Below are 54,070 nucleotides of genomic sequence, written 5' to 3' on the forward strand. Positions count from 1 at the left end.
CCGGTTACATTCCGAACCCGGAAGCTAAGCCCTCCAGCGCCGATGGTACTGCACTCGTGAGGGTGTGGGAGAGTAGGACGCCGCCGGACAATCTTTCAAATAGGGCCACCCCGATACGGGGTGGCCCTATTTGCATATCCGCATCCTGACGCGCCCCGGCCGGAGCCCTCCCGGGATCCCGAGCCGCTCTACCCCGGGTGCGCCCCCTGACCTCGCAAGGGGTCCCTGACCACGGCGCCACCCCCGATTACGGCGGGTTTCCCGTTTACGGCACCACCCCGACCGCGCACGGGTTGATCGACTCGACTTTCTTGAAATCGTGGTATCCACGAGCGCGAGACACCCCGATTTCAGCAAACCCGAGTCGATCGCAGGTGGGCGGGGCATCCGCGAGCGCGGAAAGGTTCGGTGTCGGCGGACCCGAGGCGATGGGCCGAGGGCTGGACCGGGTTCGACCTTGGAATGGGCTCGACCTGGGGGCGGGCGAGACGTGTGGGGTCAGTTACGGGTCTGCATGTCCTTGCGGAGGTCGCGGAGCAGGCTGCCGGCGTCGGTGACCGACCGTCCGGGGAACATCGCCATCACCACGCTGCCGTGGTCGGCCCACCCGCACACCGCGAAGTCGCCGCCCTCGCCGCTGGTGCTGCCGCACCTCATCACGCCGCCCAGGTCGCCCGCGGGCACCTCGCGTAGCCCGTTCACCGAACCGGTCTCGTCGGACATGAGGCGGAACAGGCTCTCCAGATCGCGTTCCGGCTGCCAGAGCAGCGTGGTGCCACCGAAGATGAGCACCGAGCGCTTGTCGTCGGCCGGGTCGCGGTAGACGGTGCCGAAGCTGCGGTCCAGCTCGATGTCGGCCGCCAGGCCGCTGCGCAGGTAGTCAGCAGTGCTCTTCGCCCGTTCGCTGTCGTCCCGGGTCAGACCGGCCACCTGCGGGGGTGAGGTCAGCTCGGTGTCCTTCTGCTGCGCCACCCGCCAGCCGGCGGCGCCCAGCACACCGGCACCCGCGAGGCCGACCACCAGCGCGACCGTCCAACCGATCTTGCGCCGTCGCGACCAGCCGCCGGCGCGCTCGTCGGGGTCGCCCCCGGAGTCCCGGGTGCTGAGTTGGATCGGCTCTTCGGTCAGCTCGACCGGCTCGCGACCGCCGTCGAGCGACCGCTCGGTGAGATGTGCGTCGGACATAGCCGACACCGTACGCGAACCACAGGTGGCGCACGTCAGGTCCGCGGAAGCCCTCCGTAGACTTGTCAGGTGACCGAGAGACTGGATGCCCGACGCCCCGACGCCCCGACCCTTGCCGGCCAGTACCAGCCCGGCGAGGTAGAGCAGCGACGGTACGAGCAGTGGGTAGCCGCCGGCCACTTCCGGGCCTCGGCCGACAGCGACAAGCCCCCCTTCACCATCGTCATCCCGCCGCCGAACGTGACCGGCTCGCTGCACATGGGCCACGCGTTCGAGCACACCCTGATGGACGCGTTGACCCGGCGTAAGCGGATGCAGGGGTTCGAGGCGCTGTGGCTGCCCGGCATGGACCACGCCGGCATCGCCACCCAGAACCTGGTGGAGCGTCAGCTCGCCGCCGAGGGCCTGTCCCGCCACGACCTGGGCCGGGAGAAGTTCGTCGAGCGGGTCTGGCAGTGGAAGGCCGAGTCCGGTGGGGCGATCCTGGGGCAGATGCGGCGCCTCGGCGACTCCGTCGACTGGGACCGTGAGCGCTTCACCATGGACGAGGGGCTGACCCGTGCCGTCCAGACGATCTTCAAGAAGCTCTTCGACGAGGGCCTCATCTACCGGGCCAACCGGATCATCAACTGGTGCCCCCGCTGTCTGACCGCGCTCTCCGACATCGAGGTCGAGCACACCGACGACGACGGTGAGCTGATCTCGATCCGCTACAGCGACGAGGTCGTGGTGGCCACCACCCGGGCCGAGACGATGCTGGGCGACACCGCCGTGGCGGTGCACCCGGACGACGAGCGGTACCAGCACCTGATCGGCACCGAGGTCGAGCTGCCGCTGACCGGCCGCCGCATCCCGATCGTCGCCGACGCGCACGTCGACCCGTCGTTCGGCACCGGCATGGTCAAGGTGACCCCGGCGCACGACCCCAACGACTTCGAGATCGGCCAGCGGCACGACCTCCCCGCGCTCACCGTGATGGACGAGCGCGGGGTGATCACCGTGCCCGGCCCGTTCGAGGGGCTGGACCGGTTCGAGGCGCGGCCCGCGATCGTGGCGGCGCTGCGCGAGCAGGGCCGGATCGTCGCGGAGAAGCGGCCGTACGTGCACGCCGTCGGGCACTGCTCGCGGTGCAAGACGACAGTCGAACCGCGGCTGTCGTTGCAGTGGTTCGTCAACACCGCCCCGCTGGCCCAGGCCGCCGGCGACGCGGTGCGCGACGGCCGGGTCCGCATCGAGCCGGCCGAGCTGGCCAAGCGCTACTTCGCCTGGGTCGACAACATGCACGACTGGTGCATCTCCCGCCAACTGTGGTGGGGGCACCGGATCCCGGTCTGGTACGGCCCGCAGGGCGAGATCGTCTGCGTCGGCCCGGACGAGCAGCCGCCGACCGGCGACGGCTGGCGGCAGGACGAGGATGTGTTGGACACCTGGTTCTCCAGCGCTCTGTGGCCGTTCTCCACGCTCGGCTGGCCGGAGCAGACCCTGGATCTGGCCAAGTTCTACCCGACGAGTGTCCTGGTCACCGGCTACGACATCCTGTTCTTCTGGGTCGCCCGGATGATGATGTTCGGCCTGTACGCGATGGACGGCAAGCAGCCGTTCGACGTGGTGGCCCTGCACGGCATGGTCCGGGACGAGCACGGCAAGAAGATGTCCAAGTCGTTCGGCAACGTGGTCGACCCGCTGGACTGGATCGACAGGTTCGGTGCCGACGCCACCCGGTTCACCCTGGCTCGCGGCGCCAACCCCGGGCAGGACGTGCCGGTCAGCGAGGAGTGGTGCCAGGGCTCGCGCAACTTCTGCAACAAGCTCTGGAACGCCACCCGCTTCGCCCTGATGAACGGTGCGCACACCACGGGTGACCTGCCGCCCGCCGAGCAGCTCTCCACAGTCGACAGGTGGATCCTGTCCCGGCTGGCGCACGTCACCGCCGAGGTCGACGAGCAGTTCGAGGCGTACGAGTTCGCCAAGGTGTGTGACCTGCTCTACCACTTCGCCTGGGACGACGTCTGCGACTGGTACGTGGAGCTGAGCAAGCCGGTGCTCGCCGAGGGCGGCGCACGGGCCGAGGCCAGCCGTCGGGTGCTCGGGCACGTGCTGGACCAGCTGCTGCGGCTGCTGCACCCGGTCATCCCGTTCGTCACCGAGGAGCTGTGGCTCGCGCTGACCGGCGGCGAGACGGTGCAGACCGCCGCCTGGCCGGTGGCCGACCGGTCGCGTGTCGACGACGCCGCCGAGGCCGAGTTGGCAGGTGTGCAGCGCGTGGTCACCGAGATCCGGCGGTTCCGCTCCGATCAGGGGCTGCGACCCACCCAGCGGGTGGCCGCCCGGTTGGACGGGCTCGCCGGGGCGGGCATCGACGCCCACGAGCCGCTGATCCGCTCCCTGGTCCGGCTCGATCCGGCCGGCGACGACTTCCAGGCCAGCGCCACGCTGGCCATGCCCGGCGCGGTAGGTGTCGCGTTGGACACCCGGGGGTCGATCGACGTGGCCGCCGAGCGGGCCCGGCTGACGAAGGACCGCGCCGCCGCCGAGAAGGAGGTCGCGCAGGCCCGCGCGAAGCTCGACAACCCTGCCTTCATCGGCAAGGCCCCCGAGCCGGTGGTCGCGAAGATCCGCGACCGGCTCGCCACCGCCGAGGCCGACCTGGTCCGGATCGACGCTGCTCTGGAGACACTGTCCTCGTGACCGACCGTACCGAATTCGCCGCCGTCGAGGCCGAGCTGAACGCCCGTGGCTTCACCCGCATGGTCTTCGAGCTGGACCGGATCGAGTCGCTACTCGATCTGCTCGGCAGCCCACAGCGGGCGTATCCCGCGATCCACCTGACCGGCACCAACGGCAAGACCTCCACCGCGCGGATGATCGACTCGCTGCTGCGGGCGTTCGGGCTGCACACCGGCCGCTACACCAGCCCGCACCTGGAGACCGTCCGGGAGCGGATCAGCCTGGACGGGGAGCCGGTCAGCGAGGAGCGGTTCGCGGCGGTCTACCGGGAGATCAAACCGCTGGCCGAGCTTGTCGACGCGCGGTCGGACGAGCCGCTGACGTACTTCGACATGACGACGGCGTTGGCGTTCGCCACGTTCGCCGACGCGCCTGTCGACATCGCGGTGGTCGAGGTGGGCCTCGGCGGTGCCGAGGACGCCACGAACGTCATCCAGGCCGGAGTCTGTGTGATCACCCCGATCGGGCTGGACCACACCGAGTGGCTGGGTGACACGCTTCAGGACATCGCGCTGGCCAAGGCCGGCATCATCCATCCGGGCGCCACGGTGATCGCCGCCGCCCAGGAGGAGGAGGCGGCCGGTCCGCTCCTCGACCGCTGTGCCGAAGTGGGGGCCACCATCGCCCGGGAGGGCGCCGAGTTCGGCGTACTCGGTCGGGCGGTCGCGGTCGGCGGCCAGGTGCTGCGCCTCCAAGGTCTGGGTGGCGTCTACGACGACGTGTTCATTCCGCTGCACGGTGCCCACCAGGCGCAGAACGCGGCGGTGGCGCTCGCCGCCGTGGAGGCGTTCCTGGGTGCCGGGGCGCGACGTCAACTGGACATCGAGGCGGTCCGGGAGGGCTTCGCCTCGACCAGCTCCCCGGGTCGGCTGGAGCGGGTCCGGAACGCCCCGACCATCCTGCTGGACGGGGCGCACAACCCGCACGGCATGAAGGCCACAGTCACCGCGCTCCAGGAGGAGTTCGCGTTCAGCAAGCTGGTGGCCGTGATCGGCGTCCTCGCCGACAAGGACGCCGAAGGTCTGCTGGAGCTGCTGGAGCCGGTGGTCGACCAGGTGGTGGTCACCCGGAACAGCTCGCCACGGGCGATGCCGACGGAGGAGCTTGCCGCGCTGGCCGCCGAGATCTTCGGCGAGGAGCGGGTGGAGTCGGCCGAGGAGATGCCGGACGCGATCGAGCTGGCGGTCGCGTTGGCCGAGGAGGACGTTCCCGGCGAGCTGAGTGGGGTTGGGGTGCTGGTCACGGGGTCGGTGGTGACGGTCGCCGACGCGCGTCGGCTGCTGAAGCGATGACCGACCCAGAGCGGGAGCCGCACACCCCGACCGGCCCGCCGGTCGAGCAGCCTGCGGGGGAGGAGCCCACGGCCGGGCAGCCGCGACGCTCCGGGTTGCGCAACCCGGAGCGGGCGGTCCGCGGCCTGGGCGCGGGCACGCTCAGCCTGGAGGCGCTGGTGCTGCTGCTGGCGATCCAGCCGATCCGGGTGGTCGGCGGTGACCTGAGTGGTGCCGCCATCGGTGCCGTGGTGGCGCTGGCGGTGGCCGCTGTCGTGGTCGCCGGCATGATGCGCCGCCCCTGGGCGTGGCACGCCGGCACGGTGCTCCAGGGTCTGCTGATGCTGGGCGGCCTGCTGCACTGGTCACTGCTCGCCCTGGGCATCATCTTCGCCCTGGTGTGGGCGTACGCGATGCACGTCCGTCGGGTCATCCTCGGCTGACGCCGGACCGGGCCCCGGGCCGGGTCAGGCCTCGGCGCGTTCGCGCCACTGGGTGAGCGCGATGCCGTGGCCGTCCGGGTCGCGGAAGGCCGCCGCCCACACCTCCAGCTTCGAGCCCCGGTTGACCACCCGGGGCGCGTACGTGAATCGGACGCCCGACCCGCGGAGCCGTTCGTACGCCGCTTCGATGTCGTTGACCTCGAGGTTGACGTGCACCAGCCGGCGGCTGATGGGTGCCGCCCCGGTCACCTCGCGCAGCACCAGCCGGGTCGTGCCGGAGGCGAGCACGGCGTTGCCGGCGCCCTGGTCGACCTCGCTGAAGCCGAGCACGTCACGGTAGAAGTCGAGCGACCGGGACAGGTCGGTCACCAACAGGGTGAGACCCACACCGCTGATCGGCGCGGCGGGATCGGCGGCCGCGTCCCCGGCGAACCCGAAGATCGCCTCGTCCAGTTCCGCGTCGGTGACTGTCGCGCGCGCCGCCCCGCCCGGGGAGGGATCGTCCAGCGGAAGATCGAGCGGGTCCAGCGGGTCGGTAGCGCCCGGACCGGACCGCTGCGCGGGCGGCGGGTCGGCGATCCGGTCGGCGGTCGGCAGGTCGCTCCGGTCGGCGGCCGGCTCGTCGCTCCCGTCGGTCCGCGGCGGGTCGCTCCGGTCAGCGGCCGGCGGGTCGAACCGGTCGGCGGTCGGCACGTTGCTCCGGTCGGCCTCCGGTGGGTCGAACCGGTCGGCGGCGGGCTCGTCGAAGTGCTCCTCGGCGGGCGGGCGCGGCGCCGGGGTGGCCCGCCGGGGCAGCCCGCCACCGGCCTGCTGGTCGACGAGGACGCCCTCCAACACCACGGGACCGCCCGGGCTCTGGTGCATCACCACGTGCTCGCGGTCCTCGCGACGGTCGCCCGAGTCGTCGCGCAGCGGGTCGGGGCGCAGGGGATCGGGACGTGCGGAGTCGGGGCCGAGTGGGTCGTGGAACCGGTCACCGAGCGGATCGCCGAAGTCGTCCCGGAAGTCGTCGTCCGGCCCACGGTCGGCCCACGGCGGGGCATCCTGCTGGATCAGCACCTCGTCCACGGCGTCGACGTCGGCGAACTCCGGCGGAAGGTCGGCGACGGCGGCGGCGGTCTCGGCGTGGGTCGGCACCTCGTCCCAGAGGACCTTGACGTGCCGCTGGTCGTCCAACGCGACACGGATCGGCAGGGCCTGGCCCAGCGACGGCCACTTGGAGACCGGCACCCTTGGCTCGATGATCTTCTTGGACCGGGGTGGCAGACCAGGCGCGTCGAGCACCAGTTGCAGTTCGCAGCGGCCGAACGCGTACTGGGTGGGAGGTTCGGAGGCGCTGTGCACGTGCCCGACGCCGACCACCCAGGTGCGTCCGCCACCGCGTACGGTCGCCAGCGCGATCGCCAGCACCAGCAGGGCGACCCCGAGAGCCACGATGGCCCAACTGGTCATGCCCAGCCCGAAGAGGACGACGAAGGTGGCAACGGTGCCCAGCACCGTGCCGATCAGCTTGCGTACCGGCGCGATGGGCCGGTTCCCGCCATTCGCCACAGTGGACCTCCCGGGGTCAGGGTCAGGCTAGGCCGGATCGGCCACCGGGGGAAAGACCGGCCGCCGCGCCGGCGCCGGGACCGGGTCGCTACGCTGACCGTACCGATCCCCAGCGTTCAGCGTGCACAGGAGGAACCCAGCGTGTCCAGCAACAGCCCGGATGAGCGCAGCCTCGTTCTGATCAAGCCCGACGCGGTCCGCCGTGGCCTGGTCGGCGAGGTTCTCTCCCGCTTCGAGCGCAAGGGGCTGCGGATCGACGCGATGGTGCACCGGACGATGGACGCCGCGCTCGCCGACCAGCACTACGCCGAGCACGTCGACAAGGCGTTCTACCCGCCGCTGAAGGACTTCATGACAAGCGGTCCGCTGGTCGCGCTTGTGCTCTCCGGAGACCAGGTCATCGACGTGGTGCGAGGGCTGGTCGGCGCCACCGACGGGCGAAAGGCCGCCGCCGGCACCATCCGGGGCGATCTGTCGCTGTCCAACCGGGAAAACCTGGTGCACGCCTCCGACTCGACAGACAGCGCCAAGCGCGAGATCGCGCTCTGGTTCCCCGAACTCGGCTGACCCGACCCGGCCGCGGCCGGCCCACGGCGCGCTCCGCGACCCGTCCGGGGCCGGCCGGCGGCGTCGGGGCTCAGTCGACCGGCGGCAGTTTCGTCGGGTTTCCGACCACGTAGATTCCGGTGATCCGGCCGTCGGCCGCGGCGATGGTCAACGTGTACCGACTGCCGTCCGCGCGGGTGACAAACACGGCGGGTTCCCCGTTCAGTTCGACCGGACGCACAGTCATCGGGCGGCGGCGGGGGCCGTAGATCCCGGCGAAGAACCGGGCGATCCGGTCCGCGCCACTGACCGGGTTGCGGGCGGCCCGGACCCGGCCACCGCCGTCGTTCCAGGCCGTGGCGTCCGCCGCGACCAGGCCGGTGAGCGTCGCCAGGTCACCGTCACGGGCGGCGGCGAGGAACGCGTCAAGCAACCGTTCCCGTTCGGCCCGGCTGGCGGTGAAGCGACGCTGCTCCTGATGGACCCGGGTGCTCGCCCGGTGGTGCAGTTGTCGACAGTCGTCGACGGACCGGTCCAGGATCTCGGCGATCTCGGCGTACGGCAGGTCGAAGGCGGTGTGCAGGACGTACACCGCCCGCTCCGGCGGGGTGAGCCGCTCCAGGACGTGCAACAACGCGGTGGAGAGCGAGTCGCGCAGCTCCGCGCGGTCCAACGGTCCGAACGGCGAGGGCGCGGTCGGCACCGGCTCGGGCAGCCAGGTGCCGACGTACGTCTCGCGGGCCGACTGCCGGGTCCGCAACCGGTCCAGGGCCAGGCGGGTGACCACCCGGGACAGGTAGCGGCGCGGTTCCTCCACCGCCGACCGGTCCACGCGCAGCCAGCGCAGGTACGCCTCCTGGAGCACGTCCTCCGCGTCGTGCCGGCTGCCGAGCAGGCGGTACGCGAGCCCGAGCAGCATCGGCCGGTGCGCCTGAAGCGCACCGGCCGCCTCTGCCGCCTCGGTCGTCACACCTGTGCCGGGGGCTCCGTGTGCGTCGTCACGGCGATCCGATTCCACACGTTGATTGTGGCAATCGCGAGGACCAGATCGGCCAGCTCCTTCTCCGACCAGACCTTCGCGGCGGCGTCCCACACCTCGTCCGAGACTCCGTGCTCGCCGAGCCGGGTCACCGCGTCGGTGAGCGCCAGCGCGGCCTGCTCCCGCTCGTCGAAGAACGACAGCGCCTCCCGCCAGGCGGACACCGCGAACAGCCGCCGGCTCGACTCGCCGGCGGCGAGGGCGTCGCGGCTGTGCATGTCCACGCAGAACGCGCAGCCGTTCAGGATCGACGCCCGCAGCTTGACCAGTTCCAGCACTGTGTGGTCGACGTTCGCCTGGACGTACTTCTCCAGGCCCGACACGGCCTGGTATCCCTGCGGCGCGACCTCGAAGAGCTTCATTCGTTGCATGACCAACTCCCTGTTCGATCCGACACCGTCACGACGGTGGGGCCGAGGCGTGTCGTGACAACCGCAGCGGTGACTCCGGTCACGCCCTCCGGACAACAGGCGTTCCGACCCCGGCCATCCGGGCCGCCGATCGCGGTCATCTCCGCCCGGTAGACCGACTGGGTCAACCCATGACCGGGAGGAAGCATGACCGAGCTTGATCGACGTACCCTGCTGCGGGCCGGCCTGGTGGCCGGGGCCGGAGTCGCCGGCGGCGCGTTGCTGGGCGGCGCCGGCGCGAACGCCGCCCCGGCGTGGCGGCCGGCGGGACGTCCGGTGCTCACCCACGGTGTGCAGAGCGGTGACGTGAGCGCGGACTCGGCGCTGGTCTGGACGCGGGCCGACCGGCCGGGCCGGATGCTTGTCGAGGTGAGCCGGCGGCCCGACTTCCGCGGTGCGCGGCAACTGCGCGGCCCCGCGCTCGGGCCGAACTCGGACTACACCGGCAAGGTCCGGCTGCGGGGCCTGCCGGACGCCGAGCGGCTGCACTACCGGGTCCGGGTGGAGAGCCTGGAGCGGCACGGGCTGGTCAGTGAGCCGCTGACCGGGACGCTGACCACCGCGCCCGGCCGGCACCGGCGGCGTGACGTGAGCTTCGTCTGGACCGGGGACATCGTCGGGCAGGGCTGGGGGATCGACCCCACCTTCGGCGGCATGTCGATCTTCCGGGCGATGCGGGAGACCCGGCCGGACTTCTTCCTGTGCAGCGGCGACACCGTGTACGCCGACGGTCCGCTTGTCGAGTCGGTGCCGCTGCCCGACGGGCGGCTCTGGCGCAACCTGGTCACGCCCGAAAAGAGCAAGGTCGCCGAGACGCTGACCGAGTACCGGGGACAGTTCGCGTACAACCTGCTCGACAGGCACCTGCGGGAGTTCGCCGCGGCGGTGCCGCAGATCAACCAGTGGGACGACCACGAGGTGCTCAACAACTGGTACCCGGGGGAGATCCTGGACGACCCGCGCTACACCGAGCGACGGGTGGACGTGCTCGCCGTCCGGGCCCGGCAGGCGTTCCACGAGTGGCTGCCCGTGCCGGACAACGGGACGCTGTACCGACGGCTGTCGTACGGGCCGCTGCTGGACGTGTTCGTGCTGGACATGCGGACCCACAAGGACCCGAACGACGGCAACACGTACGCCGACCCGAAGCGCGGTCTACTCGGCCGCGAGCAGCGGGAGTGGCTGATCCGCGAGCTGAAGCGGTCCACGGCGACCTGGAAGGTGATCGCCAACGACCTGCCGATCGGGGTGGTGGTGCCGGACGGTCCCACGGCGCAGGAGGGTGTCGCGCAGGGCGACCCGGGCGCGCCGGCCGGGCGTGAGCTGGAGTTCGCCGAGGTGCTGCGGGCCACCCATCGGGCCGGGGTGACCGGCATGGTCTTCCTCACCGCCGACGTGCACTACTCCGCCGCGCACCACTACGACCCGTCCCGGGCGGCGGTCGGCGACTTCACCCCGTTCTGGGAGTTCGTCTCCGGCCCCGCGCACGCCGGGGCATTCGGCCCGAACGCGCTGGACGGCACCTTCGGCCCGCAGGCCGCCTTCGTGCACGCCCCGCCGCGGGCGAACACCTCACCGGCGGAGGGCTTCCAGCACTTCGGCGAGGTCCAGATCGACGGTGCGTCCGGTGCCCTCACGGTCCACCTCCGCGACCGAGACGGCGCCTCCCTCTGGACCACCACCCTCCCCGCCCCCTGACCCGCCCGCGCTGATCATGAGGTTGACGGGCGGAGCGGTGATCCACCCGCCCGTCAACCTCATGATCGACGGGGCGGTGTCGGGGGTTCGAGCAGGCCGAACGGCTCCCCGTTGTCAACCGTCAGGTTGACGCCGCGGACTGCCCGAACCTTCCGACGCCGGGGTCGCCCGCGATGCGGCACGTGCGGGCTGTTCGGCCAGGATGGGCGCGGCCGACGTCGGGATCGGGCTGAGGAAGTCCGGTGCGGGCAGGCCGACGGTCAGCAGCTTGGCCGGCGCGGTCGCCGGCACCTCGGCGAGCACCCGCCGTGCGTGCCACGCCCAGGCGGTGTCCGGCCAGGGTGCCTCTTCGGGATGGCGCTGCACCACGAACAGGCTGGTCAGCACCTCCCAGAGTGGGCTGATGGCGATCCGGGTGCGGGCCAGTGTGGGCTCGTCCAACTCGATCCGGATCACCCGGTCAGCCCGGGGTGCCGGCGTAGGCGTTCACTCGGCGGCGGCGCGGTGGGCGGGTCGAGTATCGTTGGGCACCGTAAGGCGATGACCCGGCCATCACCGGTGAGCCTCCGGAAGAACGGCCGGGTGACCGGCCCAGTAGAACCGGACGGGTGCGGCCCGTCACAGCCGACAATGAGCGGGCGGTCGATCCTGACCGCCAAGCGGGGTGGTACCGCGGGCCACCCGGGGGCGTCGTCGAGGCGTACCCCGGAGGTTTCGTCCTCGCAGACCCACGTTGCGTGAGCTGCATGAGGAGAGCGACCCCCGATGGCCTATCCGTTGCACGACCCGACAGCCGCCGGTGTCCCGGCGAGCCCGGACCTGCCCGCGGTCGAGCGCCGGGTGCTGGAGCACTGGACGGCCGACAAGACCTTCGAGGCCAGCGTCGAGGCCCGTCCCGCCGGCACGGACGGTAAGAACGAGTACGTCTTCTACGACGGGCCGCCGTTCGCCAACGGTCTGCCGCACTACGGTCACCTGTTCACCGGGTACGTCAAGGACGTGGTGCCGCGCTACCAGACCATGCGCGGGCGGCACGTCGAGCGGCGCTTCGGCTGGGACTGCCACGGCCTGCCCGCCGAGGTGGTGGCCGAGAAGCAGCTCGGCATCACCAGCAAGGCGGAGATCATCGACCTGGGCGTGGCCCGGTTCAACGAGGCCTGCCGCACCTCGGTGCTGGAGTTCACCCAGGACTGGGAGCGCTACATCAACCGGCAGGCCCGCTGGGTCGACTTCACCAACGACTACAAGACCCTCGACCTGGACTACATGGAAAGCGTCATGTGGGCCTTCAAGACCCTGCACGACAAGGGTCTGATCTACGAGGGCTTCCGGGTGCTGGCGTACTGCTGGCGCTGCGAGACGCCGCTGTCGAACACCGAGACCCGGATGGACGACGTCTACCGGGACCGGCACGACCCGACCCTGTCTGTGTGGTTCGGGCTGACCGCCGACGAGTCCGCACCCGAGCTGGTGCGCGGGCCGGTCAGGCTGGGCGTCTGGACGACCACGCCGTGGACCCTGCCGTCGAACCTGGCGCTCGCCGTCGGCCCCGACATCGAGTACGCGGTGCTGGAACGCGACGGCGAGCGGTTCGTGGTCGGCGCGGCGCGGCTGGCCGCGTACGCCAAGGAACTGGACGGCTTCGCGCAGGTCGGCACGGTGTACGGCCGGGACCTGGTCGGACGCCGCTACACGCCGCTGTTCGACTTCCTCGTCGAGCAGGCCGGGGACAACGCCTACCAGGTGCTCGGCGCGGAGTTCGTCACCACCGAGGACGGCACCGGGATCGTGCACCTGGCCCCGGCCTTCGGCGAGGACGACCAGAACGTCTGCAACGCCGCCGGCATCCCGACCATCGTCACCGTCGACGACCACACCCGGTTCACCGCGCTGGTCCCGCCGTACCAGGGTGAGCAGGTCTTCGACGTCAACAAGCCGGTGATCCGGGAGTTGAAGGACCGGGGGGTGGTGCTCCGGCAGGACACCTACACCCACTCGTACCCGCACTGCTGGCGCTGTGACACCCCGCTCGTCTACAAGGCGGTGTCGTCGTGGTTCGTCGCGGTGACGCAGTTCCGGGACCGGATGGTCGAGCTGAACCAGGAGATCAACTGGACGCCCGGCCACATCAAGGACGGCTCGTTCGGCAAGTGGCTGGCCAACGCCCGGGACTGGTCGATCAGCCGGAACCGGTTCTGGGGTTCGCCGATCCCGGCGTGGAAGTCCGACGACCCGAACTACCCACGCCTGGACGTGTACGGCTCGCTCGCCGACATCGAGCGCGACTTCGGCGTACGCCTGACCGACCTGCACCGGCCGGCGGTGGACGACCTGGTCCGCCCCAACCCGGACGACCCGACCGGGCGGTCGATGATGCGCCGGGTGCCGGAGGTGCTGGACTGCTGGTTCGAGTCCGGGTCGATGCCGTTCGCCCAGGTGCACTACCCGTTCGAGAACGCGGACTGGTTCGAGCACCACTACCCGGGTGACTTCATCGTCGAGTACATCGGGCAGACCCGCGGCTGGTTCTACACGATGCACGTGCTGGCCACCGCGCTGTTCGACAGGCCGGCGTTCCGCAACTGCCTGAGCCACGGCATCCTGCTCGGCTCGGACGGGCGCAAGATGTCCAAGAGCCTGCGCAACTACCCGGACGTCTACCACGTCTTCGACGCGTACGGCTCGGACGCGATGCGGTGGATGTTGATGTCCTCGCCGGTGTTGCGCGGCGGCGACATGGCGGTCACCGAGGCGGGCATCCGCGACGCCGTGCGGCAGGTGCTGCTGCCGCTGTGGAACGTGTGGTATTTCTTCACCCTCTACGCCAACGCCGACGGGCACTCCGCGCGGCGGCGCACCGACTCGACGCACCTGCTCGACAGGTACATCCTGGCGAAGACCAACGAGCTGGTGTCGACTGTCGGCGCGCAGATGGACGCGTACGACATCTCCGGCGCCTGCGCCACAGTCCGGTCCTACCTGGACGCGCTGACCAACTGGTACGTGCGTCGCTCCCGGGACCGGTTCTGGTCCGGCGACGTCAACGCCTTCGACACCCTCTGGACGGTGCTGGAGACGCTCTGCCGGGTGGTGGCGCCGCTCGCGCCGCTGACCGCCGAGGAGATCTGGCGTGGGCTGACCGGGGAGCGGTCGGTGCACCTGACCGACTGGCCCTCGGCGGAGGACTTCCCGGCCGACCACGAGCTGGTCGCCGCGATGGACAACGTGCGGGCGGTCGCCTCGGCGGCGCTGTCGCTGCGCAAGGCCAAGGGTCTGCGGGTGCGACTGCCGCTGTCCACGCTGACCGTGGCCTCGCCGGCCGCGGAGCAGTTGCGTCCGTTCGCCGACCTGGTCACCGACGAGGTCAACGTGAAGGCCGTGGAGTTCAGCGCGGAGCTGTCCGCGTACTGCGAGCAGGTGTTGACGGTGGTGCCCCGGGCGCTCGGCCCGCGGGTCGGCAAGCAGGTGCAGCAGGTGATCAAGGCGGTCAAGGCGGGCGAGTGGGAGCTGGTCGACGGCGCCCCGGTGGCCGCCGGCGTCACCCTCGCCGAGGGCGAGTACGAGTTGCGCCTGGTCGCCGCCGACGCGGAGAACTCCGCGCCACTGCCCGGCGGTGAGGGCGTGGTGGTGCTGGACACCGAGGTCACCCCCGAACTGGCCGCCGAGGGGCTGGCCCGGGACGTGGTGCGGGTCGTGCAGCAGGCCCGCCGGGACGCCGACCTGGACGTCTCGGACCGGATCGTGGTGTCGGTGTCGGCGTCCGAGGAGGTGCGCGCGGCGGTGGCCGGATACCTCGACTTCGTGTCCCGGGAGGTGCTTGCCGACTCTGTTGACTTCGCCGAGGGCGTCGACGGTTTCGCCGGCGAGGTCGGCGAGGGCGAGCGGGTGACGGTCTCCGTCCGCCGGGTGTAGCTGCGGCTACGGACGCCCGTACACCTCCGTCCGGGAGGTGTGCGGGCGTCCGCTACCGTGACACCGCCTGTTCGCACCTGACCTGCCGGAGGACCAGTGCCCCTGCTCTACACCATCGGCAAGCTCGCCGTGGGGCCCACGCTGCGGTTGGCGTTCCGCCCGACCGTGGAGGGGCTGGAAAACGTGCCGGCCACCGGCGGCGCGATCTTCGCCGGCAACCACCTGTCGGTGGCCGACGAGCTGTTCCTCGGCACTGTCGTGCCCCGGCACCTGGCGTTCTGGGCGAAGTCGGAGTATTTCAAGGGCACCGGTGTGAAGGGCGCGATCTCCAAGTTCGTGCTCACCGGTCTGGGCGCCATCCCGGTGGAGCGGGGCGGCGGTCGGGCCGCGCTGTCCGCGTTCGACGCGGCGATCCCGGTGCTCAAGAACGGTGACCTGGTGGTGGTCTACCCGGAGGGCACCCGCTCGCCGGACGGCAGGCTCTACCGGGGACGGACCGGCACGGTTCGACTGGCGACCACGACCGGTGTGCCGATCATCCCGGTCGGCATGATCGGCACGGACAAGGCGCAGCCGATCGGCGCGCGGGTGCCCCGGCCCGGCGCTGCCGAGATCATCATCCGGTTCGGCAAGCCGATCCACCTGGCCGGACGGCCGACCGACCGCACCTCTTTGCGGCAGATGACCGACGAGATGATGAGCGAGATCCAGAAGCTCACCGGCCAGGAGTACGTCCCCCGCTACGCCCCGCCGCGCGCCCAACCGGACCCGACCCAGGCCTGACCCTCCTGATCAACAGTGGGTGGGTCGGGGTCAGCCCTTGGGCTGGATGATCTGTGCGCGCAGGGTGGCCAGCAGTGCGGCGCTGTCGGCGACGGAGAGCCGGGTGAACACTCCGGTGGCGATGCTGCCGTGGTCGACCGAGGTGCAGACCACCACCTCACCGCCATCGGACTGGCCGACCGCACAGCGCTCGTGCCGGCCCCGCACACCGGTGTCCACGCTCTCCGGGGCCTCCAGTGTGTAACGGTCGGTGAGCCGGCTGATCTCGGCCTCCGCGTCCGACTCCGGGCTGAGCCGAAAGCCGGTGCCGCCGAAGACCGTCACCTGCTTGCCCCCCGAGGTGGAGTAGACGCCGGCGAAGGTGTCCTCGGCCAGCAGGTGCTCCTTGCGTACCTCGTTCTCCAACTGCCGGGCGGCCTCCGCGCTGCGGTTGTCCTGGCGCAGACTCAGATCGTCCACCTGGGCGGGCAGGGCTGCCCGCACCGGGTACTGGGCTGAGATCGGGAACCCGTAGTAGGCGGGGCAGCCGCAGCAGCAGGCCAGGGTGAGCAGCAGAAACCAGGGCCAGCGGCGACGTCGGCGGACCGGCACCGGCACGTACCCCTTGGGGGCCTGCCAGCCCGGCGGAGGCCCCGCCGGTGGCGCCACGGGCGGTGTGGCGGACCGCTTGCCCCGGCGTTGCTTCGGCACCGTGGGCGGCGCGGGCGGTGGCGGTGCGGGCAGCGGCGACATGGGCCGGGTCGGCATCCTCGGCTCGGTGGCCCGTGGTGGCCTCGGGGCGGCCGCCGGAGACACCGGGTGCGACCCGACCGAGCGAGTGGGTTGGCTGGGCCACTGCCGGGTCGCCGGTGGCGTCGGATGCGGCATCGTCGGGGGTAGCTGGGGAAACGGCGGCAGCTCGGCGGAGGGCAGGTCCCAGCCGCCGGTGTCCACGCCGGCCCACGGGTCGACAGGCGTCTGGTGCTCCGGCGGCCCCACCGGCGTAGGTGGCGGTGGGGTCGGCTCGGCCGACTCACCCCACACCCGTCGGCGCGGCAGCGGGGGCGGCACCGGCGCCGAGCCGCTCCACCTGGGCGCGGGGGTTTCCGCGGCGGTGGCCGGCTCCGGTCGGCCCGAGGCTGCCGGCTGATCCGGAGTCTGGGGGCGCGTCGGAGGCTCCGGCTGGTCCGGCGGTGCCGGCTGGTCCGGCGGTGCCGGCTGGTCGGGCGGTGCCGGCTGGTCGGGCGGTGCCGGCTGGTCGGGCGGTGCGGGCTGGTCCGGCGGTACGGGTGGGGAGGCCGGCTCGTCGGCGGACGCCGGATCCCGGTCCGGCGCCGAGCCGGGGGTGTTCCCGTCGGCCGGCCGTGCTCCCGGCTGGGGCTCGGGCATCGCGGCAATCTCCTCTCACGCCGGTCCGAGGTTAGTACCGCGTCGCCACCGCCAGGCGGGCGCGTACCCTTGGGCATCATGAGTGCCCCGTCCACGACGCCGCGTGCGGCCGCGACCAACTCTCGCGACGACTCCAGCTCGGCGCCTCCGACGCCGAGCCGTGACCTGGAGCCGTCCGTCTGGTCCCAGCTCGAGCCGCTGCTGCCCCAGGTTTCCAAGCCCATCCAGTACGTCGGGGGCGAGCTGGGTGCGGTGACCAAGGACTGGGCCGCGGCGACGGTGCGCTGGGCGCTGATGTATCCCGACGCGTACGAGGTGGGCCTGCCCAACCAGGGCGTGCAGATCCTCTACGAGGTGCTCAACGAGCTGCCCGACACCCTCGCCGAGCGGACGTACGCGGTCTGGCCGGACCTGGAGACGCTGATGCGCACGCACGGCGTGCCGCAGTTCACCGTCGACGCGCACCGCGCGGTCCGCGACTTCGACGTGTTCGGCATCTCCTTCTCCACCGAGCTGGGTTACACCAACATGCTCACCGCGATCGACCTGGCCGGCATCCCGATGCTGGCCGCCGACCGCTCCGACGCCGACCCGGTGATCGTGGCCGGCGGACACGCCGCGTTCAACCCGGAGCCGATCGCCGACTTCATCGACGCCGCGGTGCTCGGTGACGGCGAGGAAGCGGTCCTGGAGATCACCGCGATTGTCCGGGAGTGGAAGGCCGAGGGCTCCCCGGGGGGCCGCGACGAGCTGCTGCTGCGGCTGGCGCGCACCGAGAGCGTCTACGTGCCGCGCTTCTACGACGTCGACTACCTTCCGGACGGGCGGATCCAGCGGGTCGTGCCGAACCGGGCGGACGTGCCGTTCCGGGTGCACAAGCGCACGACGATGGACCTGGACGCCTGGCCGTACCCGAAGAAGCCCCTCGTGCCGCTGGCCGAGACGGTGCACGAGCGGTACGCGGTGGAGATCTTCCGGGGCTGCACCCGGGGTTGCCGGTTCTGCCAGGCCGGCATGATCACCCGTCCGGTGCGGGAACGGTCGATCACCACTGTCGGGCAGATGGTCCGCGACGGCCTGGAGTTCTCCGGCTTCAACGAGGTGGGCCTGCTGTCGCTCTCCTCGGCCGACCACTCCGAGATCGGCGACATGTGCTCGGGCCTCGCCCAGCAGTACGAGGGCACGAACGTCTCGCTGTCGCTGCCGTCGACCCGGGTCGACGCGTTCAACATCGACCTCGCGCAGGAGCTGTCCCGCAACGGTCGGCGTACCGGCCTGACCTTCGCCCCGGAGGGCGGGTCGGAGCGCATCCGCAAGGTCATCAACAAGATGGTGTCGAAGGAAGACCTGATTCGCACTGTCGTCACCGCGTACACCAACGGATGGCGGCAGGTGAAGCTCTACTTCATGTGCGGCCTGCCCACCGAGACCGACGAGGATGTCCTCGAGATCGCGGAGATGGCGCACGAGGTGATCAGGGCCGGCCGGGCCGCCACCGGTTCCAAGGACATCCGCTGCACCGTCTCCATCGGCGGGTTCGTGCCGAAGCCGCACACCCCGTTCCAGTGGGCCTCGATGGACCGTCCGGAGGTCATCGACCACCGGCTCAAGATCCTCAAGCAGGCCATCAACGCGGACCGCTCGCTGGGCCGGGCCATCGGCTACCGCTACCACGACGGCGAGCCGTCGCTGATCGAAGGGCTGCTCTCCCGGGGCGACCGCCGGGTCGGGTCGGTGATCCGCAAGGTCTGGGAGAACGGCGGCCGGTTCGACGGGTGGAGCGAGCACTTCTCCTACCAGCGCTGGGTGGACGCGGCGGCCGAGACGCTGCCCGCGTTCGGGGTCGACCTCGACTGGTACACGACCCGGCAGCGCGAGGAGCTGGAGGTCCTGCCCTGGGACCACCTCGACTCCGGCCTGGACAAGGACTGGCTCTGGCAGGACTGGCAGGACTCGGTAAGCGAGTTCGAGCAGGACGACTGCCGGTGGACGCCCTGCTTCGACTGCGGCGTCTGCCCATCGATGGACACCGAGATCCAGATCGGCCCCACCGGCAAGAAGCTGCTGCCGCTCACCCCGCTGGGCGGTAACGGTATGCGGGTCCCGGCCGGCGACGGTGTGCAGGTCTCGGCCGGCGACCACCCGGCCTGACCGCTCGCCGCGGTGACCCACCACCGTCCACACTCCACCCGACGGGCCCGCGTTCTCGCGGGCCCGTCGGCGCCTGTCGGGCTGCGCAGCGCGCCACCGGTCCGTCCCGCCCCGCCATCGACGAAAGCCGTGGCGACCGGGGCTGCCCCGACCGGGCCACTGTCGATACGCTGCGTCTGACATGGACCGACCCGGCGGGTCGGTAACGGGGGAGGAAGCTCATGGGGACCATCCCGCCGCCGAACACCGGCGATCTACACGTCAGCGTCGAGGACCTGAACGCCGCGGCGGCGTACGTCGAGCGGCTGAAGCAGTACGTCGACGACACCATCATCTACGAGATGGAACGCGTCAAGGAGCGGATGAAGGGCGACAGCAACAACGCCCAGGCCGTCCCGAACGGCACCCCCTTCGGCGCCTACGAGGACGCCCGCATGCAGTGGCAGGCGCTGACCAAGTCCACTGCCAACATGGAGCTGCACCTCAAGACGCTGTCCCAGCGGCTTGCCTCGCTGAAGCAGGGCACCGAGGACATCGCCAAGGCATTCGGTGACACCGAGGCGCGCAACGGCGCCAACGGCAAGGAGATCGAGCGGTTGCTCGAGTCGGCGGCTCCGCCGCCCGCTGCCGGCGGCGTGCCCACCTACCCGTACACGGCCTGAGGGGGACGTCATGGCTGGAGGAACCTGGGAGCGGTGCGTCCGCGAGGTGACGCTCTCCGCGGACCCGGAGACTGTCGGATCGGTCGGGCAGGGGTGGGGAAACCTCTCCTCCGGCCTGACGCAGCTACGGGACGCGCTCGTCGGCCGATCGTTCGTCGGCCCGATCGCCACGGGTCAGGAGCGCCCGCACGTCGGTGGTCTGCCCGGGATGCTCGCCGGGTGGAAGGGCAGCGGTGGTGACGCCTACCGCGAGCATCTGGGTGAGATCGGCAAGCAGATCGAGGATCTGATCACCGATGCGACGAACGTCAGTGGCGCGTTGGCGCGGATCGAGACGGACATCCGCAGGGCGGTCGCCTCGATCCCGGTCCCACTGGGGGACGACTTCGGCATCAACGAGTGGAGCCTGCCCAACGGCACCGAGCTCGACGACGCCCGCGACGGCGAGAGCGCGTCGGGTTTCCTCGCCGCGCTGCGCAAGGACTACCAGAGCAACCCCGGTTCGTACGCCGATGGCGCGTTCCGCGACAAGGCCGACGACCTGGAGGCGACAATGAAGGTCGACGGCCAGGCGGGTGACCAGAAGCGGGGCGGTTGGTGGGACACCAAGGACCACCTGGACAACTGGTACCGGGACAACCAGCAGGCGGCCAACACCGCGATGTCCCCGCTGCCCCGGGCCGTCTACACCGAGCGTCCCAAGCTTGTGGTCAACGAGCCCTCGCCGGTCTCGGACGACTACCGACCCGACGATCGCGTACCGCCGAAGGGTCGACCTGACATCGGCGGCGGTGGTGGTGGCGGTGGTGGTGGCGGCGGTATCGGCGGCGTCCCGGACATCGGCAGCCGGCCGCCGGGCGGCGGCGCCGACTTCAGCGGTGGGCCGACGTCGGTCGGCGGCCCGTTCTCGCCGTCCGGTGCCGGATCCACCGGCGGTGACACCGGCTCGTTCACCCCGGGGTCCACCGGATCGGGTTATCCGGGTGTCGACGACGGCTACCGCACCGGCCTGGCCGGTGCCGCGCCCAGCAGCATCGGCGGCGTGGGTGGTGGCCTCGGCGGCACCGGCCTCGGCAGCGCCGGTCTCGGTGGGGCCGGCGGTGGTTTCGGCGGTGGCGTGGGCGCCGGCGGGATCGGGGCCGGTGGTGGTGGCCTGGGCGCGGCCGGCGGGATCGGCGTGGGCAGCATCCCCGGCATGGTGGGTGGCGGCAACGGCAAGGTGCCGCCGATGACGAGCGCGGCGAACGCGCTGCGCGCCGCCACCGGTGCGGGCGGCCCCGGCCTGGCGGGCGGCGCGCGTGGCGGCGCCGGGATCGGCGGTGCCGGCATGATGGGCGGCGGCATGATGGGCGGCGCGGGCGGCGCCGGGCATGGCGGTGGTACGGGCTCCGAGCACTCGTCGTGGTTGACTGAGGACGACGATCCGTGGGGCCCCGGTGACGGGTCGTCCCCGGGCATCCTGCGATGAGGACGGACGGATGAGGGTGAACGTCGCAGCGCTCCGGCCGGCCGCGGCCTGCCTGCTGGCGGGGCTCCTGGTGGTGGGGGCCGCCCAACCGGCGGTCGCCGCGCCCCGGCGGGCCGAGCAGTGGTACGTGGACGAGCTGCGGATCGAGCAGGCGCACGAGCTGTCCACCGGGCGGGGCGTGGTCGTGGCCGTGATCGACAGCGGCGTGGACGCCAACCATCCGGAGCTGAAGGGCCAGGTGCTTCCCGGTGGCCGCAGCGACGGCGGCAGCGGGGACGGACGCACCGACGCGCAGGGGCACGGCACCCACATGGCCGGCATCATCGCGTCGGCGAACGCCACCTCCGACGGCGTGGAGGGCGTCGCCCCCGGTGCCAAGATCATGCCCATCAAGCTGGACGTGTCCGGCGATGTGGGTTACGACGAGGCGGCGGTGAGCCTCGGCATCCGGATGGCCGTCGACGGTGGCGCCAAGGTGATCAACATATCGCTGGGCAAGCCGTCGGCAGTCACCCCCGAGGAGGAGAGCGCCCTCAGGTACGCCCTGGAGCGCGACGTCGTCGTGGTGGTGGCCGCCGGCAACACCGCCAAGGGCAGCGTCAAGGTCGATACTCCCGCCAACGTCCCCGGCGTGATCGCCGTGACCGGGACGACCCGGGGCGGCAGGTTCTGGTCCGGCTCGGTCCAGGGTCCGGAGGCGGTGGTCGCCGCACCCGGCGATGACATCTACAACGCCGGCCGGGACAAGGGCTACGGCTGGGGTGACGGCACCTCCGACTCGACGGCGATCGTCTCCGGTCTGGCCGCGTTGGTCCGATCGAAGTACCCGAACCTCGACGCCGCCAACGTGATCAACCGGATCATCCGCACCGCCCGGGACTCCGGCCCCGCCGGCCGCGACCCGCAGTACGGCTTCGGCCTGATCGACCCGGTGGCCGCACTGAGCGCGAACGTGCCGCAGGTCACCGCGAACCCGCTGCTCGGCCCGGCCGCCGCGACGGCCGCCCCCGCGCCGAGCCGGACCGCCGACGCGGCCGAGGAGTTTGACGTCACCGAGCACGGCGACCGCGGTGGCCCCACGGACCAGCAGGTCATGGTGGTCGTCATCGGTGTCGCGGTGGTGGTGGTGCTGCTGTTGGGGCTGACGGTGTTCCTGATCTGGAACCGACGTCGGTACCGTCGTGAGGCGGCCCTGGCGGCCAACGTCCCGGATCACCTGCTCGACCAGGAGCCTCCCGGCGGATACGGGCCGCCGGGCGCCGGCTACCCCCCACCCGGCGCCGGTTACGCGCCGCCGTCCGGTTATCCCCCACCTGCGGGGTACGCCCCGCCCAGCGGTGGCTACCCGCCACCGTCCGGCCACGCGCCGCCGGGTTACGGCCCGCCGGTGGGGGCGCCACCGCCGCCCCCACCGGGGAGCGGCAACCGGTCCTGATCGTGGTGGCTGGCCGGATGACCTTCGGGTCGCCCGGCCGGCCATCGGCGTTCCGGCAGGTGATCGTCGCGGTGTGGGCCGGTTTGAACCGGTTTGCCGGGGCGGGAGGACAGCCCCGGGTGCGGACCGGCACGGGCCCTGAGCCAGGATGGTTGGACACGCAGGTCCACCCGAGGAGCCCACGATCGCCAAGAAGCCTCAACCCGAGGGCGGCCAGGCACCGGTCGTCCAGCGCGTCCGCATCCGGTACGCCAAGCGCGGGCCGCTGCGGTTCACCTCGCACCGGGATTTCGCCCGGGCGTTCGAGCGCGCGCTGCGCCGGGCCGCCGTGCCGGTCGCCTTCTCCCAGGGTTTCCACCCGCACCCGAAGATCTCCTACGCCAGTGCCGCGCCCACCGGGGTGGCGAGCGAGGCGGAGTATCTGGAGATCGCTCTCCAGGCGGCGGTCGACCCGGAGCAACTGCGGGCCGCGTTGGACGCCGCGCTCTCGCCGGGGCTGGACGTGTTGGACGCCGTGATCGCCGAGGGGGGCAACCTCCCGGACCGGATCGAGGCGTCGCACTGGCACATCGAGTTGCCCGAGGTGGAGACCGCCGTGCTCCGCGGCGCTGTGGACGCCTTCCTCGCGGCGGACGAGGTGCTTGTCGAGCGGATGACCAAGCAGGGCCGACGCACCTTCGACGCCCGCGCGGCGGTGATATCTGTCGATGTCATAGAGCCAACGCCGACGCCTTCCGGGGCGCCGGCCGTACCGTGTGCGATACTCGAACTGGTCGTGCGGCAGGTCACCCCGTCCGTACGGCCCGATGACGTCCTTTCCGGCCTCCGCGTGGTGGCCGACCTGGAGCCGCCGGTTTCGCCGAGGGTGACCCGGCTGGCTCAGGGCACGTTGACCGCGCAGGGTGCGATCGTGGATCCGTTGGATGCGGACCGCGACGGGGCAGCCATCGTTGGGCACTGACCGACGGTCCGTGCTCTGGCAGGCAGACTTCGGCGGTCGCGCACCACGCGCGCCCGGCGGAAACACTTTTGCGGCGACCCTGCGTGGCAGCGCTCACCCGCGCCCGGGGCAGCCAGAACTGGAGAACGTCCATGCTCGAGAACGAGCCCGAGGGCGGCGAACGGACCGGTTCACAGCCGGCCGGGGAAACCGCCGACCAGAGCACCACGGCCGACGGCGCCACCGCTGTCGGTTCGGCTTCGCTGGACCCGGGTGGCGCGGAGAGCGCCGAGCCCGCCGCGCCGGCACGACGCACCCGGTCGACCCGCCGTCGCGCCGCCCCGCTGAGCCAGCCGGAGCAGACCGACGCGCCGGCTGAGGCGTCCACCGGCGAGACCGGCAGTGCCGAGTCGCCGCAGGCGGAGGTGTTCGCCCCGATCTCCGGCGACCAGGATGTCGCCCCCAAGACCCCCCGGCGGCGCCGCAAGGCCACCCCGGTCGAGACGACCGCCGAGGAGCCGCTCGTGGCCACCTCCGCGGAGTCGGCCTCGGCCGACGTGGTTCCACCGGTGAAGGTGACCCGTACCCGACGCAAGAAGGCCACCCCGGCCGCCGTCGAGGAGCCGCCCGCGGTCGAGGAGCCGCCTGCGGTCGAGGAGCCGGCCGTCGAGGAGTCGGCCGCCGAGGAGTCGGCCGCCGAGCTGCCGGCCGTCGCGGAGGAGCCGGCGGAGTCCGATCTGCGCGAGGCCGAGGCCGAGCTGAACGACACCCCGAGCGCGACCCCGGCCGAGTCGCCCTGGACCAGCTCCGGCGAGGTGTCACCAGGTGTCGCCGTTGCCGGTGTGACAGATGAGCCGAACGAGCCGGCCGAGGTCGAGCCGGAGCAGCCGCGTACGCGTCGTCGTCGGGCCGCCCTCTCCGCGCCCACTGTGCTGTTCATGGCACCCCAGCCGGACGCCGTGCCGGTGACCCGGCCGGTCGAGCCCGCTCCCGTCGCCGAGGAGCCGGCGGTGGAGGAGGCCGCCGAGCCGTCCCGCCGCCGTCGGCGTGGACGCCGCGAGGCCGAGCCGGTGGAGCCGGTCGAGGCGATCGAGGCCGAGGAGGAGCCGACCGAGGAGGCCGACGAGTCCACCGAGGCGGATGAGGACGACGAGGACAGCGCCGCCGCGCGCCGCCGCCGCCGGCGTGGTCGCCGGGGTCGGGGTCGGGGCAAGGGCGGGGCCGACGACGCCGAGGACGAGGATTCCGAGGAGGCCGCGCAGGCCGACGAGGAGGAGACCGCCGAGGTTGAGGCCGAGGGTGACGAGGACGAGGAGGCCGAGGGCGGGGACGGCCTGACCCGTCGCCGCCGGCGTCGTCGTCGCCGGGGCGCGGGCGACACGGAGGGTGCCGCCGACGACGGCGTACCGACCGTGGTCAAGATCCGTGAGCCGCGCCGGACCGTCGACGAGGTGCAGGGCGTGTCCGGTTCGACCCGGCTGGAGGCCAAGCGCCAGCGCCGCCGCGACGGCCGGGAGCAGCGGCGTACGCGGCCGCCGATCCTCAGCGAGTCGGAGTTCCTGGCACGCCGGGAGGCGGTCGACCGGGTGATGGCGGTTCGCCAGCGCGGCGACCGCACCCAGATCGCCGTCCTGGAGGACGGGGTGCTCGTCGAGCACTACGTCACCCGCAACTCCTCCGGCACCATGGCCGGCAACGTGTACCTGGGCAAGGTGCAGAACGTGCTGCCCAGCATGGAGGCGGCGTTCGTCGACGTCGGCCGTGGCCGCAACGCGGTGCTGTACGCCGGCGAGGTCAACTGGGACACCTCCGGTCTGGAGGGGCGGGCCCGCTCGATCGAGCAGGCGCTGCGCTCCGGCGACTCGGTGCTGGTCCAGGTCACCAAGGACCCGATCGGGCACAAGGGCGCTCGGCTGACCAGCCACATCGCGCTCTCCGGCCGGCACCTGGTCTACGTGCCCAACGGCAACGCCTCGGGGATCAGCCGCAAGCTGCCGGACAACGAGCGCAAGCGGCTGCGGGACGTGCTCAAGAAGCTGGTCCCGGACGGCGCTGGCGTGATCGTCCGGACGGCCGCCGAGGGCGCCACCGAGGACGAGCTGGCCCGTGACGTCAAGCGGCTCCAGGCGCAGTGGGAGGACATCCAGGCCAAGGCCGCCGAGGGTGGCGCCCCGGCGCTGCTCTACGGGGAGCCGGACCTGGTCATCCGGGTGGTCCGGGACCTGTTCAACGAGGACTTCCGCGAGCTGGTGATCGAGGGCGAGCAGTCGTACGACATCGTCGAGTCGTACCTGTCGCACGTCTCCCCGGATCTTGTCGACCGGGTGCGCCGGCACGTCGGCACGAGTGACGTCTTCGCCGAGTACCGGATCGACGAGCAGATCATCAAGGGCCTGGACCGCAAGGTCTTCCTGCCCTCCGGTGGCTCGCTGGTGATCGACCGTACCGAGGCGATGACGGTGGTGGACGTCAACACCGGCAAGTACACCGGCTCCGGCGGCAACCTGGAGGAGACCGTCACCCGCAACAACCTGGAGGCGGCGGAGGAGATCGTCCGTCAGCTCCGGTTGCGGGACATCGGCGGCATCGTGGTGATCGACTTCATCGACATGGTGCTTGAGTCGAACCGCGAGCTGGTGCTGCGCCGACTCACCGAGTGCCTGGGCCGGGACCGCACCAAGCACCAGGTCACCGAGATCACCTCGCTCGGTCTGGTGCAGATGACCCGTAAGCGGATCGGCGCGGGCCTGCTGGAGGCGTTCAGCGAGACCTGCGAGTGCTGCAAGGGCCGGGGCGTGATCATGCACACCGAGCCGGTGCCGGAGAAGGCGCGTCCCGCCGGTGCCGGGGAGAAGGTCAAGGCCGTCGCCTCGTCGGTGGCCGCCGCCCCGGCCGCCGAGCAGGGCACCGCCTCGTCCCGGCGCCGGACCCGCAAGAACGCCCCGGTCGAGCGGGCCGTGGTCGAGGTCGTCGACACCGACACCGACATCGAGACCGCCGCCGAACCGGATGCCGACTACCAGGACACGATGGGCTACGACCTGTCGCGCTACGAGTCGGACACCGCCGCCGCGCCGGCGATCTCCGACAGTCAGCAGGGGGAGTCGGCCCGGCTGGCCGCGGCGGACGACCCGGACGCGCTCGCCGACGGTGAGGGCGACGAGGACACCACCGAGGGGGGCGCCGGCCGCCGCCGGTCCCGCCGGGGTGGCGCCCGCCGGCGGACCCGCCCCTGACCGCCTGACCGGCCACGTGTTTGACGAGGTCCCTTCCCCGGCAAAGTGACGGGGGAGGGACCTCGCCGTCGCTGCCACCCCGGTCCATGACCGGCGGTCCCGGGTCAGGAGAAGAAGATGCGTCGTCTGCTTGCCGTCACCACACTTGTCACAGTGCTCTTCGGCGCGGCGGGGTGTGACACCAACCGGCCCTCTGGTGCCGGGCCGAGCGGCGTGGCCACCGAAAGCGCCGGTGACCCCTCCGCCCCGCCGGCCGGTGGTGGCGCGGCGGGGGGCGCCACGGAGGTCTGCGCCGCCGCCCAGCAGGCCAGCACCACCGCCGTCCGGACGTACGTGGCGGAGCTGGGCCAGTTGGTCGCGGCGATTGGGGCCGGGGACACCGGCGCCGCCGAGGCCGCTCGCGGACGGGCCGAGGCGGCGTTGGCCGGCTGGCGGAACGAGCTGCGCGAGCAGTCGGAGCGGGCCACCGATCCGCAGCTCAAGACACTGCTCACCGACCTCGGCACCGAGGTCGCCGCGCTCGGTGCCGACGTCGAGTCGATCGACGAGACCGAACTCGACAGGCTCCAGCAGCGCCTCGATCAGCTCTGCGCGCGCTGACCAGGGCCTGTCTCGTCAGGCCGCCAGGCCTGATGAAACGGGCCCTACGGCGGGCCGGTTTGGGGTCCGGGCCGGCGATGGCGTACTCTTGCCTGCGGCCCACCTTTGGTGTGCCGAGTTCCCGTGTGCCCGCGCCGCCGTGCACTGCTACCCGGCGAGCCGCCGCGGGGACGACCGCCAGCAGCCTCAACGACAGGGAGTCCGCCTCCGATGTACGCGATCGTCAAGACCGGCGGCAAGCAGTACAAGGTCGCCGAGGGCGACGTGATCGAGGTCGAGAAGCTCACCGGTGCTCCCGGTGACGCGGTGAAGCTCACCGCGGTGCTCCTCGTCGACGGTGACGACCTGGTGACCGACGCGGCGAAGCTTGCCGAGGTCGCGGTGTCCGGCGAAATCGCCGCGCACACCAAGGGCCCGAAGATCCGGATCCACAAGTTCAAGAACAAGACCGGCTACCACAAGCGCCAGGGTCACCGCCAGCCGTTGACCCAGGTCAAGGTGACCGGCATCTCCAGCGGGAAGTAGGTCGTCCTCCAATGGCTCACAAAAAGGGTGCGTCCAGCTCGCGTAACGGTCGTGACTCCGCGGCCCAGCGACTCGGCGTGAAGCGCTTCGGTGGTCAGGTTGTCAGCGCCGGTGAGATCCTCATCCGCCAGCGTGGCACCAAGTTCCACCCCGGTGACCTGGTCGGCCGCGGCGGCGACGACACGCTGTTCGCGCTGTCCGCCGGTGCGGTCCTCTTCGGCACCAAGCGCGGTCGTAAGACCGTCAGCATCGTTCCGCAGCAGTAGTTCTCTTCGCTCAAGCGGGCCGCGGACCTCCGGGTCCCGGCCCGCTTAGCCTTTTTCGCGTAGTGCGGGGTCGGACCTCGCTGGAAGGATTGACGCCGTGGCAACGTTCGTTGACCGGGTCGTTCTGCATCTGCAGGCCGGCGATGGCGGGCACGGTTGTGTCTCGATCCACCGCGAGAAGTTCAAGCCCTTCGGTGGGCCGGACGGCGGTAACGGCGGGCATGGCGGCAGCGTGTCCCTGGTGGTCGACCCGCAGGTCACCACTCTGCTCGACTTCCACTTCCACCCACACGTCAAGGCCGACAACGGCAAGGGTGGCGCCGGGTCGAACCGGGACGGGGCCAACGGCCGCACCCTGATGTTGAAGGTGCCCAACGGCACAGTGGTGCAGACCACCGACGGCACCGTGCTGGCCGACATGGTTGGCGCCGGCACCACTTTCGAGGTGGCCCGGGGCGGGCGTGGCGGGCGGGGCAACGCCTCGCTGGCCAACGCCAAGCGCAAGGCGCCGGGCTTCGCCGAGCTGGGTGAGCCCGGTGACCAGCTGGACATCGTGCTGGAGCTGAAGAGCGTCGCCGACGTGGGCCTGGTGGGCTTCCCGTCGGCCGGCAAGTCGTCGCTGATCTCGGTGATCTCCGCCGCGAAGCCGAAGATCGCCGACTACCCGTTCACCACCCTCGTGCCCAACCTCGGCGTGGTCCGGATGGACAACCACACCTTCACCGTCGCCGACGTGCCGGGTCTGATCCCCGGCGCGGCCAACGGCAAGGGGCTGGGCCTGGAGTTCCTGCGGCACATCGAACGCTGCGCGGTGCTGGTGCACGTCATCGACTCGGCGACGCTGGAGCCCGGCCGTGACCCGGTGGCCGACATCGACGCCATCGAGGCCGAGCTGAGCCAGTACGGCGGGCTGGCCGACCGCCCCCGGCTGGTGGCCGTGAACAAGGTCGACGTGCCGGACGGCCGGGACCTCGCCGAGATCGTGCGCCCCGACCTGGAGGAGCGCGGCTACCGGGTGTTCGAGGTCTCCGCGGCCACCCGCGAGGGGCTCAAGGAACTCACCTACGCGATGGCCGAGCTGGTCGAGGCGGAACGCAAGGCCGCGCCGCCGGCCGAGCCGACCCGGATCGTGATCCGTCCGATCGCGGTGGACGACGATGGCTTCACCATCACGGCCGAGGCGGACGGTTCGTTCACCGTTCGTGGTGTCCGACCGGAGCGCTGGGTCAAGCAGACCAACTTCGACAACGACGAGGCGGTCGGCTACCTCGCCGACCGGCTGGCCCGGCTCGGAGTGGAGGACAAGCTGGCCAAGGCCGGCGCGGAGCCCGGTGACCTGGTCCGGATCGGTGAGCGCGAGTTCGACTGGCAACCGACGCTCTATGCCGGCGTCGATTTCGTGCCCGGCAACCGGGGCACCGACGTCCGCCTGGAGGAGAAGTCGAACCGGCTCTCCGCCGCGGACCGGCTCGCTGCCCGCAAGGCCCGCCGGGTGCGGTCGGCCGACGAGGTTGGCGCGGACGCGACCGACGACCTCAACGACGACGAGGACGACGCCGAGTAGTCCGTTGCGCTCCGTGATCGGGTTGATTTCCGGAAACCTCCGCGAAATCCACCGGTCCTAGCGTGGGGTGATGTTGATCGAGTCTCGGCCCGCCACCGATCCGGAGATCGCCGCCCTGATCATCGCCCAGCAGCGGGAGCTGCTCGCGGCCGATGGCGGGTTGGACGGGCAGGTCTTCGTCCCCCACGACGACGTCCGCTACCTGGCGGCGGTGGTTAACGGTCGGGCGGTCGCCTGTGGCGGGCTCCAGGCGATCGATGCCGAGACCGGCGAGGTCAAGCGGATGTACGTCCGGCCCGCGTACCGGGGGCGGGGCATCGCCCGGCAACTGCTGGCCGCGCTGGAGGAGTGCGCGTTCCGGCAGGGGCACTCGGTGGTCTGCCTGGAGACGGGCACCTACCTGCCGGCGGCGATCGCGCTGTACACGTCGTGTGGCTACCACCAGATCCCGGTCTACGGCGAGTACGTGGGCAACCCGTACAGCATCTGCTTCGCCAAGCGACTGCCGGTCGCGGCCTGATCCCTCAGGCGCCGGTGGTGGCGTGCGTGACGGTCACCGGCTTCGACTCTGGCGAGGCGTGCTGGCGCAGGACGATGCTCAGCAGGATCAGCGCTCCGACGGCGAGGAACTCGCTCTGCCAGTTCTGCATGGACTGGAACCAGAAGTCGCTGGTGCCGAGGAACTCCCACACCCCGATCGGTGGTGCTCCGCTCTGTAGCGCCTGCTCCTGGTTGTACGCGGCGGTGCCACCGAACAGGTGACCGACGAACGAGCCGGCGAAGATCAGCAGCAGTGCGAGGGAGAGGCTGTTGCGGTAGATCACCAGGGGCAGGCCGCCGACGCGCGCCGGCCAGGGTGACTGCGGGGTCGCCCGCCGCTCGTCGTCCTCCGGCCGGTCGGTCTGGTCCACCGGCTTCGACTCGGCCGAGCCCCGCTGCACCAGGTGGGCGGTGAGCAGCACGTACCCGCCCATCTGGAGGAACTCCGACTCCCAGTTCTCGAAGACGGACTCGACGAAGTGCCCGCTTGTCAGGTACGCCGGCCAGCTCAGCGGCGCGGCCCCGAACTCGGTCAGCTCCTCGTTGTGGGTCTGCCAGCCGAAGACGCTCTGCAACACCAGGAACACCAGGAACGCACCCAGCATGGCGACGGTCAGTGCGTTGTCACGTAGCCAACGAGGCATGATCGTACCTCCTTCGCTGATCGAGTTACCCCGACGCGCGCGACCGCGAAACCCCAAATCTCCAGGTCAGTGCCGGTCGGCCGGGTTGTCCAGGCGCCCGCCGGTGCCCGCCTGGTTGGACAGCAGCAGCCCGAGCGCGAGCATGCCGAAGCCGAGTGCGAGGTGCAGCCAGTTGTCGGCGTCGTTGACCGGCAGGATGTTCGCCCCGCTCTCGGCGTCGACGGCCTCGATGCCCAGGCCGTACAGCCAGAGGCCGAGGTAGATCGCGCCGCCGCCGGCCAGGAACACGCGGGCGCCGCCGACGCTGCGAGCCAGCACCAGGCCGGCCAATCCGAACAGCAGATGCACCGCGTTGTGCAGGATCGACACCTGGAACAGCCCGAGCAGCCGCGCGTCCGAGTGGTGCCCGGCGAATCTCAGCTCGCCGTAGTCGGTGGTGATCCCGGGAATGAAGCCGAGGACGCCGATCAGCAGGAAGACCCCGGCCACGACCAGCGCGGCCACCTGCACCCGGGGTCGGGGGCCCGCCCGTCGGCCACCTCGCACGTCTCGTGCCATCGCTGCCCCCTTCGTGGATCTGCCAGCCTCGCGAACCGCACTGTCCGCAGCGGCGACGTGACGCAGCCCGACGATCCTCCATTTTGAAGTCGATCCGGTCGCTCCCGCAGAGAAATGCACGAAGAGGTATGGAAGCCGAAACGCAGGGTAGGGATTCGGTGAGCGGCTGAAGCGACACCACCGCACCCCCCAGCACAACCGCGACGACTTTCTGAGCGGAAGGGAAATCATGTCTTACGATCTTTCATCCACGTCTTCCACGTACGGGCCGGAGTCGACGAACGGCGGCGGCGTCCGTGACCAGGCACGCCAGGTCGGCGCCGAGGCCGCGCAGGCCGGCGGCGCGGTCGCCCAGACCGCCAGGGAGCAGGGCACCGAGGTCGGCCGTGAGGCGGCCCGGCAGGCGCGCAACCTGTACGGCGAGGCCCGCACCCAGCTCGCCAGCCAGACCGGTGAGCAGCAGCGCCGCGCGGCTGGTGGGCTGCGGTCGCTGGCCGACGAGATGCGCTCGATGGCCGAGCAGGGTGGCCAGGCCGGTCCGGTGACCGAGCTGGCCCGCCAGGCCGCCGACCGGGTGCACGGCGTCGCCGGTTGGCTCGAGCAGCGCGAACCGGGCGACCTGCTCACCGAGGTACGCGACTACGCGCGGCGCAACCCGGGCACCTTCCTGGTCGGCGCGGCCGTTCTCGGCGTGTTGGCGGGCCGGCTCACCCGGGGCATCTCCGCTGCCGGCGACGACTCCGGCAACAGCAACGGCACCTCGACCTACCGGGGTGCCGGGGCGTACGACCCGGAGCGGACCGCGGTGATCCCGACGCAGCCGCCGGCGCCCCGCGCGGTGCCGGACGCCGTTCCACCGGGCGGTTACCTCGACCCGACCCCCGGCACGCACACCGAGCCGACGTCCGGCGGCTACGCCGACCCGACGCCCGGCACCCACGCCGACCCCGACGGGGGCGGCTACCCGGAGCACTCCGGCACCGGGCAGCCGCTGCCGCCGGTGCAGCAGACCGACCCGCTGCCGGGCGTGCCGTCCAGCGGCAGCACCCGCCCGTGAGCCGCCGACTCGTCCGAAGGGAGGCGACGGCATGAGCATGCCGACGCAGGGGCCCGGCCCGGGCTCCGGTTACCACCCCGACGCGGGTGCCCCGCACACGGCGGCGGAGGTGAAGGGCAGCTCCATCGGTGAGCTGATGCGTCAGGTGACAAGTGACCTGTCGACGCTGATGCGCCAGGAGGTCGAACTGGCCAAGGCCGAGATCCGCCAGGAGGGCAAGAAGGCCGGCAAGGCCGCCGGGCTCTTCGGCGGTGCCGGCTTCGGCGGCTACATGGTGGCGCTCTTCGTGTCCATCGCCGTGTGGCAGTTCCTGGACAACGTCATGGACTCCGGTCTGGCCGCGCTGATCGTGGCCGTCATCTGGGCCGCGGTCGCCGCCGTCCTCTACTCGATGGCCAAGAAGAACGCCCAGCACGTACGCGGGCTCAAGCAGACGAACGACAGCGTGCAGCGGATCCCCGACGCGCTCAAGCCGCACCCGGAGGGAGTCACCCGATGAGCACCGATCCCGATCAGATCCGCCGGGAGATCGAAGCCACCCGTAACAGTCTCAGCTCCGATGTGGACGCCCTGGCGTACAAGGTCAGCCCCAGTCGCATCGTCGACGACCGCAAGCAGCGGGCCCGTTCCGCTCTACTGAATGTGAGGGACAAGGTCATGGGAACCGCGTCTGACCTCGGCCACGGCACCGGCCAGGCGGCCCACTCGGTGGGCGACCGCGCCTCGTCGGCGGCCTCCAGCGTCAGCGACGCCGCGCACTCGGCGGCGACCTCCGTCAGCGACGCCGCGCACAGCGCGCCGCGGGTGATCCGGCAGAAGTCCCAGGGCAACCCCCTCGCCGCCGGTCTGATCGCGTTCGGGGTCGGCTGGTTGGCGTCGTCGCTGATCCCGGCCTCCCGCCGCGAGCAGCAGGCCGCGACGCAGCTCAAGGAGCGGGTCGGCGAGCACAGCGGTGCGGTGAAGGAGAAGCTGGGGGAGGTGGCCAACGAGCTCAAGGAGGAGCTGCGCGAGCCCGCCCAGCAGGCCGCCCAGTCGGTGCGGTCCACCGCTCAGGACGCCGTGCACGCGGTCAAGGACGACACCAGGTCCGCCGCGTCCGACGTCAAGGATCACGCCCAGCAGGCTCGGCGCCAGGTCAGCCCCTGACCCCACCCGTCGCACCCCGACGACAGCTCGCGGTCACCGTCCCGGTGCCCGCGAGCTGTCCCAATCCCACCCCCGCCCCGTCGATCTTGCAGTTTCGTCGAGTATTTGTCCTATTGAGGGCCGTCTTGTCGCGGCCGAAAGTGCAAGATCGCGCGGGTCAGGGGGTGGTGTGGGGCGGGGTTGGCGGCTCGGCGGATGTGGGTGTCGCCGTAGCGGACGCCGCCGCGCAGGAACCGCTGGGCTACCGCCAGCCAGCCGCACACCCCGCGCTCCAGCAGCCAGAGTGGGGCCGCCAGCGCCGTGGTCGGCGGAAACACCCGGTCACCGCCGGCGCGACGGCGACCCGCCTCGGCCAGCGCGACCACCCCGGCCGCCGCGCCGAGCAGCAGCCGGGGCCGGCGCGACGCGACCGCCGCCGCCAGCCCCGGCAGGACCGCGAGCGCGGTCAGCAGGCGTGCCGGCTGGGCCAGATCGTCGTACGCCTGGCGGACCCGTTGGCCACGGAAGTGCGCCGCGTCCGGCGGTAGGCGGCGGACGTACAGCCAGGCCGGCTTGGCCTCGACTCCGCCGTACCCGCGCACGGTGCGGATCAGCTCCAGGTTCTCGAAGAGCACGTCCGGGTCGTACCCGCCCATGGCGAGGAAGGTGCCGCGCCGCACCGCGAGGGTGCCCGGGTAGTCGTCCCCGAGCGCCCGGTTGAGCAGTGTCCGGCCGGTGTCCCACCAGGCGTGCCAGGGCAGCGGGTCGAAGTAGTTCTGTGGTCGCACCAGATCGACCCGGCCCAGCAGCCGGTGCACGGCGGTCAGCCCGGCCTCGTCGTACCGGACGTCGTCGTCGGCGATCACCACGTGCTCGTGGCCCGCGGCGCGGACGCCGGTGCGTACGCCGATCACCTTGCCGTTGAGCCCGCGCTCGCCGGGGTCGGGCGGAACGTGCCGGACCAGCCCTCGCCAGGCGTCGGCGTGCCGCGCGAACAGGTCCGGTGCGGAGCCGTCGACAACGATCACCTCGACCCGTTCGGCCAGCCACCGCAGGTAGCCGGTCAACTCGGCCAGACCGCTGTCCGTGTGCCAGCGCAGCGGCAGCACGTACGTCATCGGCAGGTGGACCGGCGACGTGCCGGCGCTGTCGACGCCCGCCCGGCGTGCGGCGCGCCGGGCGTCACCAGCGGGGCTGAACAGGGACATCGTTGTGCCTCCTCGGCGGGACCGCTGCGCACCACCGGCTGAGCAGCACCTGCCCACATCCGTGCTGGCCAAACCGATGGCCGGGGACGCTGGCGCAGGTCAGGCGGTGCGTCGGACGTTGGTGAGGGTCAGACCGAGGGGCGGCAACGCCGGCATCCGGTGCAGGTCCAGGGCCAGGTCCTGGACGGGTACGTCGTAGCGCATGGCGCCGGTCAGGTTGGCGACCGCCCGTTTCATCAGGTCGATGGTGATCCACTCGCCCGCGCAACGGTGCCCCGCCCAGTGCTCACCACCGCCCTGCGGGATCAACTCGAACGGGTCCACGTGTCGGCCGGCGAACCGCTCCGGGCGGAACAACTCCGGTTCCGGCCAGAGGGCCGGGTGGTGGTTGGTGCCGTACAGGTCGAGCAGCACCCGTCGCCCTCGGGGAAAGTGGTGGCCCTGCCAGTCGAAAGAACGCCGGACCCGGGCCGCCGCGATCGGGAAGAACGGGTAGTAGCGGCGTACTTCCTGGACGAAGTTCTCGGTGGCCGCGTCGTCGTCGCGGACCCGTTCCCGCCAGCCCGGATGGTCGTGCAGGGCGAGGGCCGCGAACGCGATGTACTGGTCCACGGCCACCACCGGCCGCAGCACGTTGAGCAACTCCACAGCCGCGACCCGGCGGGGTAGGAGCCGGTCCTGCCGGTCCCGGTGCTCGGCGATCACCGCCAGGGCGCTGCCGGGCGGTGCCGGGAAGAGACCGGCCCGGGTCCGTTCGATCAGGTCGGCGAGCCAGCGTTCGGTGCGGCCTCGGGCGAGCCGTCCCCGCCAGTGTCGGAGGCCGACCACCGCCGGAGCCTCGATCATGGCGTGCAGCTCGACGGCGCGCCGCTCGACGTGTGCCGTGGGCAGCGGCACCCCGGCCCAGGCGCAGACCACCCGGGTCAGCAGGCGGCCCAGCTCGTCGTAGAGCGGCAGCGGCCCAGCCGCCTCCCAGGCGGGGAGCCGCGCCTGCCACTCGTCGTCGAAGAGCTGACCGAGCTGCCGGATGGCGGTCGGTGTCATGATCGACATGAACATGGCCTTGCGGCCGGCGTGCTCCGGGCCGTCCAGCCCCTGCACCCCACGTCGACCGGTGAGGGTCCGCTGCACCCGCAGCGGCATCGCGGTCGCCCGTTGGAAGCGTTCGTTGTCGTAGAACAACACCGCCGCCGGCCGGCCGCGCAGGCAGATCGTCGGTGCGAGCAGGATCCGGGTCTGGAAGACGTCGCTGCCGTACCGCTCACAGCGCGCACCGATGAACCGGTAGCCGGCGCGGAGCAACGCGAGGGTGCTGTCCGGGCTGCGGTCGGCCGGCATTGTCGCCATCACGTCTCCTCACACGCGGGTGCGGCCGGTCACCCCGGCCGGCTGCGTCTACCCCCGACGCCGCCGCTGAATCCCCGCGTCGGCTGGCCCCTCCCAGGAGCGGCGAAACCTGGTTAGCTGCTGGTGGGGCAACCACGGGGAGGGCGGATGCGCGACAACAGATCGCCGCAATGGCGGCAGCGGCGAGCGGGCGGGGCACCGGGTGCGGGCCGCGACGAGCGGCCACTGATCGGGCCGCCCCGACGGCCGGCCCGACCACACCGGTTCTTCACCGTGCACCTGGGCTTCACCGCACCGGACGCGGCCGACGCCCGCGAGCTGGCCGTGGCGTACGCGGAGGCGTTGACCCTGCTCCGCCCGGAGGTGGCGCTCGGGGCGGCGGCCCTGTCGCCGGCCGATGCCTGGCAGCGGGCCGTGCGGTTGTTCTGCGGGGCGATCGGCCCGGACGGCGAGCGCTGCGTCGACGTGGCCGATCATCCGGGCTTCCATCACGCCCCGGGCCCCGGCGGTCTCGGCTGGGGTGACGGCGATGGGTGACCCCTGCTCGCCGCGGCGCACCGACCGCCGTCAGCGGGGGCGGGGCCGACGAGCGGCACGCCCGACCACAACAGGTGTCGCCGTGCCGGCGCCCGGATCACCGGCACCGGCACGGCGACAGCGTGCGGGCGATCAGTCCAGATCAAACTCGCCGTCCTGGGCGCCGGCGACGAACGCGTCCCACTCGGCCTGGGTGAAGACCAACACCGGCCCCTCGGGCTCGGCCGAGTTACGCATGCCGATCAGATCGTCGACGAAAGCGACCTCGACGGCGCTGTCGGAGGTGTCCCCTTCGGCCCGCTGCCAGACCGCCCGAGAGAGGTCGAAGTCGCCCTTGGGGTGCTGCGCCATGGTTCTTTCCTCCAGTGCCGAGGGTCGTGTGGTGACCGGGTGTCGATCCCCATCGGGCAGGATAAGCGGATGCCGAGCCTGACCCGTGTAGAGGCGACCGCGCGTGGCGCGGCGATTACTGTCGAGTCCTATCAGGTGGACCTCGACCTGACCGGCGGCGCGGAGCTGTTCCGCTCCCGCGTGGTGATCCGCTTCCGGGCGGCCACAGACACCGCGACCTTCGCCGAGGTCAAACCCGCAAAACTGCTGGCGGTACGCCTCAACGACAGCGACCTCGACCCTGCCCTGTTGGCCGACAACCGGCTGCCGCTCACCGGCCTCGCCGAGGAGAACACGCTCGTCGTCGAGGCGGAGATGGCGTATTCCAACGCGGGGGAGGGCATGCACCGCTTCGTCGACCCGGCCGACGGCGAGACATACCTCTACGCGGTGAGCTTCCTCGACAACGTGCAGCGCATCTTCGCCGCGTTCGACCAGCCCGACCTCAAGGCTCCCGTCGTCCTCTCGGTGACCGCCCCTCCAGAGTGGACGGTCTCCAGCAACGCCGAGGTGGCTGCCACTCCGGCACCGGGTCGGTGGGAGTTCGCCCCGAGCGCGCCGCTGGCCACATACTTCTTCTCGCTGATCGCCGGTCCTTACCACGTGCGGCGTGCCGAGCACGACGGCGTGCCGCTGGGCGTCTACTGCCGCCGGTCGCTCGCCGAGCACCTGGATGCCGACGCCGAGGAGATCTTCACCATCACCCGGCAGTGCCTGGACCGGTTCCACCAGCTCTTCACCGAGCGCTACCCGTTCGGCAAGTACGACCAGGCGTTCGTGCCGGAATTCAACGCCGGCGCCATGGAAAACCCGGGCATCGTCACCTTCCGCGACGACTACGTGTTCCGCTCGGCGGTCACCGACACCGAGCGCGAGCAGCGGGCCACCACCATCGCCCACGAGATGGCGCACATGTGGTTCGGTGACCTGGTCACCATGCGCTGGTGGGACGACCTGTGGTTGAACGAGTCCTTCGCGGAGTACCTGGGCACCCGCGTCACCGCGGAGGCGACCCGCTTCGGCCAGGCGTGGACGACCTTCGCGATGCGTCGCAAGGCCTGGGGCTACGCGGCCGACCAGCGCCCCTCCACCCACCCGGTCGCCCCGGAGGAGGTCGCCGACGCCGACGAGGGCCTGCTCAACTTCGACGGCATCTCGTACGCCAAGGGCGCCAGCGTGCTGCGGCAGCTTGTCGCGTGGCTCGGTGACGAGGCGTTCCTCGCCGGCCTGAACGCGCACTTCGCCGAGCACCGCTTCGGCAACGCCACGCTCGCCGACCTGCTGGTCAGCCTCTCCACCGCCAGTGGCCGGGACCTGTCCGGCTGGGCCGAGGTGTGGTTGCGCCGTTCGCAGGTCAACACCCTGCGTGCCGAGGTCACCGTCGACGCCGACGGCCGCTACTCCGAGGTGGCAGTGGTGCAGACCGCGCCGGAGTCCCACCCGGTGCTGCGCCCGCACCGGATCGGCGTGGGCCGCTACTCGGTGGACGGCACCGTCCGCCGCGACGACGTCGACATCGACCCCACGGCCGACGGCGGCCGGACCGTGTTGGGGGCCCTGGCGGGCACCCCGGCCGCCCAGCTGCTGCTGCTCAACGACGGTGACCTCACCTTCGCCAAGGTGCGCCTCGACCCGGCGTCGGCGGATGCGGTCGCGCGGATGCTGCCCGGCCTGGCCGACCCGCTCACCCGGGCGATCCTGTGGGGCGAGGCACTGGACGCCGCGACAGACGGGGAGCGGCCGGTCGGCGGCGTGGTCGATCTGATGGCCGCCGCGCTGCCCACCGAGACAGAGGTGATCATCGCGGAGGACGTGCTCACCCTCAGCCGGTCACTGGTGGACCGCTACCTCGACCCGCTGACCCGGTCCACGGCGCTGGCCCGGGTCGCCGAGGCGTGCCATCGGTTGCTCGCCGGCGCACCGGCGGGGGAGTCGTTGCAGTTGGCCGCCGCACGGGGGTGGATCGCCGCGACCACCGACGCGGACCTGCTCGTCGGTTGGCTCGCCGGCCGTGACGTGCCGCCCGGGCTGCGGGTCGACGCGGAGCTGCGCTGGGCGGTGCTGCGCCGGTTGGTGGTGCTGGGTGCCGCGGGCGAGGCGGAGATCGCCGTCGAGGCGGCCGCCGACAACAGCTCCACGGGTGCCGAACGGGCCGCCCGCTGCCGGGCCGCCCTGCCCGACCCGGCCGCGAAGCAGGCGGCCTGGGAGATCATCGTGCGCGACACCGAGCTGTCCAACCGCCTGTTGGAAGCGACCGCCGAGGGGTTCTGGCAACCCGAGCAGGCCGAGCTGACCGCCGGGTACGTCGAGCGGTACTTCACGGACATGCCCGCCGCCGCGCGTCGGCGTACCCCGTGGACGGCCGACCGGGTCGCGAAGCTGGCGTTTCCCCGCTACGCCGTGGCGCAGCCGACCCGGGAGGCGGCCGCGGCGCTGCTGGCCCGCGACGACCTGACCCCCGGCCTGCGCCGGGTGGTCACCGACGCCGACGACGACCTGCGCCGCGCGCTTGTCGCGCGGACAGCGGTGGCCGCCGCCGCGGCGTAGTCCACGCGACTTCACGACTGTGGCGGGGTCCGGGACGGGTCGACACCCCGATTTCCCGGACCCCGAGTCGATCAGCACCTGCCACTCGCACCCGTAGCTCAGCGCGCCGCGGGCTCCGCCGTGACCGGCGCGTCCCAGTCGATGACGTACCGCTGCTCGTGGGCGATCGTCTTCTCCGGGTCCATCGCGGTGCGCACCAGTAGGGGCATCAGCAGAGGCATCAGCGTCCGGCCCACCGGCCCCGGCGCCTTCGTGTGGTTGATCCGCGCCGCGCGGGCGGCGACCTTCTCCACCCGGGAGCGGCGCAGCCGCTCGAACGCGGCGAATGCCGACGCCACGTCCGGTAGGTCACGCAGGCAGCGGGCGAGCTGGACCGCGCTCTCGATGGCCAGCGACGCGCCCTGCCCGGAGCTGTTCGACGGTGCGTGGGCCGCGTCGCCGACAAGCACCATCCGACCCCGGTGCCAGTGCGGCACCGGCGGCATGATCTGCAACGCTCCCACCACCTGGAGGTCGTCGGCGGTGCTTGTCGCCATCAGCTCCCGGCCCGGGTCGTCGTCGCCGTAGGTGCCGCGCAACGTGGCCAGCCACTGCGCCGACGGCACCGTGCGGACCTCGACCAGACTCACCGGCCGCTGGTACGGCAGGTTGGCCCCCCACCGGGTGCCACCGCCCGGCTCCGGCCAGTAGAGGTAGTAGCCGCGGCGCCCGAACGCGAACGTCATCGTGCCCGGCTCCGCGTCCACGTCGTGCCGGGCCACCGCCTCGAAGCCGAGCAGGCCGGTGAACCGGGGACCGGGCGCGGCCGGATCGATGAGGCCACGAACTGTCGACCGGATGCCGTCGGCACCGATCAGGACGTCGGCGGTGGCGGTGCCGCCGTCCTCGAAGTGGGCGGTCACGCCGCTCCCCGTCTGCTCGGCGTCGACCAGCCGCTTGCCGTACGCGAAACCGACCCCCTCGGCTACCGCCTGATCGTGCAGCGCCCGATGCAGCTCAGCGCGGTGCACCACGTGCAGCGGTGGCACCCCGGTCAGCGTGGGCAGGTCGATGCGACGTCGGCCGACCGCCATCACGCTGCGCGTGATCGGGGTGGCGGTCGCCGTCACCGCCTCGTCCGCGCCGACCGTACGCAGGGCCGCCACGCCGTTGGGCGCGAGCGCGAGCGTGCCGCCGATGCCGCCAACTCCGCTGGCGGTCGCCGGGTACGCCTCGTAGACGGTCGCCGTGATGCCGGCGCGGCGCAGTGCGAGTGCGGTCACCGGTCCGGCGATGCCGCCGCCGATGACGATCGCGGTTCGTACCGTGGGCATGCTCTTCTCCCTGGGGTGTGTGGTCGCGTGCGACCGACCTGGGAGGGAGCCCGGTTATCCTCTGGTTGCCGCTTCGGGCCGGGCGCCTTCCCAGGCATCGGTTCGGGGTAAGGGCTCCGGCGGGGTGTTGGCGCACCCCGCCGGAGCCGTCTTCAGTCGGCTTCCCGGCTGCTGGCTGTCGGATGGATGGGTTCGGCGTTGGCCTTCGGAGTGCTGGTGGGGTCGGGGCTGTCGGCGTTGGTCTTCGGCGTGGTGGTTCTCTCGGTCAACTCGATCAGCTCCGTGGGCATCTCGCCGGTCTCGTGGTAGGCCCGCCAGGTGTCCAGCCCCGGATAGCTGCCCGAGGTCAGCTCGGCGAGCAGGGCACGCAGCCAGGCCGCCTCCGCCTCCCGCAGAGCAAGGTCGTACTCCGACTCCACCAGGAACAGCCGCGGGATCTCCCGCAGGTGGGCGTCGAGCGTCTCGCGGTCCCGCCGGAGCGCGTCGTCGAGCAGGTCGAGCCGCTGACGAAGCAGGGCGGTGGCCTCGTCGGGGTGCAGCGCGGCGAGGACGGACAACCCGGCGCGGAAGCGGGGATGCTCCGGCATCGGGGTGGAGACCAGCTCGCGGGCCCAGTCGACAAGCTCGGCACGCCCCGCGTCGGTGATCCGGTAGACGGTGCGTTCCGGGCGCCTGCCCTCGCGGACGCTCTCCACCGCGTCGATCAGGCGGTGCTTCTCCATGTTGCGGATCACCGTGTAGAAGGAACCCCACTTGAACTCCATGTCCTGGTCCTTGCCCCAGGCCCGCAGTGCGGTGGCGATCTCGTACGGGTGCATCGGCCGTTGGACAAGCGCGGACAGCACGGCCAACGCGAGCAGATTGCCGACCTTGCGCCGCTTCGGCACGATGCCCTCCCCACCTCACTCGCGCCCAATTACTCGTCCGCAAGTATATGCACACGAGTAACCCTGCCGCCGATCCAGCGCCCGCCGCCGATCCCTGCGCGCGCCTTGATCCGTGCGCGCGCCTTGATCGACTCGGTTTTCATGAAGTCGGGGTCTCCGGGCCGGATTGACGCACCGATTTCCTGAAAGGCGAGTCGATCATCGCGGTCAGGGGGCGCTATTCCGGCATGTCGCGGTAGCCCGGGGCCGGGGTGGGCCGCTTGCCCGGGGCCGGGTGGGGCGCTTGCCCGGGGCCGGGTGGGGCGCTTGCTCGGGCGCGCAACCGGGCCGGGGTGGTTGGTCCCGACGGTCGGCCTACGATCATCTGGTGGAGGAAGATATCCGGCGGATCGGGATCATGGGTGGCACCTTCGACCCGATCCACCACGGTCACCTTGTCGCGGCCAGTGAGGTGGCGGACCGGTTCGGCCTGGACGAGGTGGTCTTCGTCCCGACCGGGCAGCCGTGGCAGAAGGCCGACGAACCGGTCAGCCCGGCCGAGGACCGTTACCTGATGACTGTCATCGCCACCGCCTCCAACCCCCGCTTCCAGGTCAGCCGCGTCGACATCGACCGTCGTGGGCCGACCTACACCGTCGACACCCTGCGCGACCTCCAGGCCGAGTACGGCCCCAAGGTGCAGTTGTTCTTCATCACCGGCGCGGACGCCCTGCAACGCATCCTGTCCTGGAAGGATCTGGACGAGATCTTCGAGTTGGCCCACTTCATCGGGGTGACGCGGCCCGGTTTCCCGCTGACCGACGAGCACCTTCCGGCGGACACTGTCAGCCTGATCCAGGTGCCCGCGATGTCCATCTCGTCGACCGACTGCCGCGCCCGGGTGGCCCGGGGCGAGCCGGTCTGGTATTTGGTGCCCGACGGTGTGGTGCAGTACATCGCGAAGCGCAGCCTCTATCAGGGCTGACCCCGCCGGATTTCGGATGGTTCGTGCATTCAACCGACCAGAACTGCACGGTCGGGGCGTCGTCGGGTATGAGACGCTTGGAGGATCGCACGCTTGATCGAAGGAGAACGGTGACAGTTTCCGAACGCGCTCACGAGCTGGCAATCGCGGCCGCCCAGGCCGCCGCCGACAAGAAGGCGCAGGACATCACGATCATCGACGTCGGCGACCAGCTCGCCATCACCGACGCGTTCGTGCTCGCCGCCGCCCCCAACGAGCGTCAGGTGCTGGCCATCGTGGACGCCATCGAGGAGAGCCTGCTCGAGCTGCCGGACAAGGCCAAGCCGGTGCGGCGCGAGGGCGAGCGTGGTGGCCGCTGGGTGCTGCTCGACTACGTCGACATCGTGGTGCACGTCCAGCACACCGAGGAGCGCGAGTTCTACGGGCTCGACCGCCTCTGGAAGGACTGCCCCACCATCCCGTTCGTCGACCGCGACCTGGTCGAGGCCGACGCCAGCGGGTCGTCCGCCGCCGCCGAATGACCCGACTGATCGTCTGGCGGCACGGCAACACCGACTGGAACGCCGCCAACCGCGTCCAGGGGCAGACCGACGTACCCCTCAACGAACTGGGTCGCGACCAGGCCCGCGCCGCTGCCCCGCTGCTCGCGGCGCTGCGGCCCGACGCGATAGTGGCCAGCGACCTGAGCCGCGCCGCGGAGACCGCCGCGGCGCTCGCCGCGCTGACCGGGCTTCCGGTCCGCACCGACGCCCGGCTGCGCGAGCGGCACTTCGGCCAGTGGCAGGGACTGCACCTCACCGAGGTCGCCGAGCGTTTCCCCGAGGAGTACGCGCGGTGGCGGGCCGGCGACCCCGACCCGGGCGCCGATCTCGAACCCTTGCACGTTCTCGGCGAACGGGTCGGCGCCGCACTGCGGGAGGCGGCCGAAGCGGCTCCCGGCGGCACCGTGGTGATCGCCACTCACGGCGGCGGCTCCCGGCAGGGCATCGGTCACCTGCTCGGCTGGGACACCAGCGTGCTGCGCACCATCGGTTCGCTGGCCAACTGCCACTGGAGCGAGCTGCGGCACGACGACCGCGCGCCGACCGTCGGGCGCCCACAGGACGTCAGTGGCTGGCAGTTGCGGGCGCACAACGTCGGCCTGGTCACCGCGCCGGTCGCCGTCGACGCGATCTGAGCTTCTCGCACCTCGGCGTTCGAGGCCTCGATCGGCTAGCGTGCCGGGCATGCCCGTCGCGGTTGTCATCGACTCCACCGCCTACCTTCCGCCCGAGCTGGTGCAGGCGCACCGGCTGACAGTCGTTCCGTTGACCGTCGTGCTCAACGGCGCGGAAGGGCTGGAGGGGGTGGAGACCCAGCCGGCCGACGCGACCCTGGCACTGAGCGCCCGCCGGGTCACGGCGACCACCTCCCGACCGGCGCCGGAGCAGTTCGCGCGGACGTACCGTCAGTTGCTCGACACCGGCGCCGACGGGATCGTCTCGGTGCACCTCTCCGCCGCGTTGTCGGGCACTGTGGAGGCGGCCCGGCTGGCCGCCGCGGACCTGGACGGCCGGGTCGAGGTCGTGGACAGCCGGTCCGCCGGCATGGGACTCGGCTTTCCGGCCATCGCGGCCGCCACCGCCGCCGAGGTCGGCGCCGACCTCGCTGGGGTACGCGACGCGGCGCTCGCCGCCGTCGCCCGCACCACCGTCTTCTTCTACGTCGACACGCTGGAGTTTCTCCGCCGGGGTGGCCGGATCAACGCGGCCGAGGCGCTGTTCGGTACGGCCCTGTCCGTCAAGCCGATCATGCACATGCCGGACGGGGCGATCGTGCTGCGTGAGAAGGTCCGCACCGCCAGCCGGGGGGTGGCCCGCCTCGTGGACCTGGCCGTCGAGGCGGCCGGGGACGACGACGTGGATCTCGGCGTGCACCACCTGGCCGCGCCGCAACGGGCTGAGGCGCTGGGCACCGCGCTGACCGGGCGGCTCGGCGACCGGCTGCACGACACGTACGTCTCCGAGGCGGGGGCTGTCGTCGCCGCGCACGCCGGGCCGGGCCTGGCCTGCGTGGTCGTCCACCGTCGACCGGAGCGCTGAGCGGTGCCCACGTCGTGTGTGGTGACCGGCGGTGGTCGCGGTGTCGGCCGGGCCGTGGTGGAACGCCTGGTGGCGACCGGTGCCACAGTAGTCGTGTTGGAGCACGACGCCGACGCCGCGGACTGGCTCGCCGGGCATCCCGCCGCCGACCGACTCGTCGCGGTGTTCGGTGACGCCGCCGACGAGCGCGTGGCCGAGCACGCCGCCGAGCTGGCCGAACGCGCGGCGCCCCTGACCGGTTGGGTGAACAACGCGGCGGTGTTCCGCGACGCCGCACTGCACTCCGCGTCGGCCGACACGGTCCTGGACCTGATCGGGCTGAATCTGCGGCCGGCCGTGGTGGGCGCCGCAGTGGCCGTCCGCCGGTTCCTGGCCCGCGCCGCCGGCGGCGCGATCGTCAACGTCTCGTCGCACCAGGCCCGCCGGCCCGTGTCGGGCGCCCTGCCGTACGCGACGGCGAAGGCCGCCGTGGAGGGGCTGACCCGGGCACTCGCCGTCGAGTATGGGAAGTACGGCATCCGCGCCAACGCGGTCGCGCTCGGCTCGATCGCCACCGAGCGGCACGCCGAGTTCCTGGCCGCGCAGGAGCCCACGCAGGCCCAGTGGATCGACGCCGAGCTGAGTCGGCTGCACCCGGTGGGCCGGATCGGGCGGGTCGACGAGGTGGCCGAGGCCGTCGCGTACCTGCTGTCGCCGGCGGCGAGCTTCGTCAACGGGGTGATCCTGCCGGTGGACGGGGGACGAGCAGTGCTCGGCCTCGACCCGGAGGCCCGCTGACACCGGATCGTTCGTGCCGATCAGATGTCTAACTGTCGGCGACGAAGACGCCCTGCCCCTGCTGACCGTAGACCAGGTCCCGCTCGTGCAACTCCTTGACGGCCCGGTAGGCCGTGGAGCGTGCCACGTTGTAAAGCGCACCGATCTCGGACACCGATGGCAGTTGTCGGCCCGGTGGGTATTCGCCCGAGCGGATCTTCTGCTCGATGTCGTCCGCCACGCGGTGGTAGTGCGGCGGTCTCGTCGGCATGATCGATTCTCCTGGACTTCAGCACTCCTGAGGTGTCTGGTCTGCCCGCCCATGGCGGGCAGGCGGGTGCCTGGAGTGCCACGGCCGCAACGATTGCCGACAGCTTGACTGGGCGCTCACGGTTATGGCGGACGTCGCTTCCATCATGTTTCAGAAGCGGTGAATGATTCGGCCCACGCCGTCGTGTTACCCTCCGTGCGCGCCCCAGATGGGCCTACCCCCCGGAGGTTCTGGCTACTTCAGCCACCACGCCGAGATCGACGCGATGACCGCGTCTCTCGTGCGGGATCCGGGGCGTCGGTGCCCTCGGGGTTTTGTCATCGCTGTGGCTGCGGAGGGCTCTGGGCCTCCGGTCGGGTCTTCGGATCGACCGGGAAGAGGACGGTACGGATGACAGTCACGTTCAACCACACAATCATCGCCAGCAAGGATAAGAGCGCGTCGGCCGCGTTCTACCGGGAGCTGTTCGAGTTGCCGGAGGCGCCCTCGTGGGGGCCCTTCGTCAACGTGCAACTGGACGAGGGGCAGCTGCTTCAGTTCGCCGAGCCACCGGTGGACATCCAGATGCAGCACTACGCGTTCCTCGTCGACGACGAGTTGTTCGTGCGGTGTCTGGCGTTCGTCGAGGGGCGCGGCATCACCTACTGGGCGGACCCGCAACTGAAGCGCGAGGGGGAGACCAACACCGAGCACGGTGGACGGGGCTTCTACTTCTTCGACCCGGCAGGGCACGCGATCGAGATCATCACCCGGCCGTACCTGTAGCGACCGATGTCGGGGGCGGCGCACCCCCGCTCGTCGAGGAGGGGTGCCGGCTTGGGTGGGCAGTCCACCGGGCCGGCACCAACGGCCGTACGGTCTATGCCTGTGGCTGCCCTCCAGACCGCTCAGGACCGCCTCTTCCTGGTCCAGATGACGTAGACGGCGCAGGCGATCAGCATGAGTACGGCGATGACGGTCCAGGCCCAGCGGGCGAAGTGCTCGTCGGCCACGAACGCGCGGATACCGGCCAGGACGGCGATCGCCAGCGGGCCCAGGCCGAACCACTCGGAATGCTCGGAGAAGGTCAGGTCTTTCAGCGCCTGCCGCATGCGGCCAGTCTAGGTAAGGACGGCCCGGAACCACTCACATCGATACACACTTTAGAACGCTTCGTCGGCCACCCCGCTGTAGCCGCGTAGTCCGTGCTGCCGAGCCAGCTCGTAGATGTCGTCGAGATGGCCGAGGATCCTTACCGGAAGGGTGAGTAGCACGTACTTCGCCGCGTCGTCGGGCGCGTCGACGAGGTCGTGTTCGGTCGGTTCGAGGACGTCCACCAGATCGGGCCAGCGCGACAACAGCTCGCCTCGGAAGCGGGTGACGTCGGGGTGCGGTTGGAGGACGTCGGTCTCGCCGTCAGCCAAGCCGTCGTAGATCTCGCCGGGGTCGCCCACGCCGACCTTCCAGAACGCGAAATCACTGCTCACGATGATGCTCTCCGACTGCTAGGACGGTGACCGGTCACTCCGGCCAGCTGCGATCATGGTGCGGTGAGTAAATGTTTTCAGGTCGGCGATCTGGTGCTGTGGAACCCGTCCAACGCTGTGGCGCAGTTGTTCTTCCGCATGACCGAAGCGATGGTGCCGGTTGCCGAGTGCCCATCGGGTGTCGGACCGGATGTCGGCCGGGATGAGTACCAGATCGACCCGGACACCTTCGCGGCGTTCGTCGACGTCCTGACCGCGCGGTACCTGTCGACAAACCACCCCATTCTCAAGTCCATGATCGAGGGGTATCTGTCCACGGCACTTGTGCTGGTCCGCCGTAGCGGCCTTGACGTCCCAGCACTCGACCAGCCAGTCACCCGGGCCAGCCGGGACATCTCGCTGCGGGACGCGTTCGACCCGGACGCCGACCGACAACGGCTCCTGAGCCTGGCGGTGAGCCACGCAATGGCAATGCCCGACTGAGACGGCGTACCCCGGCGCCCCAGGCTCGAACGCGGATGCCCCGGTGGCAGTCGCCGCTGCCCGGCACGCAGTGAATCACCGCGCGTCACACAAAGGTGCGCCCGCCGATCCGTATCCGCCGTAGTCGAGTTCGCACGCGGCCAACCTCCGCCATCGGATCTTTGCCGGCCCATCGTCTCCCGCGCCAGCGGTTTCTGGGACTCACGCGATGGCGGCAGCGCCTCCAGGGCCCACATTCCGATCCGAGGGCGGGAACCGCTAGCAGATCTGCGCTTGATCAGGGCGTTGTCCACAGTGGCGCGAGTTATCCACAGGGCGACGCTGCCACACCCCACCGTCTCCGCTGTCGCCGTAGCGTCGCCCTGTGTCACACGACGAGGAGACCGAGGTACGCCAGCGGCTGCGCCGGCTGACGCACACGCCGCTGGACGTGTCGTCAGCTCCGGCAGGGGCACCGCTCGTGGGCGTACCTCTGGATGGGGTGCTGCCACCCCGGGCCGGGGCACCGGTGGCGGAGCCGGACGCGGGCGTACCCCTTGCCGTGGAAGGCTCGGTGGCCCCGCGGCTGTCCGGGCCTGGCGCGTTCGACCCGGGGCGACGCGGTGTGCGGGCGTTGGCGGTCGTCGCCGTGGTGGTGGTGTTGGCCGCCGCCGGTTGGGCCTGGCGGTCCCGACCGCAATCGGAACCGGTCGCCCCGCTGGCCAGCGAGGCCGCGTCGGCCATCCCGGCGGGTGACCCCAGCGCGGCCGGCTCGGGTGAGCTGGTGGTGGCGGTGGCGGGCAAGGTCCGCAAACCCGGGTTGGTGCGGTTGCCGGCCGGGTCCCGGCTCGCCGACGCGGTGCAGGCGGCCGGCGGCCCACTTCCCGGGGTCGACGTGGCGCTGCTCAACCCCGCTCGCAAGGTCACCGACGGCGAGCTGATCGTGGTCGGGGTGACGCCGCCGCCGGGCGGGCCGGCAGCGGGCGGGGCGGCACCGCCCGCCGGTCCACTGAACCTCAACACCGCCACCCTGGCGCAGCTCGACGCGCTGCCCGGCGTCGGGCCGGTGCTCGCCCAGCGCATCCTCGACCACCGGGACCAGCACGGCGGGTTCAAGGCCGTCGGCGACCTGCGCCAGGTCGACGGGATCGGCGACGCACGGTACGAGCAGCTCAAGGACCTGGTGACGGTGTGAACAGCGGTGACCCGACGCCGTACGGCCAGCAGACCGCTGCCCAAGATCGGGCATCGTCGCCGGACCTGCGGCTCGCCGGGCTGGCCGTGGCCACGTGGCTCACCGCGCTCGCCGGCCTGCATCTCGGCACCCGCTCGCTCCTGCTGGTAGCCGGGGTGGCGGCCATCCTGACCGCGTGCGCCGCCTTGCACCTGCTCGGCCGCTTCGGTCGTCCGCGGGTCATCGCCCGCCGCCACGGCTGGATCGCCGTGGCGGTCGGCCTCGGTGTGGTCTGTGCGGGGGCGGTCACCGCCGCACAACTGGCCATCCGGGACGCCCCGCCGATCCGTGCCCTGACCGAGCAGCGCGCTCTGGTCACCGCCGAGGTGGTGGTCCGGGACGATCCGCGCCCGATCCGTTCCGCCGGGCGACCGGGGATGCTGCTGGTACCGAGCGAACTGGTCCGCCTCACCGGCCCGGACGGTCGACGCATCCACGCGTCGGTGCGGCTGCTCGTCCTGGCCACCGACCCGGCCTGGCATGGGCTGCTGCCCGGGCAACGCCTCACCACCGAGGGGCGACTCGGCGTCCCCCGGGGTGGTGACCTGACCGCGGCCGTGCTCAGCACCAACGGCCCGCCGCAGCGGCACGGTGTGTCGTCCTGGGCGCAGCGCGCCGCCGGCACCCTTCGCGCCGGTCTGCAACGGGCCTGCGCACCGCTGTCCGACGATCCGGGCGGGCTGCTGCCGGGGCTGGTCGTGGGCGACACCAGCCGACTGCCACCCGCCGTCGAGGACGATTTCCGGGCCACCGGGATGACACATCTCAATGCCGTTTCCGGGAGCAATGTCGCAATTGTGGTAGGCGCGGTGTTGTTGCTGGCGCGTTGGGCGCGGGCCGGCCCGTGGCTCGCCGTGGGGCTCTGCGTGGTGGCGCTTGTGGGATTCGTCATCCTGGTCCGCCCGTCACCGAGCGTCGTGCGGGCCGCGACGATGGGGGCGATCGGGCTCGCCGCGCTTGCCGTCGGTCGTCCCCGCGCCGCGCTGCCCGCGTTGGCCGCCGCCGTCACAGTGCTGGTGCTCGTCGACCCGGAGTTGGCCGGGGATCCCGGGTTCGCGCTCTCCGTGCTGGCCACCGGTGGCCTGTTGCTGCTCGCCCCGCGGTGGCGGGACGGGCTGCGGCGGCGTGGCGTGCCGCCCGGCCTGGCGGAGGCGTTGGCCGTGCCGGCAGCCGCGCAACTGGCCTGCGGGCCGGTCGTCGCCGGTATCTCCGGCACGGTCAGCCTGGTGGCGGTGCCGGCCAACCTGCTCGCGGTGCCGGCCATCGCCCCAGCGACAGTGCTGGGCGTGTCGGCGGCCATGGTGTCGCCGCTCTGGCCGTCCGGCGCCGAGATCCTCGCGTGGCTGGCGAGTTGGCCGGCCTGGTGGCTGGTGGTCATCGCCCGACAGGGCGCCCGACTGCCGGGCGGCACCCTGCCGTGGCCCGGCGGGGTCCCGGGGGCACTGCTGCTGACCGGGTTGACAGTCGCACTGCTGATCGCGGTGCGCCGCCCCCTCGTACGCCGACTGGTGGCGGTCGTCGGCGTCGCCTCGATGCTCGGTGCGCTTCCGGTGCGGCTGGTGCTCGCTGGCTGGCCGCCGCCGGGTTGGGTAGTGGTGGTCTGCGCGGTGGGTCAGGGCGACACAGTGGTGTTGCCTGTCGCTCCCGGCCGGGCAGTGGTGGTCGACGCCGGGCCGGAGCCGAGTGCGGTGGACGGATGCCTGCGTCGACTCGGCGTACGGGAGGTGCCACTGCTGGTGATCAGCCACTTCCACGCCGACCACGTGGGTGGGGTGGCCGGGGTGTTCCGGGGGCGACGGGTAGGCGCCGTGCTGACGCCGTCCTCGACGGATCCGGAGAGCGGCCGGGATCTGGTCCGGCTGGCGGCGACCGCCGGCCGGGCCGCGCTGCTCACCACAGTGGCCGGTGCCCGTCACCCGATCGGAGGCGTCGACCTGCTGGTGCTCGGCCCGCCGTACCCGCTGGCCGGCACCAGGTCCGACCCGAACAACAACTCGCTGGTGTTGCGCGCCACGGTGGGCGGGGTGCGGATCCTGCTGCCCGGCGACGCCGAGGCCGAGGAGCAGCACGCGCTGCTGACGCGGGCAGCGCCGGGGCAACTGCGGGCGGACGTGTTGAAGGTTGCCCACCACGGTTCGGCGTATCAGGACCCGGGCTTTCTCGACGCGGTGCGGCCGGCGGTGGCGCTCGTGCCGGTGGGCAGCGGCAACACCTACGGCCACCCGAACCCGGGAATACTGGCCCGGCTGAGCAGGGGTGGCACCCGGGTGCTGCGTACCGACACCGACGGCGACCTGGCGGCGATCCGGGCTGATGGTGGCCTGGCCGTGGCGCGGCGGGGAATCCCACCGGGCCGGCAGTCCTGAGCCGACGGCGTCACGGTGCGGATGGTCCGCCCATCATCGCTGGGACTCCGCGTCCGCCGGCGACTGCCCACGGCTGGATCCTGCACCGGGCTCCGGGGCGGCGGCCGGCCAGGCGCTGGTCAACCCTTGTCCGAACCAACCCGGTGGCGGGAATTGCGAATTAGGTGGCCAATTGAGATAGATGTCTGGATTTGCGCTGAGTGCGGGCTGCGCCGACCAAGCAGCGAATGAGCAGGCACGATCCCGGCGTGGGCCGTGCGAATATGGGCGGCGTGACCGCCGCCAACCTCGCACCCATTGTGCTCGTCCTCGGTGACGAGGAGTTACTCGCCACGCGCGCGGTCGCCGAAGCTGTCGCTAAGGTCCGCGGTGTCGACGCCGAGGTGGACGTCCGCGAATACCAGGCCTCTGCGCTCACCGTCGGCGAGATCGCCGAGATGCTCAGCCCTTCGTTGTTCGGCGGGAGGCGACTGCTGATCCTGCGTTCGGGCCAGGACGCCCGCAAGGACCTGGTCACCGCGCTACTGGCGTACGCGAAGAACCCCGACCCGGAGGTGCAACTGCTGGTGCTGCACCTGGGCGGCGCCAAGGGCAAGGCGTTCGCCGACGGGCTGCGGGCGGCCGGCGCGACTGTCGTCCCGGCAGCCAAGCTCAAGGGGCACCGCGACCGGGTGGCCTTCGTCCGTGACGAGATCCGCCGGGCCGGCGGAAAGTGCACCGACGACGCGGCCGAAGCGCTCATCGCGGCGGTCGGCAACGACCTGCGCGAGCTGGCTGCCGCCTGTTCCCAGCTGATCGCCGACACCGACGGGCGGATCAGCGCCGACACGGTGAGCCGCTACTACCGGGGCCGGGTCGAGGTGACCGGCTTCACCGTGGCGGACGCGACAATGGTCGGCGACGTTCCGGCGGCACTGGAGGCGCTGCGCTGGGCCCTGCACGTCGGGGTCGACCCGGTGCCCATCGCCGATGCCCTGGCCGACGGGGTGCGCACTGTGGCCCGGGTGGCGTCGGCCGGGCGGGGCAACGCGTACCAGCTCGCCAGCAGCCTCGGCATGCCCGCCTGGAAGATCGAGCGGGCGCAGCGGCAGGGGCGCGGCTGGACTCCAGAGGGCCTGGTCCGGGCCATGCAGGTCGCCGCCGAGTGCAACGCCGCCGTCAAGGGCGGCTCCGACGACCGGGCGTACGCCCTGGAGCGCGCGGTCTTCTCGGTCGCGGCAGCCCGGCAGGGCGGCACCAGGTGACGGGGACGAACCGCCCCGCGTGGGCCACTGTCGCCGTCGACGAGGAGCGGTATCGGCCGCTCTACGCCCGACTCCTCGGCCTCCGGTTCGTCAACCCCGGCGGCGTGCTGTGCTTCCTCTTCTTCGAGGGCACCATCGCGCTGGCCGTGCTGCTCGCCCTCGCCGAGCTGGTCACCTGGTGGGCGGTACTGGTGCTGCCCGCCGTGGTGGCGGCGATGGTCAAGCTCAACGACATGGTGGCCGCGATCGTGGTCCGTTCCGCCGCGCTCGTGCCCGAGCAGGAACGGGATCGTTTTCGCCGGCAGATGGAGCCGGTCGTCGGTCGAGCCCGAGTGGAGTGGGTCTCGCACAGCGTCAGCGGCGTGGTGATCACCGCCGACCCGGCGGCGCCCACCCGCCGCGCCGACCCGTTCCGCTGAGACCGGCCCGTCAGAGCGAACCGGGCCCGTCGGTTGAGCGTGGCCCGTCGGGTTGAGTGTCGGCCCCGGTCGGGTTGAGCGTGGCCCGTCGGGTTGAGCGTCGGCCCCGGTCGGGTTGAGCGTGGCCCGTCGGGTTGAGCGTCGGCCCCCGTCGGATCGAGCCTGGCCCGAGCCCGGATCGAGTGGCTGGTCTACGGAGACGATGCCGGCCCGCGGACACACGGAAGCCCCGGGCCGAGGCCCGGGGCTTTCCGAATCAGTCTGACGGTGAAGTCGTCAGGCGGAGAGCGCAACCACGCGCTTCGCGATCGCGGACTTGCGGTTCGCAGCCTGGTTGGAGTGGATCACGCCCTTGCTGACGGCCTTGTCCAGCTTGCGAGAGGCGTCCAGCATGAGCGCGGTGGCCTTCTCGACGTCACCGGCCTCGGCAGCCTCGTGGAACTTCCGGACGGCGGTCTTCAGCGACGACTTGACCGACTTGTTGCGCAGCCGGGCCTTCTCGTTCTGCCGGTTGCGCTTGATCTGGGACTTGATGTTCGCCACGCGACAGCCTCGTCTTGATAGCTCGGGTTGGTCAGCTTCTGCGCGAGATGACGAACATGCGTCACCGCTGCGCGAAGAGCCAGGTTACCAGGTCGACCGGGACGAGCCAAAACGGCTCGGCCCGAAACGGCGTCCGCCCGGTTCGTGGGCTCACCCGGACACCCGGCGCTTGATCCACTCGGCTTCCTGAAAACCGGGGCAACCGCTCGCGGCTGATAGCCCAACTTCAAGAAACCCGAGTCGATCAAGGGCCGCCGGGCCGCCGGGCCGCCGGGCCGCCGGGCCGCCGGGCCGCCGGGCCGCCGGGCCGCCGGGCCGGCGGGGGCGATCG

51 protein-coding genes and 1 rRNA gene are annotated in these 54,070 nt (G+C 71.7%); 35 read left to right on the plus strand and 17 right to left on the minus strand.

Going from position 1 to position 54,070, the window contains the following annotated elements:
• Positions 1-89 (plus strand): 5S ribosomal RNA (rrf, locus tag AB0A95_RS28980); the annotation flags it as partial.
• Between the two features lie 409 nt (positions 90-498).
• Here rrf and AB0A95_RS28985 read toward each other — a convergent pair.
• Positions 499-1,185, minus strand: a complete 687-nt coding sequence (locus AB0A95_RS28985) for a hypothetical protein (RefSeq protein ID WP_357558907.1) — start codon at positions 1,183-1,185, stop codon at positions 499-501.
• 69 nt (positions 1,186-1,254) lie between these two features.
• Between AB0A95_RS28985 and AB0A95_RS28990 the strand changes: the two genes are divergently transcribed.
• From AB0A95_RS28990 to AB0A95_RS29000, 3 genes are read left to right on the plus strand one after another with little or no spacing between them, the layout of a single operon-like run.
• Positions 1,255-3,873: a valine--tRNA ligase gene (locus tag AB0A95_RS28990; protein WP_357558908.1), complete on the plus strand. Its 2,619-nt coding sequence runs from the start codon at positions 1,255-1,257 to the stop codon at positions 3,871-3,873.
• Positions 3,870-5,204, plus strand: coding sequence for a folylpolyglutamate synthase/dihydrofolate synthase family protein (locus tag AB0A95_RS28995; protein WP_357558909.1), 1,335 nt, complete (start codon positions 3,870-3,872; stop codon positions 5,202-5,204). The genes AB0A95_RS28990 and AB0A95_RS28995 overlap by 4 nt, the downstream gene beginning before the upstream one ends.
• Complete coding sequence (locus AB0A95_RS29000) at positions 5,201-5,626, plus strand: DUF4233 domain-containing protein (protein WP_357558910.1); 426 nt, start codon at positions 5,201-5,203, stop codon at positions 5,624-5,626. Before AB0A95_RS28995 ends, AB0A95_RS29000 begins: the two co-directional genes overlap by 4 nt.
• A gap of 24 nt (positions 5,627-5,650) precedes the next feature.
• Here AB0A95_RS29000 and AB0A95_RS29005 read toward each other — a convergent pair whose 3' ends face one another.
• Complete coding sequence (locus AB0A95_RS29005; RefSeq protein ID WP_357558911.1) at positions 5,651-7,177, minus strand: VOC family protein; 1,527 nt, start codon at positions 7,175-7,177, stop codon at positions 5,651-5,653.
• A 141-nt stretch (positions 7,178-7,318) separates the two neighbouring features.
• Between AB0A95_RS29005 and ndk the strand changes: the two genes are divergently transcribed.
• Positions 7,319-7,744: a nucleoside-diphosphate kinase gene (gene ndk, locus AB0A95_RS29010; protein WP_357558912.1), complete on the plus strand. Its 426-nt coding sequence runs from the start codon at positions 7,319-7,321 to the stop codon at positions 7,742-7,744.
• Between the two features lie 70 nt (positions 7,745-7,814).
• Here ndk and sigJ read toward each other — a convergent pair whose 3' ends face one another.
• Positions 7,815-8,693 (minus strand): RNA polymerase sigma factor SigJ, encoded by an 879-nt coding sequence (gene sigJ, locus AB0A95_RS29015; protein WP_357558913.1) that lies wholly within the window; start codon positions 8,691-8,693, stop codon positions 7,815-7,817.
• Complete coding sequence (locus AB0A95_RS29020) at positions 8,690-9,133, minus strand: carboxymuconolactone decarboxylase family protein (RefSeq protein WP_357558914.1); 444 nt, start codon at positions 9,131-9,133, stop codon at positions 8,690-8,692. Before AB0A95_RS29020 ends, sigJ begins: the two co-directional genes overlap by 4 nt.
• 186 nt (positions 9,134-9,319) lie before the next feature.
• On the opposite strand from AB0A95_RS29020, the gene AB0A95_RS29025 reads away from it, so the two are divergent.
• Positions 9,320-10,870, plus strand: a complete 1,551-nt coding sequence (locus AB0A95_RS29025) for an alkaline phosphatase D family protein (protein ID WP_357558915.1) — start codon at positions 9,320-9,322, stop codon at positions 10,868-10,870.
• Between the two features lie 114 nt (positions 10,871-10,984).
• Here AB0A95_RS29025 and AB0A95_RS29030 read toward each other — a convergent pair whose 3' ends face one another.
• Complete coding sequence (locus AB0A95_RS29030) at positions 10,985-11,326, minus strand: hypothetical protein (protein ID WP_357558916.1); 342 nt, start codon at positions 11,324-11,326, stop codon at positions 10,985-10,987.
• Positions 11,327-11,635: 309 nt separating this feature from the next.
• Here AB0A95_RS29030 and ileS point away from each other — a divergent pair, with 309 nt between their 5' ends.
• Together ileS and AB0A95_RS29040 are read left to right on the plus strand one after the other, a co-directional pair.
• Positions 11,636-14,782: an isoleucine--tRNA ligase gene (gene ileS / locus AB0A95_RS29035; RefSeq protein ID WP_357558917.1), complete on the plus strand. Its 3,147-nt coding sequence runs from the start codon at positions 11,636-11,638 to the stop codon at positions 14,780-14,782.
• Positions 14,783-14,878: 96 nt separating this feature from the next.
• Entirely contained in the window at positions 14,879-15,565 is a 687-nt protein-coding gene (locus AB0A95_RS29040; RefSeq protein ID WP_357558918.1) for a lysophospholipid acyltransferase family protein, read from the plus strand.
• A gap of 30 nt (positions 15,566-15,595) precedes the next feature.
• Here the strand turns inward: AB0A95_RS29040 and AB0A95_RS29045 are convergent, their stop codons facing one another.
• A complete protein-coding gene (locus AB0A95_RS29045; RefSeq protein WP_357558919.1) occupies positions 15,596-16,933 on the minus strand; it encodes a hypothetical protein in 1,338 nt (445 codons plus the stop codon).
• Positions 16,934-17,011: 78 nt separating this feature from the next.
• Between AB0A95_RS29045 and AB0A95_RS29050 the strand changes: the two genes are divergently transcribed.
• The 11 genes from AB0A95_RS29050 (at position 17,012) to AB0A95_RS29100 (ending at position 30,300) form a co-directional block, all read left to right on the plus strand.
• Positions 17,012-19,084 carry a TIGR03960 family B12-binding radical SAM protein gene (locus AB0A95_RS29050; protein ID WP_357558920.1) on the plus strand — a complete coding sequence of 691 codons (2,073 nt, stop codon included), beginning with the start codon at positions 17,012-17,014 and terminating at the stop codon, positions 19,082-19,084.
• Positions 19,085-19,305: 221 nt separating this feature from the next.
• Positions 19,306-19,746 (plus strand): hypothetical protein, encoded by a 441-nt coding sequence (locus AB0A95_RS29055; protein ID WP_357558921.1) that lies wholly within the window; start codon positions 19,306-19,308, stop codon positions 19,744-19,746.
• A gap of 10 nt (positions 19,747-19,756) precedes the next feature.
• Positions 19,757-21,214: a hypothetical protein gene (locus AB0A95_RS29060; RefSeq protein ID WP_357558922.1), complete on the plus strand. Its 1,458-nt coding sequence runs from the start codon at positions 19,757-19,759 to the stop codon at positions 21,212-21,214.
• Between the two features lie 10 nt (positions 21,215-21,224).
• A complete protein-coding gene (gene mycP / locus AB0A95_RS29065) occupies positions 21,225-22,649 on the plus strand; it encodes a type VII secretion-associated serine protease mycosin (protein WP_357558923.1) in 1,425 nt (474 codons plus the stop codon).
• Between the two features lie 148 nt (positions 22,650-22,797).
• The gene (locus tag AB0A95_RS29070; RefSeq protein WP_357558924.1) at positions 22,798-23,610 is read left to right on the plus strand and encodes a TIGR03936 family radical SAM-associated protein; all 813 of its coding nucleotides are present in this window, start codon (positions 22,798-22,800) and stop codon (positions 23,608-23,610) included.
• Between the two features lie 131 nt (positions 23,611-23,741).
• Positions 23,742-26,825 (plus strand): Rne/Rng family ribonuclease, encoded by a 3,084-nt coding sequence (locus AB0A95_RS29075; RefSeq protein ID WP_357558925.1) that lies wholly within the window; start codon positions 23,742-23,744, stop codon positions 26,823-26,825.
• Between the two features lie 117 nt (positions 26,826-26,942).
• Positions 26,943-27,425, plus strand: coding sequence for a hypothetical protein (locus AB0A95_RS29080; protein WP_357558926.1), 483 nt, complete (start codon positions 26,943-26,945; stop codon positions 27,423-27,425).
• Positions 27,426-27,635: 210 nt separating this feature from the next.
• The gene (rplU, locus tag AB0A95_RS29085) at positions 27,636-27,950 is read left to right on the plus strand and encodes a 50S ribosomal protein L21 (RefSeq protein ID WP_007464063.1); all 315 of its coding nucleotides are present in this window, start codon (positions 27,636-27,638) and stop codon (positions 27,948-27,950) included.
• Between the two features lie 11 nt (positions 27,951-27,961).
• Complete coding sequence (gene rpmA, locus AB0A95_RS29090) at positions 27,962-28,216, plus strand: 50S ribosomal protein L27 (RefSeq protein WP_074313740.1); 255 nt, start codon at positions 27,962-27,964, stop codon at positions 28,214-28,216.
• Between the two features lie 97 nt (positions 28,217-28,313).
• Positions 28,314-29,780, plus strand: coding sequence for a GTPase ObgE (gene obgE / locus AB0A95_RS29095; RefSeq protein ID WP_357558927.1), 1,467 nt, complete (start codon positions 28,314-28,316; stop codon positions 29,778-29,780).
• A gap of 70 nt (positions 29,781-29,850) precedes the next feature.
• A complete protein-coding gene (locus AB0A95_RS29100; RefSeq protein ID WP_357558928.1) occupies positions 29,851-30,300 on the plus strand; it encodes a GNAT family N-acetyltransferase in 450 nt (149 codons plus the stop codon).
• Positions 30,301-30,304: 4 nt separating this feature from the next.
• Here AB0A95_RS29100 and AB0A95_RS29105 read toward each other — a convergent pair whose 3' ends face one another.
• Both AB0A95_RS29105 and AB0A95_RS29110 read right to left on the minus strand, forming a co-directional pair.
• Positions 30,305-30,964, minus strand: coding sequence for a DUF6766 family protein (locus AB0A95_RS29105; protein WP_357558929.1), 660 nt, complete (start codon positions 30,962-30,964; stop codon positions 30,305-30,307).
• Between the two features lie 66 nt (positions 30,965-31,030).
• Positions 31,031-31,522, minus strand: coding sequence for a DUF4383 domain-containing protein (locus AB0A95_RS29110; RefSeq protein ID WP_357558930.1), 492 nt, complete (start codon positions 31,520-31,522; stop codon positions 31,031-31,033).
• 229 nt (positions 31,523-31,751) lie between these two features.
• On the opposite strand from AB0A95_RS29110, the gene AB0A95_RS29115 reads away from it, so the two are divergent.
• Genes AB0A95_RS29115 through AB0A95_RS29125 form a run of 3 tightly spaced genes read left to right on the plus strand, consistent with a single transcriptional unit; the run spans position 31,752 to position 33,725 of the window.
• The gene (locus AB0A95_RS29115; protein ID WP_357558931.1) at positions 31,752-32,579 is read left to right on the plus strand and encodes a hypothetical protein; all 828 of its coding nucleotides are present in this window, start codon (positions 31,752-31,754) and stop codon (positions 32,577-32,579) included.
• A 31-nt stretch (positions 32,580-32,610) separates the two neighbouring features.
• On the plus strand, positions 32,611-33,078 hold the full coding sequence (locus AB0A95_RS29120; RefSeq protein ID WP_357558932.1) for a phage holin family protein: 468 nt from the start codon (positions 32,611-32,613) through the stop codon (positions 33,076-33,078).
• The gene (locus AB0A95_RS29125) at positions 33,075-33,725 is read left to right on the plus strand and encodes a DUF3618 domain-containing protein (RefSeq protein WP_357558933.1); all 651 of its coding nucleotides are present in this window, start codon (positions 33,075-33,077) and stop codon (positions 33,723-33,725) included. Before AB0A95_RS29120 ends, AB0A95_RS29125 begins: the two co-directional genes overlap by 4 nt.
• 110 nt (positions 33,726-33,835) lie before the next feature.
• Here the strand turns inward: AB0A95_RS29125 and AB0A95_RS29130 are convergent, their stop codons facing one another.
• Both AB0A95_RS29130 and AB0A95_RS29135 read right to left on the minus strand, forming a co-directional pair.
• Positions 33,836-34,912, minus strand: a complete 1,077-nt coding sequence (locus tag AB0A95_RS29130) for a glycosyltransferase family 2 protein (protein WP_357558934.1) — start codon at positions 34,910-34,912, stop codon at positions 33,836-33,838.
• A gap of 99 nt (positions 34,913-35,011) precedes the next feature.
• On the minus strand, positions 35,012-36,259 hold the full coding sequence (locus AB0A95_RS29135) for a cytochrome P450 (RefSeq protein WP_357558935.1): 1,248 nt from the start codon (positions 36,257-36,259) through the stop codon (positions 35,012-35,014).
• A 147-nt stretch (positions 36,260-36,406) separates the two neighbouring features.
• Here AB0A95_RS29135 and AB0A95_RS29140 point away from each other — a divergent pair, with 147 nt between their 5' ends.
• Positions 36,407-36,796, plus strand: a complete 390-nt coding sequence (locus AB0A95_RS29140; protein ID WP_357558936.1) for a hypothetical protein — start codon at positions 36,407-36,409, stop codon at positions 36,794-36,796.
• A gap of 132 nt (positions 36,797-36,928) precedes the next feature.
• Here the strand turns inward: AB0A95_RS29140 and AB0A95_RS29145 are convergent, their stop codons facing one another.
• On the minus strand, positions 36,929-37,147 hold the full coding sequence (locus AB0A95_RS29145) for a DUF397 domain-containing protein (protein WP_030491749.1): 219 nt from the start codon (positions 37,145-37,147) through the stop codon (positions 36,929-36,931).
• A gap of 69 nt (positions 37,148-37,216) precedes the next feature.
• Here AB0A95_RS29145 and pepN point away from each other — a divergent pair, with 69 nt between their 5' ends.
• Positions 37,217-39,733 carry an aminopeptidase N gene (pepN, locus tag AB0A95_RS29150; protein ID WP_357558937.1) on the plus strand — a complete coding sequence of 839 codons (2,517 nt, stop codon included), beginning with the start codon at positions 37,217-37,219 and terminating at the stop codon, positions 39,731-39,733.
• A 98-nt stretch (positions 39,734-39,831) separates the two neighbouring features.
• Here pepN and AB0A95_RS29155 read toward each other — a convergent pair whose 3' ends face one another.
• Together AB0A95_RS29155 and AB0A95_RS29160 are read right to left on the minus strand one after the other, a co-directional pair.
• On the minus strand, positions 39,832-41,046 hold the full coding sequence (locus tag AB0A95_RS29155; protein WP_357558938.1) for an NAD(P)/FAD-dependent oxidoreductase: 1,215 nt from the start codon (positions 41,044-41,046) through the stop codon (positions 39,832-39,834).
• Positions 41,047-41,198: 152 nt separating this feature from the next.
• Positions 41,199-41,933 (minus strand): PadR family transcriptional regulator, encoded by a 735-nt coding sequence (locus AB0A95_RS29160; protein ID WP_357558939.1) that lies wholly within the window; start codon positions 41,931-41,933, stop codon positions 41,199-41,201.
• A 367-nt stretch (positions 41,934-42,300) separates the two neighbouring features.
• Between AB0A95_RS29160 and nadD the strand changes: the two genes are divergently transcribed.
• From nadD to AB0A95_RS29185, 5 genes are all read left to right on the plus strand, one after another.
• A complete protein-coding gene (gene nadD / locus AB0A95_RS29165; protein ID WP_357558940.1) occupies positions 42,301-42,897 on the plus strand; it encodes a nicotinate-nucleotide adenylyltransferase in 597 nt (198 codons plus the stop codon).
• Between the two features lie 110 nt (positions 42,898-43,007).
• Positions 43,008-43,418 carry a ribosome silencing factor gene (rsfS, locus tag AB0A95_RS29170; protein ID WP_357077026.1) on the plus strand — a complete coding sequence of 137 codons (411 nt, stop codon included), beginning with the start codon at positions 43,008-43,010 and terminating at the stop codon, positions 43,416-43,418.
• Positions 43,415-44,074 carry a histidine phosphatase family protein gene (locus AB0A95_RS29175; protein ID WP_357558941.1) on the plus strand — a complete coding sequence of 220 codons (660 nt, stop codon included), beginning with the start codon at positions 43,415-43,417 and terminating at the stop codon, positions 44,072-44,074. The genes rsfS and AB0A95_RS29175 overlap by 4 nt, the downstream gene beginning before the upstream one ends.
• Before the next feature lie 49 nt (positions 44,075-44,123).
• On the plus strand, positions 44,124-44,978 hold the full coding sequence (locus tag AB0A95_RS29180; protein ID WP_357558942.1) for a DegV family protein: 855 nt from the start codon (positions 44,124-44,126) through the stop codon (positions 44,976-44,978).
• 3 nt (positions 44,979-44,981) lie between these two features.
• The gene (locus AB0A95_RS29185; protein ID WP_357558943.1) at positions 44,982-45,755 is read left to right on the plus strand and encodes an SDR family oxidoreductase; all 774 of its coding nucleotides are present in this window, start codon (positions 44,982-44,984) and stop codon (positions 45,753-45,755) included.
• A 28-nt stretch (positions 45,756-45,783) separates the two neighbouring features.
• Here the strand turns inward: AB0A95_RS29185 and AB0A95_RS29190 are convergent, their stop codons facing one another.
• Positions 45,784-46,005, minus strand: coding sequence for a GntR family transcriptional regulator (locus tag AB0A95_RS29190; RefSeq protein ID WP_357558944.1), 222 nt, complete (start codon positions 46,003-46,005; stop codon positions 45,784-45,786).
• Positions 46,006-46,395: 390 nt separating this feature from the next.
• Here AB0A95_RS29190 and AB0A95_RS29195 point away from each other — a divergent pair, with 390 nt between their 5' ends.
• Complete coding sequence (locus AB0A95_RS29195) at positions 46,396-46,770, plus strand: VOC family protein (RefSeq protein ID WP_357558945.1); 375 nt, start codon at positions 46,396-46,398, stop codon at positions 46,768-46,770.
• A gap of 122 nt (positions 46,771-46,892) precedes the next feature.
• Here the strand turns inward: AB0A95_RS29195 and AB0A95_RS29200 are convergent, their stop codons facing one another.
• Positions 46,893-47,096, minus strand: coding sequence for a hypothetical protein (locus AB0A95_RS29200; RefSeq protein WP_357558946.1), 204 nt, complete (start codon positions 47,094-47,096; stop codon positions 46,893-46,895).
• 51 nt (positions 47,097-47,147) lie between these two features.
• Positions 47,148-47,471, minus strand: coding sequence for a hypothetical protein (locus tag AB0A95_RS29205; RefSeq protein WP_357558947.1), 324 nt, complete (start codon positions 47,469-47,471; stop codon positions 47,148-47,150).
• Positions 47,472-47,534: 63 nt separating this feature from the next.
• Here AB0A95_RS29205 and AB0A95_RS29210 point away from each other — a divergent pair, with 63 nt between their 5' ends.
• From AB0A95_RS29210 to AB0A95_RS29230, 5 genes are all read left to right on the plus strand, one after another.
• Entirely contained in the window at positions 47,535-47,954 is a 420-nt protein-coding gene (locus AB0A95_RS29210) for a DUF6086 family protein (RefSeq protein WP_357558948.1), read from the plus strand.
• A 364-nt stretch (positions 47,955-48,318) separates the two neighbouring features.
• The gene (locus tag AB0A95_RS29215) at positions 48,319-49,128 is read left to right on the plus strand and encodes a ComEA family DNA-binding protein (protein WP_357558949.1); all 810 of its coding nucleotides are present in this window, start codon (positions 48,319-48,321) and stop codon (positions 49,126-49,128) included.
• 65 nt (positions 49,129-49,193) lie between these two features.
• Complete coding sequence (locus AB0A95_RS29220; RefSeq protein WP_357558951.1) at positions 49,194-51,533, plus strand: ComEC/Rec2 family competence protein; 2,340 nt, start codon at positions 49,194-49,196, stop codon at positions 51,531-51,533.
• Positions 51,534-51,796: 263 nt separating this feature from the next.
• A complete protein-coding gene (gene holA, locus AB0A95_RS29225) occupies positions 51,797-52,777 on the plus strand; it encodes a DNA polymerase III subunit delta (RefSeq protein WP_357558952.1) in 981 nt (326 codons plus the stop codon).
• Complete coding sequence (locus AB0A95_RS29230; protein ID WP_357558950.1) at positions 52,774-53,196, plus strand: hypothetical protein; 423 nt, start codon at positions 52,774-52,776, stop codon at positions 53,194-53,196. Before holA ends, AB0A95_RS29230 begins: the two co-directional genes overlap by 4 nt.
• Positions 53,197-53,472: 276 nt before the next feature.
• On the opposite strand, the gene rpsT is transcribed toward AB0A95_RS29230, so the two are convergent.
• On the minus strand, positions 53,473-53,739 hold the full coding sequence (gene rpsT, locus AB0A95_RS29235; RefSeq protein ID WP_030336508.1) for a 30S ribosomal protein S20: 267 nt from the start codon (positions 53,737-53,739) through the stop codon (positions 53,473-53,475).
• Positions 53,740-54,070: the final 331 nt, after the last annotated feature.

Origin of the sequence: Micromonospora sp. NPDC049230, assembly GCF_040647875.1 — a bacterium.
Classification (GTDB): domain Bacteria; phylum Actinomycetota; class Actinomycetes; order Mycobacteriales; family Micromonosporaceae; genus Micromonospora.

Excerpts from the sequence above, each read along its gene's own strand:
- AB0A95_RS29025 (WP_357558915.1), top strand. The coding sequence starts at position 9,320 with ATGACCGAGCTTGATCGACGTACCCTGCTGCGGGCCGGCCTGGTGGCC.
- AB0A95_RS29110 (WP_357558930.1), bottom strand. The coding sequence starts at position 31,522 with ATGGCACGAGACGTGCGAGGTGGCCGACGGGCGGGCCCCCGACCCCGG.
- AB0A95_RS29180 (WP_357558942.1), top strand. The coding sequence starts at position 44,124 with ATGCCCGTCGCGGTTGTCATCGACTCCACCGCCTACCTTCCGCCCGAG.
- rplU (WP_007464063.1), top strand. The coding sequence starts at position 27,636 with ATGTACGCGATCGTCAAGACCGGCGGCAAGCAGTACAAGGTCGCCGAG.
- AB0A95_RS29125 (WP_357558933.1), top strand. The coding sequence starts at position 33,075 with ATGAGCACCGATCCCGATCAGATCCGCCGGGAGATCGAAGCCACCCGT.
- AB0A95_RS29195 (WP_357558945.1), top strand. The coding sequence starts at position 46,396 with ATGACAGTCACGTTCAACCACACAATCATCGCCAGCAAGGATAAGAGC.
- AB0A95_RS29080 (WP_357558926.1), top strand. The coding sequence starts at position 26,943 with ATGCGTCGTCTGCTTGCCGTCACCACACTTGTCACAGTGCTCTTCGGC.
- AB0A95_RS29135 (WP_357558935.1), bottom strand. The coding sequence starts at position 36,259 with ATGGCGACAATGCCGGCCGACCGCAGCCCGGACAGCACCCTCGCGTTG.
- AB0A95_RS29175 (WP_357558941.1), top strand. The coding sequence starts at position 43,415 with ATGACCCGACTGATCGTCTGGCGGCACGGCAACACCGACTGGAACGCC.
- AB0A95_RS29000 (WP_357558910.1), top strand. The coding sequence starts at position 5,201 with ATGACCGACCCAGAGCGGGAGCCGCACACCCCGACCGGCCCGCCGGTC.
- AB0A95_RS29055 (WP_357558921.1), top strand. The coding sequence starts at position 19,306 with ATGGGGACCATCCCGCCGCCGAACACCGGCGATCTACACGTCAGCGTC.
- AB0A95_RS29060 (WP_357558922.1), top strand. The coding sequence starts at position 19,757 with ATGGCTGGAGGAACCTGGGAGCGGTGCGTCCGCGAGGTGACGCTCTCC.
- AB0A95_RS29100 (WP_357558928.1), top strand. The coding sequence starts at position 29,851 with ATGTTGATCGAGTCTCGGCCCGCCACCGATCCGGAGATCGCCGCCCTG.
- AB0A95_RS29075 (WP_357558925.1), top strand. The coding sequence starts at position 23,742 with ATGCTCGAGAACGAGCCCGAGGGCGGCGAACGGACCGGTTCACAGCCG.
- pepN (WP_357558937.1), top strand. The coding sequence starts at position 37,217 with ATGCCGAGCCTGACCCGTGTAGAGGCGACCGCGCGTGGCGCGGCGATT.
- AB0A95_RS28985 (WP_357558907.1), bottom strand. The coding sequence starts at position 1,185 with ATGTCCGACGCACATCTCACCGAGCGGTCGCTCGACGGCGGTCGCGAG.
- AB0A95_RS29020 (WP_357558914.1), bottom strand. The coding sequence starts at position 9,133 with ATGCAACGAATGAAGCTCTTCGAGGTCGCGCCGCAGGGATACCAGGCC.
- AB0A95_RS29070 (WP_357558924.1), top strand. The coding sequence starts at position 22,798 with ATGGTTGGACACGCAGGTCCACCCGAGGAGCCCACGATCGCCAAGAAG.
- mycP (WP_357558923.1), top strand. The coding sequence starts at position 21,225 with ATGAGGGTGAACGTCGCAGCGCTCCGGCCGGCCGCGGCCTGCCTGCTG.
- AB0A95_RS29105 (WP_357558929.1), bottom strand. The coding sequence starts at position 30,964 with ATGCCTCGTTGGCTACGTGACAACGCACTGACCGTCGCCATGCTGGGT.
- AB0A95_RS29130 (WP_357558934.1), bottom strand. The coding sequence starts at position 34,912 with ATGTCCCTGTTCAGCCCCGCTGGTGACGCCCGGCGCGCCGCACGCCGG.
- AB0A95_RS29045 (WP_357558919.1), bottom strand. The coding sequence starts at position 16,933 with ATGCCCGAGCCCCAGCCGGGAGCACGGCCGGCCGACGGGAACACCCCC.
- ileS (WP_357558917.1), top strand. The coding sequence starts at position 11,636 with ATGGCCTATCCGTTGCACGACCCGACAGCCGCCGGTGTCCCGGCGAGC.
- rpmA (WP_074313740.1), top strand. The coding sequence starts at position 27,962 with ATGGCTCACAAAAAGGGTGCGTCCAGCTCGCGTAACGGTCGTGACTCC.
- AB0A95_RS29190 (WP_357558944.1), bottom strand. The coding sequence starts at position 46,005 with ATGCCGACGAGACCGCCGCACTACCACCGCGTGGCGGACGACATCGAG.
- AB0A95_RS29145 (WP_030491749.1), bottom strand. The coding sequence starts at position 37,147 with ATGGCGCAGCACCCCAAGGGCGACTTCGACCTCTCTCGGGCGGTCTGG.
- AB0A95_RS29140 (WP_357558936.1), top strand. The coding sequence starts at position 36,407 with ATGCGCGACAACAGATCGCCGCAATGGCGGCAGCGGCGAGCGGGCGGG.
- AB0A95_RS29115 (WP_357558931.1), top strand. The coding sequence starts at position 31,752 with ATGTCTTACGATCTTTCATCCACGTCTTCCACGTACGGGCCGGAGTCG.
- holA (WP_357558952.1), top strand. The coding sequence starts at position 51,797 with ATGGGCGGCGTGACCGCCGCCAACCTCGCACCCATTGTGCTCGTCCTC.
- AB0A95_RS29050 (WP_357558920.1), top strand. The coding sequence starts at position 17,012 with ATGAGTGCCCCGTCCACGACGCCGCGTGCGGCCGCGACCAACTCTCGC.
- AB0A95_RS29200 (WP_357558946.1), bottom strand. The coding sequence starts at position 47,096 with ATGCGGCAGGCGCTGAAAGACCTGACCTTCTCCGAGCATTCCGAGTGG.
- AB0A95_RS29155 (WP_357558938.1), bottom strand. The coding sequence starts at position 41,046 with ATGCCCACGGTACGAACCGCGATCGTCATCGGCGGCGGCATCGCCGGA.
- AB0A95_RS29120 (WP_357558932.1), top strand. The coding sequence starts at position 32,611 with ATGAGCATGCCGACGCAGGGGCCCGGCCCGGGCTCCGGTTACCACCCC.